Annotated in this window: 47 protein-coding genes (1 of these 47 running past the window's edge); 16 read left to right on the top strand and 31 right to left on the bottom strand. The window is 36.5% G+C overall.

Annotation, left to right across the window (positions count from 1 at the left end; translation table 11 throughout):
- From FTRAC_RS05365 to FTRAC_RS05410, 10 genes are all read right to left on the bottom strand, one after another.
- Positions 1-1,779, bottom strand: the 5' end (the start) of a protein-coding gene (locus FTRAC_RS05365; protein ID WP_013453215.1) for an efflux RND transporter permease subunit. Its footprint begins 2,943 nt before the window's first position; 1,779 of the gene's 4,722 nt are visible here — the first part of the coding sequence; the start codon lies at positions 1,777-1,779; the stop codon falls past the left edge of the window.
- Positions 1,772-4,942, bottom strand: coding sequence for an efflux RND transporter permease subunit (locus FTRAC_RS05370; protein ID WP_013453216.1), 3,171 nt, complete (start codon positions 4,940-4,942; stop codon positions 1,772-1,774). The genes FTRAC_RS05365 and FTRAC_RS05370 overlap by 8 nt, the downstream gene beginning before the upstream one ends.
- Before the next feature lie 52 nt (positions 4,943-4,994).
- Positions 4,995-6,053 carry an efflux RND transporter periplasmic adaptor subunit gene (locus FTRAC_RS05375; protein WP_013453217.1) on the bottom strand — a complete coding sequence of 353 codons (1,059 nt, stop codon included), beginning with the start codon at positions 6,051-6,053 and terminating at the stop codon, positions 4,995-4,997.
- A 42-nt stretch (positions 6,054-6,095) separates the two neighbouring features.
- Positions 6,096-7,598 carry a TolC family protein gene (locus tag FTRAC_RS05380; RefSeq protein ID WP_013453218.1) on the bottom strand — a complete coding sequence of 501 codons (1,503 nt, stop codon included), beginning with the start codon at positions 7,596-7,598 and terminating at the stop codon, positions 6,096-6,098.
- A gap of 4 nt (positions 7,599-7,602) precedes the next feature.
- Complete coding sequence (locus FTRAC_RS05385) at positions 7,603-10,935, bottom strand: golvesin C-terminal-like domain-containing protein (protein ID WP_013453219.1); 3,333 nt, start codon at positions 10,933-10,935, stop codon at positions 7,603-7,605.
- Positions 10,932-11,822: an ABC transporter ATP-binding protein gene (locus FTRAC_RS05390; RefSeq protein WP_013453220.1), complete on the bottom strand. Its 891-nt coding sequence runs from the start codon at positions 11,820-11,822 to the stop codon at positions 10,932-10,934. The genes FTRAC_RS05385 and FTRAC_RS05390 overlap by 4 nt, the downstream gene beginning before the upstream one ends.
- 109 nt (positions 11,823-11,931) lie before the next feature.
- Positions 11,932-12,561, bottom strand: coding sequence for a hypothetical protein (locus FTRAC_RS05395; protein WP_013453221.1), 630 nt, complete (start codon positions 12,559-12,561; stop codon positions 11,932-11,934).
- A gap of 57 nt (positions 12,562-12,618) precedes the next feature.
- Positions 12,619-12,978 (bottom strand): GntR family transcriptional regulator, encoded by a 360-nt coding sequence (locus FTRAC_RS05400; RefSeq protein ID WP_013453222.1) that lies wholly within the window; start codon positions 12,976-12,978, stop codon positions 12,619-12,621.
- A gap of 1 nt (position 12,979) precedes the next feature.
- Positions 12,980-13,774, bottom strand: coding sequence for a hypothetical protein (locus FTRAC_RS05405; protein ID WP_013453223.1), 795 nt, complete (start codon positions 13,772-13,774; stop codon positions 12,980-12,982).
- Complete coding sequence (locus tag FTRAC_RS05410; RefSeq protein ID WP_013453224.1) at positions 13,764-14,594, bottom strand: ABC transporter ATP-binding protein; 831 nt, start codon at positions 14,592-14,594, stop codon at positions 13,764-13,766. The genes FTRAC_RS05405 and FTRAC_RS05410 overlap by 11 nt, the downstream gene beginning before the upstream one ends.
- Positions 14,595-14,925: 331 nt before the next feature.
- Here FTRAC_RS05410 and pgi point away from each other — a divergent pair, with 331 nt between their 5' ends.
- The 5 genes from pgi (at position 14,926) to FTRAC_RS05435 (ending at position 20,648) form a co-directional block, all read left to right on the top strand.
- On the top strand, positions 14,926-16,578 hold the full coding sequence (gene pgi, locus FTRAC_RS05415) for a glucose-6-phosphate isomerase (protein ID WP_013453225.1): 1,653 nt from the start codon (positions 14,926-14,928) through the stop codon (positions 16,576-16,578).
- 1 nt (position 16,579) lies between these two features.
- Positions 16,580-17,800, top strand: coding sequence for a BaiN/RdsA family NAD(P)/FAD-dependent oxidoreductase (locus FTRAC_RS05420; protein ID WP_013453226.1), 1,221 nt, complete (start codon positions 16,580-16,582; stop codon positions 17,798-17,800).
- A 186-nt stretch (positions 17,801-17,986) separates the two neighbouring features.
- Complete coding sequence (locus tag FTRAC_RS05425) at positions 17,987-18,241, top strand: (2Fe-2S) ferredoxin domain-containing protein (RefSeq protein ID WP_041649555.1); 255 nt, start codon at positions 17,987-17,989, stop codon at positions 18,239-18,241.
- 144 nt (positions 18,242-18,385) lie between these two features.
- Positions 18,386-19,573 carry an MFS transporter gene (locus FTRAC_RS05430; protein WP_013453227.1) on the top strand — a complete coding sequence of 396 codons (1,188 nt, stop codon included), beginning with the start codon at positions 18,386-18,388 and terminating at the stop codon, positions 19,571-19,573.
- Entirely contained in the window at positions 19,566-20,648 is a 1,083-nt protein-coding gene (locus FTRAC_RS05435) for an aminotransferase class V-fold PLP-dependent enzyme (protein WP_013453228.1), read from the top strand. Before FTRAC_RS05430 ends, FTRAC_RS05435 begins: the two co-directional genes overlap by 8 nt.
- Before the next feature lie 175 nt (positions 20,649-20,823).
- On the opposite strand, the gene FTRAC_RS05440 is transcribed toward FTRAC_RS05435, so the two are convergent.
- From FTRAC_RS05440 to folK, 4 genes are all read right to left on the bottom strand, one after another.
- Positions 20,824-21,423, bottom strand: coding sequence for an MCP four helix bundle domain-containing protein (locus FTRAC_RS05440; protein ID WP_013453229.1), 600 nt, complete (start codon positions 21,421-21,423; stop codon positions 20,824-20,826).
- A 100-nt stretch (positions 21,424-21,523) separates the two neighbouring features.
- Positions 21,524-22,168, bottom strand: a complete 645-nt coding sequence (locus FTRAC_RS05445; protein WP_013453230.1) for a hypothetical protein — start codon at positions 22,166-22,168, stop codon at positions 21,524-21,526.
- Between the two features lie 11 nt (positions 22,169-22,179).
- Positions 22,180-22,386 carry a hypothetical protein gene (locus tag FTRAC_RS05450; protein ID WP_041649557.1) on the bottom strand — a complete coding sequence of 69 codons (207 nt, stop codon included), beginning with the start codon at positions 22,384-22,386 and terminating at the stop codon, positions 22,180-22,182.
- A 72-nt stretch (positions 22,387-22,458) separates the two neighbouring features.
- On the bottom strand, positions 22,459-22,947 hold the full coding sequence (folK, locus tag FTRAC_RS05455; protein ID WP_013453232.1) for a 2-amino-4-hydroxy-6-hydroxymethyldihydropteridine diphosphokinase: 489 nt from the start codon (positions 22,945-22,947) through the stop codon (positions 22,459-22,461).
- A 133-nt stretch (positions 22,948-23,080) separates the two neighbouring features.
- Between folK and sppA the strand changes: the two genes are divergently transcribed.
- From sppA to FTRAC_RS05470, 3 genes are all read left to right on the top strand, one after another.
- Positions 23,081-24,832 carry a signal peptide peptidase SppA gene (sppA, locus tag FTRAC_RS05460; RefSeq protein ID WP_041650399.1) on the top strand — a complete coding sequence of 584 codons (1,752 nt, stop codon included), beginning with the start codon at positions 23,081-23,083 and terminating at the stop codon, positions 24,830-24,832.
- A gap of 65 nt (positions 24,833-24,897) precedes the next feature.
- Complete coding sequence (bioB, locus tag FTRAC_RS05465) at positions 24,898-25,902, top strand: biotin synthase BioB (protein ID WP_013453234.1); 1,005 nt, start codon at positions 24,898-24,900, stop codon at positions 25,900-25,902.
- 399 nt (positions 25,903-26,301) lie between these two features.
- Entirely contained in the window at positions 26,302-27,966 is a 1,665-nt protein-coding gene (locus tag FTRAC_RS05470) for an alpha-amylase family glycosyl hydrolase (RefSeq protein ID WP_013453235.1), read from the top strand.
- A 100-nt stretch (positions 27,967-28,066) separates the two neighbouring features.
- Here FTRAC_RS05470 and FTRAC_RS05475 read toward each other — a convergent pair whose 3' ends face one another.
- From FTRAC_RS05475 to FTRAC_RS05530, 12 genes are all read right to left on the bottom strand, one after another.
- Positions 28,067-28,816 carry a DUF1835 domain-containing protein gene (locus tag FTRAC_RS05475; RefSeq protein WP_013453236.1) on the bottom strand — a complete coding sequence of 250 codons (750 nt, stop codon included), beginning with the start codon at positions 28,814-28,816 and terminating at the stop codon, positions 28,067-28,069.
- 76 nt (positions 28,817-28,892) lie between these two features.
- Positions 28,893-29,456 (bottom strand): class I SAM-dependent methyltransferase, encoded by a 564-nt coding sequence (locus FTRAC_RS05480; protein WP_013453237.1) that lies wholly within the window; start codon positions 29,454-29,456, stop codon positions 28,893-28,895.
- A 153-nt stretch (positions 29,457-29,609) separates the two neighbouring features.
- Positions 29,610-29,903 carry a hypothetical protein gene (locus FTRAC_RS05485; RefSeq protein WP_013453238.1) on the bottom strand — a complete coding sequence of 98 codons (294 nt, stop codon included), beginning with the start codon at positions 29,901-29,903 and terminating at the stop codon, positions 29,610-29,612.
- Positions 29,904-29,907: 4 nt separating this feature from the next.
- Positions 29,908-30,411, bottom strand: coding sequence for a sigma-70 family RNA polymerase sigma factor (locus tag FTRAC_RS05490; RefSeq protein ID WP_013453239.1), 504 nt, complete (start codon positions 30,409-30,411; stop codon positions 29,908-29,910).
- Between the two features lie 538 nt (positions 30,412-30,949).
- Complete coding sequence (locus FTRAC_RS05495) at positions 30,950-31,780, bottom strand: heparin lyase I family protein (RefSeq protein WP_013453240.1); 831 nt, start codon at positions 31,778-31,780, stop codon at positions 30,950-30,952.
- Between the two features lie 373 nt (positions 31,781-32,153).
- Entirely contained in the window at positions 32,154-32,504 is a 351-nt protein-coding gene (locus FTRAC_RS05500) for a 4Fe-4S binding protein (protein WP_013453241.1), read from the bottom strand.
- Positions 32,505-32,655: 151 nt separating this feature from the next.
- A complete protein-coding gene (locus FTRAC_RS05505) occupies positions 32,656-33,546 on the bottom strand; it encodes a hypothetical protein (RefSeq protein ID WP_185094434.1) in 891 nt (296 codons plus the stop codon).
- A gap of 62 nt (positions 33,547-33,608) precedes the next feature.
- The gene (locus FTRAC_RS19185; RefSeq protein ID WP_148230044.1) at positions 33,609-35,366 is read right to left on the bottom strand and encodes a ligand-binding sensor domain-containing protein; all 1,758 of its coding nucleotides are present in this window, start codon (positions 35,364-35,366) and stop codon (positions 33,609-33,611) included.
- A gap of 359 nt (positions 35,367-35,725) precedes the next feature.
- Positions 35,726-36,274, bottom strand: coding sequence for a hypothetical protein (locus FTRAC_RS05515; RefSeq protein WP_013453244.1), 549 nt, complete (start codon positions 36,272-36,274; stop codon positions 35,726-35,728).
- A gap of 85 nt (positions 36,275-36,359) precedes the next feature.
- Complete coding sequence (locus FTRAC_RS05520) at positions 36,360-36,935, bottom strand: hypothetical protein (protein WP_013453245.1); 576 nt, start codon at positions 36,933-36,935, stop codon at positions 36,360-36,362.
- Positions 36,936-37,134: 199 nt separating this feature from the next.
- Complete coding sequence (locus FTRAC_RS19190) at positions 37,135-38,025, bottom strand: CPBP family intramembrane glutamic endopeptidase (RefSeq protein ID WP_013453246.1); 891 nt, start codon at positions 38,023-38,025, stop codon at positions 37,135-37,137.
- 3 nt (positions 38,026-38,028) lie between these two features.
- Positions 38,029-39,729: a serine hydrolase domain-containing protein gene (locus FTRAC_RS05530; protein ID WP_185094435.1), complete on the bottom strand. Its 1,701-nt coding sequence runs from the start codon at positions 39,727-39,729 to the stop codon at positions 38,029-38,031.
- Between the two features lie 203 nt (positions 39,730-39,932).
- On the opposite strand from FTRAC_RS05530, the gene FTRAC_RS05535 reads away from it, so the two are divergent.
- Both FTRAC_RS05535 and FTRAC_RS05540 read left to right on the top strand, forming a co-directional pair.
- Complete coding sequence (locus tag FTRAC_RS05535) at positions 39,933-40,958, top strand: sensor histidine kinase (RefSeq protein ID WP_013453248.1); 1,026 nt, start codon at positions 39,933-39,935, stop codon at positions 40,956-40,958.
- Positions 40,955-41,641, top strand: coding sequence for a LytR/AlgR family response regulator transcription factor (locus FTRAC_RS05540; protein ID WP_013453249.1), 687 nt, complete (start codon positions 40,955-40,957; stop codon positions 41,639-41,641). The genes FTRAC_RS05535 and FTRAC_RS05540 overlap by 4 nt, the downstream gene beginning before the upstream one ends.
- Before the next feature lie 442 nt (positions 41,642-42,083).
- Here the strand turns inward: FTRAC_RS05540 and FTRAC_RS05545 are convergent, their stop codons facing one another.
- The 4 genes from FTRAC_RS05545 to FTRAC_RS05565 all read right to left on the bottom strand — a co-directional run bounded on the left by FTRAC_RS05545 (position 42,084) and on the right by FTRAC_RS05565 (position 50,668).
- The gene (locus FTRAC_RS05545; protein WP_013453250.1) at positions 42,084-43,283 is read right to left on the bottom strand and encodes a caspase family protein; all 1,200 of its coding nucleotides are present in this window, start codon (positions 43,281-43,283) and stop codon (positions 42,084-42,086) included.
- A 4-nt stretch (positions 43,284-43,287) separates the two neighbouring features.
- Entirely contained in the window at positions 43,288-48,645 is a 5,358-nt protein-coding gene (locus tag FTRAC_RS05550; RefSeq protein ID WP_013453251.1) for a T9SS type A sorting domain-containing protein, read from the bottom strand.
- 11 nt (positions 48,646-48,656) lie between these two features.
- Positions 48,657-49,415, bottom strand: a complete 759-nt coding sequence (locus tag FTRAC_RS05555; protein WP_013453252.1) for a Ser-Thr-rich GPI-anchored membrane family protein — start codon at positions 49,413-49,415, stop codon at positions 48,657-48,659.
- Between the two features lie 809 nt (positions 49,416-50,224).
- A complete protein-coding gene (locus tag FTRAC_RS05565) occupies positions 50,225-50,668 on the bottom strand; it encodes a histidine kinase (RefSeq protein ID WP_013453254.1) in 444 nt (147 codons plus the stop codon).
- A 252-nt stretch (positions 50,669-50,920) separates the two neighbouring features.
- On the opposite strand from FTRAC_RS05565, the gene FTRAC_RS05570 reads away from it, so the two are divergent.
- On the top strand, positions 50,921-53,170 hold the full coding sequence (locus FTRAC_RS05570; RefSeq protein WP_013453255.1) for an FUSC family protein: 2,250 nt from the start codon (positions 50,921-50,923) through the stop codon (positions 53,168-53,170).
- A gap of 33 nt (positions 53,171-53,203) precedes the next feature.
- Here the strand turns inward: FTRAC_RS05570 and FTRAC_RS05575 are convergent, their stop codons facing one another.
- A complete protein-coding gene (locus tag FTRAC_RS05575) occupies positions 53,204-53,767 on the bottom strand; it encodes a YdeI/OmpD-associated family protein (RefSeq protein ID WP_013453256.1) in 564 nt (187 codons plus the stop codon).
- A 118-nt stretch (positions 53,768-53,885) separates the two neighbouring features.
- Between FTRAC_RS05575 and FTRAC_RS05580 the strand changes: the two genes are divergently transcribed.
- The 5 genes from FTRAC_RS05580 to FTRAC_RS05600 all read left to right on the top strand — a co-directional run bounded on the left by FTRAC_RS05580 (position 53,886) and on the right by FTRAC_RS05600 (position 57,602).
- Entirely contained in the window at positions 53,886-54,170 is a 285-nt protein-coding gene (locus FTRAC_RS05580; RefSeq protein WP_013453257.1) for a YciI-like protein, read from the top strand.
- A 12-nt stretch (positions 54,171-54,182) separates the two neighbouring features.
- A complete protein-coding gene (locus tag FTRAC_RS05585) occupies positions 54,183-54,653 on the top strand; it encodes an OsmC family protein (protein WP_013453258.1) in 471 nt (156 codons plus the stop codon).
- A gap of 117 nt (positions 54,654-54,770) precedes the next feature.
- Positions 54,771-55,373, top strand: a complete 603-nt coding sequence (locus FTRAC_RS05590; protein ID WP_185094436.1) for an RNA polymerase sigma factor — start codon at positions 54,771-54,773, stop codon at positions 55,371-55,373.
- On the top strand, positions 55,363-56,136 hold the full coding sequence (locus tag FTRAC_RS05595) for an anti-sigma factor family protein (protein WP_013453260.1): 774 nt from the start codon (positions 55,363-55,365) through the stop codon (positions 56,134-56,136). The genes FTRAC_RS05590 and FTRAC_RS05595 overlap by 11 nt, the downstream gene beginning before the upstream one ends.
- Before the next feature lie 212 nt (positions 56,137-56,348).
- Entirely contained in the window at positions 56,349-57,602 is a 1,254-nt protein-coding gene (locus FTRAC_RS05600; RefSeq protein WP_013453261.1) for a hypothetical protein, read from the top strand.
- Positions 57,603-57,671: the final 69 nt, after the last annotated feature.

Here is a 57,671-nt window from a genome sequence, read left to right on the forward strand (position 1 = left end):
TGGAATTTCCATCACCTTCTCTTCCAATTTTCTAGTTTTAATATCAGTCGTTGGGAGTGTGGCGCCTTCCGGCATGGTGACAAATAGATTCATTTGAGCATCATTCACTTCTGATGGTCCTGACATGCTCACCAAAAAACTTAGACCAATGGTTACGAAGAATAGTACTAATCCTCCAATAACGGTGAGCAAGGGTTTTCTAAAGCATGATTTTAAAATCACCATATACTTCTGAATCAAGCGCTGGCGGATAGAAGCATTTTTTATCAGTGGAGCTTTTTCCTCATCATCTTTATTGATGGCAGCATGCGCCAACATGGGGATTAAAACCAGTGCCACTACCAAGGAGACCAATAGAGTCGATATAATGGAAATGCCGATATGCGTTCCGATTTTCGTAATCAGGAAATTGGACGAGAAAATAAAGGGAAGAAAAACGGTTACGGTGGTTAAAGTGGCTGCAATGACTGATCGCATCACTTCCTTGGTGCCATCCACTACAGCATTTTCTTTTTTCTTTTTATTGACTACATGGCGGTAGATGTTTTCTAATACTACCACACTATTATCCAGAAGCATCCCGATAGCGAGTGCCATACCAATCAGCGTTAGACTGTTAACAGAAATGCCAGCCGCATAAAAGAAGTTGAAAGCAGTATAGACAGAAATAGGAATGGCTAAGGCAATACTCAGTATGAACTTTAATCTTCTGAGAAATACCCACAAGACAAATATGGCGAGGAGACCACCGGTCACGGCCAAATTTTTAATCTGGTCAATATTTTTGGTCATCAACTCGGCTTGATTGTTTTGCACCACCATTTCTACACCCATGGATTCCAAATCCTGATTGATGGCATCAATAGTTTCTAGAGTTGCATCTGAAAGCGCAATAAGGTTAGCCTGGGTTCCTTTAGATAATCGAATGGAAACGGCATCTTTCCCATTGATACGGCTAAGGGAAGTCTGTTCTTTTACTCCAAAGAATACTTCTGCTACATCGCTAAGCAGCAGCGGACCTTTTTCCGAAACTACCAGATTCTGGATGTTTTTGATATCCTTTAATTCGGCTGTTACATTGACAAAAATCTGCTGTCCGTTTCGTTCTATTTGCCCCGCAAAAGCACTTTTATTAGAATTTTGAGAAAGTACATTGCTGATGGTGTTGGGCGTAATGCCGTTGGCTTCACAGATTTCATCATTCATGATGATTTCTATGGTTTTTTGACGACCACCAAATACTTCTACTCCTCCGATTCCGTCAATATCATTGAGTCGGTCGGTTATATATTGATCCGTAACATTTCTTACTCGATCTACTCCGCCACTGCCCAAGACCTGCAAATCCATAAAAGCATTAGTGAACTGCTCCGTGTCAATTTTGACAATATTCACTATAAACTCAGAACCAAGCTCAGCCTTGATGGCACTGACCTTTTGTTCCAGCTTTAAGTAAGCATATTTTATATTCACGCCTTGACGGAAAGATATAAAGATCATGCCTTGCTGACTGTCCGCATTGGCAGTGATTTCTTCTATGCCTTCCATTGTACTAATGGCACTTTCAAGCGGAATAATGGCTTCTCTTTCCATGTATTTCGGATCCACTTCTGAAGTAGCGCCTACCTGCACAATCAAGACAGGTAGTTCCACATTAGGGAAAAGCTCAACTGGCAATTTGTTGTAGGAAATATAGCCCATCACGGTGAAGCCAATGAAGAGCATCGAAACCAGTACTTTCCTTTTTATGATCGTATGTAATAGTCCGTTCTTACTCATGTGAAACTTCTTTTTTGGCGCTAGATGTTCCTTTAATCTTGCTGATTAGATTTTCTATGCTTTCATAGAAGCATGGAATCACAATGAGAGTTAATAAAGTAGAAGAAACCAATCCACCGATTACGGCTACAGCCATTGGGGCACGCAGGGCTGCACTTTCACCAAAACCAAATGTTAAAGGCAGCAATGCAAGGATAGTGGTAAGACTCGTCATAATGATGGGTCTAAATCTCCTTTGCGCAGCATCCAGTATGGAGTCTCTTAAATCCATACCGCTTCTTTTGTTGCGATTAATGCTATCCACCAGGATAATTGAATTATTAACTGCTATTCCGGCCAGCATGATGATCCCAATAAAAGCCATCATATTGAGCGACATTCCAAGGATCCAAAAGGAAACGAGAGCCCCAACGCAAGCCAATGGAATCGTAAGTAAGATCGTGAACGGATGTAAAAGGGACTCAAACTGAGAAGCCAAAACCATATACACCAACAAAACCGATAAAAGCAGCGAAAACAATAAGTTGTTCATCGACTCCTGTCTTTTTACTTCCTGACCGGCTACACTTATTTTGTATTGTGGAGGCACTGACATTTCTGCGAAAGCGTCATCAACCGATTTTACAATTTGATTGTATGCTTTGTCTTGATTGACTCTGGCACCTACGGTTACCATTCGGCTTTGATTTTTTCGGTAAATGGAATTGGCGGCATATTGCACACTGATATCGGCAATTTCGCTCAAAGGGAATTCTCTGTTGCTGCTTTTAATGCGCATATTTTCAAGTCCGCTCAGCGATATTTTAGGAACTTTTACAAGGATGTCCTGTAATTCTCCACCTCGCTCTAAGGTTCCAGCCTTCTTGCCTTCCAACTGATCTTTGATTTGGGTGATAACATCCTCAATGGACAAACTCAATAAGCCTGCTCTGTATTTATCTACATCCACTTTGATCTGCGGCACGCCTTCTTCCAGATTAGAAACAGGTTCATAAATATCCTCGTTGCCGTTCAGTATCACCATTACTGAATCGGAAAGTGCACTAAGTGCTTCGAATTCAGCTCCACTTACTTCTACTACTAAAGGCATCTGCTCTTCACCTAAGATTGCATTAAGTGCGCTTTCATCATTGCTAAAACTAGCGGTAAGGCCTGGAATGCCTTCAAAATAAGTGGATAGGGCAGAAGTGACTTCATTAATGTCCAATTCTACATCCTCTTTGAAAATTAATTTTAAACTGGCTTTGTTCTCATCATATACATTTTCATTATCGATGCCCGACTGACTTTTTTCAGGTCCAATATGAGAATAAACATGGTCCAGCTGCTCTTCAAACAAAATCGATAATTGACCTTCAATTTGGTCCACAGTAGAAGAGGTTCTGGTTAAGGGAGTGCCATTAGCTAATTTTAAATCAACCGCAATCGCTTTCGTGCCCGCTTGTGGCATGTATTCGCTGCCAATGATTCCAATTAATTGATAGGAACCCAAGACTAACAAAAAGGATAAGACAATAAAAGCAATTCTGTAATGCAGTACCTTATTTAAGAAATTTCGGTAGGCTTTATACTTAAGCGGCTTTTCCATTTGCTTCCTATTGTCCTTGCGGAAAATTTGTGAAAAGAGCATTGGGATTACCAAAATGGCAACGGCCAGAGATGAAATCAAGGAGAAAGCCACAGTCCATGCTTGATCTTTAAATAGCTCACCGGATGGTCCTTGCAAATAAACAATCGGCAAGAAAACCACAATGGTGGTCAGCGTGGAGGCGGTAATGGCACCACTCACATCGCTGGTGCCTTTTACTGCTGCATCAATTACACTCATTCCTTCTTCTCGTCTTCTAAAAATGGCTTCAACCACTACAATAGCATTATCCACTAACATTCCTGCTCCTAAAGCGAGACCTCCAAGCGTCATCACGTTTAAAGTCAAGCCATTAAAATACATCAGATTGAAAGTGGCGATAATAGAAACCGGAATTGCGATGCTAATGATGAGGGTAGATCCTATTCTTCTTAAGAAAACAAATAAGATGATCACTGCGAAAAGTGCTCCATAAAGCCCAGATTCCTTTACTTCATCTATGGCTCCTTGTATAAACCGGCCTTGATTCTGAATGATGACAAACTCATAACCTGGGACAGATTTTTTCAATCCGTCCAGTACTTCGGTTAATTCATTTACGGCATTGACCGTATTGTATTTTGTTTCTTTAAAAATGGAAAGCCCAAGACTTCTTTGTTGGTTCACTCTAACAATGCTGTTAGCTTCCTTGTCCATGATTTTTAAAGTGGCTACTTCACGTAATAAAACCGGAACCTGTGCAGTAGTGGAGGTCTGAGGATTTGAAGTTGATTGCGCCATTTCAGCATTCACATTAGTGGAATTAGGATTGCTGCTTGTGCTTTGACGATTGGTATATCCTACTACCAGCTCCTCTAAATCTTCAGAGTCTTCAATAATTCCAAGGCCTTTGATTACATATTTTCGACCTAATTCTTCAATAAAACCACCCGATACATTGCGGTTGTAGTTTTCGATTTTAGCTACTAAATCGTTTACTGTAAGTCCGTAAGAAGCGAGTAGATTAGGATCGGTTTCCAACACCACTTCTTTCTCCTGCTCTCCTGAAAGTCGAACCTCAGCTATGCCTGGCAAGCGGATAATCTCATTTCTAAAGTTATTTTCTGCTACTTTTCTGAGGGCCTCCGTATCATTAGAATTGGGATTATAGATTCCCAAAATCATAATAGGAGTGGCGTTAGGATCAAATTGAGAAATAACAAATTCTTCAATTTCCTCATCTAAAGAAAAGCTAGAGAGCGACTTTTGTAGGTCTAGGAATGCCTCGTCCATGTCTTTGCCCCAGTCGTATTGTACGGTCACGCGACCATAACCTGTTTGGCTAATGGAACTTACTTCTACCGCGCCATTTTGCCTTATAGCAACCGACTCAATGGACTCTACAAATTGCTTTTCAATTTCTGATGGGGGCTTAATTCCTGCTTTTAGCTCCACAAATAAAGTGGGATTCTTTAGATCTGGGAACAATTCAATTGGTAATTTACCAAATGAAATGGTGCCTAATAAAATGACGGCCAGGACCAACATCAGGATGGAAATGGGGTAGGAAACGGCCAATGAAACTATCTTTTTCAAATCACTTGGGGTTAAATATTGAAAACATTACAAACTGACTTCTCATCAGTGCTTATTGTAATACACTTACCTTTGATTTATTTCTCAAGGTCTCAAATCCACTCACTACCAATCTATCGTTGATCTTGAGTCCACTGATCACTTCTATGTCATCCATGGTTTCTAATCCGGTTGTGATCTGCTTTTCTGTGGCAATACCATTTTCTACTATAAATACCACTTTAGCATCCTGTCGAGAAATCACGGTTTCTTTTGGAATCACAATGGTGCTATCACGCTGCTCTGAAAGTATGGCCGCTTTAATGAACATGCCCGGACGAAGAGAATGCTTATCATTATTGATTTGCAAAACACTTTGGAATGTTCGGGTTTCCGGGTCGATGATGGGTGAAATCTGGCTAATCTTACCTTTGATAGTGTCATTACCCATATTGTAATTGGTGATTTGGACTAATTGATCAAGCGTCACTTCCGGTAAATGCTTTTCTGGTAACTTAACATCCATCAAGAGGTTGTTGTACTCCATCACCTTGAAAAGTGCTGTACCCTGATCGATTTTAATACCATTCGTGTGATAAGGCAGTTCTACAATTACACCGTCAAATGGAACTCTAACTGCCATTTTAGCCAATTGAATTTCCGCATTTTCGTAAGAGTACTTTGCGTTTACGTATGAAATCGAGGCGTTTTTTAGTTCAGTTTGGGTAACGCCTCCTTTGTCATAAAGGGATTTTTGCTTTTCGAGATTGTTTTCCGCCAACTCTAGGTTGAGTTTTTTCCCTTCTACTTGCAGGCCGTTCACGAACTCTTCATTTTCAAGTCTGATTAAGACCTGACCCGCTTTTACGATATCGCCCAGTGCAAAAGGTCTTCCCGTAGCTGGATTTCTTTGAAGTTGATATAGTCCACTCATTTCAGACTTCATTTCTCCTTCTTTGGAAGAATAGACTGTACCGGTGGTTTCAATAAACCTGTAAATACTTCTGGGCTTGATGGTTTCTACTGATACCGGAATTTTTATTTCTGTTTGAATATTGTTCTCTTGGTTATTGCATGACCATAAAAGAATCATTATCAGTAGGGGCGTGCACCCTTTTAATAGCTTTTTCATAATATTTTTTTTAAGTAGTAAGTTTTAGGCTATAACCTCTTTCTAGTATCTGTTAATCATTACGGGTTGGTTTTTCTCAAAATCGTAAAGGGATTGCACCTTTAGATTTAATAATTCCATCTTATAATTGATCAAGGCATCTGCCAGTGCCCCTTTTTTCTCCGAAAGCTGACTTTGAAATCTATTGAGGTCAATGCTGGTCAGATCACCGTTTTTGTATCGCTCCAGATTAATATCATAAGTCAGCTTGGCATTTTTTACATTTTGCTCTGCTATGGAAATTTGGTTTTCTAGGTTTTGCAGATTTCGGTAAATTTTTCGAATCCCGATAATGATATTATTTTCTTCCACCTGTAAGTCCACCTTATTGATTTCCAGATTAGCATTGGCGGCATCCATTCTGGCTCTGTTTTCGCCCCAATCCCAAATCGGAATATTGAAAGAAACAGCTACACGAGGGTTTAAATTAGGTTGTTCATAAACTTCAGGCGCTTGTTCATTATCACCAAAAACGCCAAGTGAGAGGGAAACGGATCCTTTAAACTCATTCAATGCTTTGGTTCGTGTCAATTCAAATTGAGACCGTTCGATGGCCATGCCACGTTGTCTCAATTCCATCCTATGCTCTAGTCCGTGTTCAATGGCTTTTGCCAAGTCCACCTTTCTTGTGATGAAATCGATATCAACCGCTACTTCTATATCCTCATCCAAATTGAGTCCGAGGAGGAGTTTAAAGTCATCCGCAGCATTGTTGAGTAGTACCTCATTATTTTCCAGCGTGGATTTAGAGGAGGCAAGGTTTAATTCGGCCTGATACAATTCCTCTTTTGCCAAAAGGTCTGCTTCTACTTTATTCAATGTAATTTCATAGCTGATTTTTTGGTTCTCGTATTCATCAGAGGCAATCTCTAAATTATTTTGACGCTGATAGAAATTGTAAAAAGATTGGGTTACCTCTTGTTCCAAACTAAGCAGTTGTATGCTGTTGCTGATCTGTGCATTTTCAAGATTCAGTTCCAGCTCTTTTAATTGCAGCTTCGTTCTGTTGTATGTGAAAATGGGCTGCTCCAGCTGTAGGTATAGGTTGTTGCTAAAGGTTTTTGTTCGCACATCTTGAAATTCAGAATAGTTATCTCTATAGCCGAATTGGTTGATTAAGGAGATGCTACCATCAGTTGCGACAATAGGTTGAGTCACCGAAAAATTGGCAAAGGAATTATAATCTTCATTGGTGTTCCATTGAGAAAATAAATCATTGAAATTACGATTTCTATTATAGTCGAAAGGCGTCACATCCAATGAAAATCTTGATTTTAAAGAGGCACGCTGGGCATCTAAACTCCGCTGATTCCCATAAAGGTTTAATTTAGATTTCTTGATGTTTGGACTCTTCTGCTGAGCAATTTTAATAGCCTCTTGAAGAGTGAGCGTCTGTTGCCCCATTAGATTTTGAGACATTAAGCTGCATCCTACAATGATGAGCACCAGCACTAATTGGCTGAATCTCATTGGTTTGTTTCTTAGGTTTTCTTTAATTGTTTTCATGTCTTTATTGCTTAACCCATTTAATCGCATCTGCATAAACTGTTCGAAGGTCACATTCATCTGTTAATGAAATATTTCCCCCTTCTTCGTTGAAATAATAGGATCCCAGGTAATTCCAGCCCGGTTCCGCATTGGATATATTGTAATTGATATTGTCTTCGCCATCGGCATGCTTAATGATGTAGTGATAGAAATACTGCTTTCCATTGCTGTCATTGCCACTATAAGCGTTCTGATTTTTTCCTTTCATGTAGGTATAGATATCATAGAATCCTGCTTCTTTGATTTCAGGAGTCCAGGTAGCTACTTTTTCACCACTGCCTGAGCGGGTGAAGTGTGCCGATCGTATTACAGTCCCGAAATACTCAGAACCCGTTGTGGCTAACCATTTGGAATAAGGACGATCCCATTCCCCATAGTATTTTTGTTCTGTGGTCTTTCGACTATCCAGATAGGCTTTTAAATAAGTAGGTTTTATTGGGCTAAAGCTGCTGAAATTTTCATCTTCATTGTCCACAATGACTTCTGTAAATGCCAACTCTTTATCTTCTGTAGCCAGCCTTTCACCCTCAAACAAAGTAGCATTTTCACGCTTGCTTAATGTCCCGACTGGCATGGTGATTTTAGAAGGTATGTTTCGAGAGATTAAGGTGTTAATAGTGATATTATTCGGTTTTTCATCCAAGATGAAGCCTAGCTCCTTGGTTTCTCCCTTTTTAATTAAGGATAGCTGTCCTTCAATTTCAGATTCAGTTTCCTCATTCACTTTTCCTCTATAAAATTCGCCATCGCTATTATCTTTATTGTCAAAAATTATCTCAATCACTCCATCATTATCACCACTGTTTTTAATTTTGGTCAATATTTGATAACGCTTTCTATCGCCATCCAAAATCTCATATTTCTGAAGTTCTAAAATCTCAAATGCTGGCTGCGATGTCTCAGAATAGACTTTTTGAATAATGGGATCAATATCCAAATTGAATTCATTCAAAAGTGCTGTTCTGAGATCCTCATAATGGGTCAACTGGTGGTTATGTGCATTGATCCAGTCATATAGAAAAGCTTTCAAGTTGGGTTCTCCCACTAATTGTCCAAGATAAGAGAAGAGGTATTCACTCTTCAATTCAATAGACTTCTGGATTTTATTGAATTCTGCCTCTGATACAATCTCGTTCAGGGAGGACTCTCGCATCAGATCGTTGCATTCTTCCGTAAAAGATACCCCATTTCTGTTTCTGGAGAAATCTCTTTGAGCCTGCTTTTCGTTTACCAGATAGTTAGCAATGCTGCGGTTTAGCAGTCCCCATTCTTCACTGACAAAACCCGTATTGTAGGTATAGTAATTGGGGAAAATCGAGTAGTTAGCATCATCTTGGTTATATCCATCAAAAGTATAGTTGGCTCCAATCTGCTTGGTGATTACTCTCTTAATTAAATCATTGAAAACGTTGGCCTGCTTTTGTTTATCTGTTAAAGTCTGATTTTGCGACTTTGCCTGATTATTCATATCCCGTAATTGCATTCTGAGATCTAGCTGCCGGATATCACCTCCTTTTTCGGGCCAAAAGACGGTTTCCGGTTGTAAATAGGCTTGATGTGTCTCGTAAACTTTTGTGTAAGCTGCAAACTGAAGCGGAGTTTCTACAAATTGTAGCCTTTTGAATGGGTAGGAAATTTTTTGTGCATCCTCATATTCATTGGAAAGATCGGTAATCAGTGAACTCAACGTATCCGGAAGTTGGTCCAAGTGATCCGCAAAGAAATCATGGTCACGGTAATGATATATCGCATACTCTATGGAATCTACGACAATGTCTTTCTTCACATAATCGCCTATGGCAAGGGAGATTTGCGAAAGGGGATATTCCGGTTGGAATTCATAAATATTGTCTTTCACCACTGGTTCCCCTTGAGAAATGGCCATCTGCCCCTCCTGTATTTTCACTTTCAATTGAAAATCTATGAAGGCTAACCTTTCTTGCTTAGGAGTTTTAGGACTATATCCAATCTGAGTGTCAGGATACCACATAACGTCTTTGGTGAGCAGAACATAGTCAGATTGCAAAAAGGCATATTTCTTTTGCAGAGAGAAGGTGAAATATTCTAAAGCTTCTTCGTAGCGTTCTTCATCTACTTCCAAATGTGCAGCTGATTCCTGAATAGTACCGCTATACTTCAGTTCTACATTCATTTCCTGCGCTGGTGCTAGGCTAAATCCTTTTGCAATTGAAACGATATGCAGATTTTTTTCTGCAGGAACAGATTGTCCATTTACCATCACCTCATCGAGTTTTAGCCCCGGATTTAAACTGAAGTGAATTTTATTAAGGGTTTGAGGTGTATTGTTTTTTACCAACATTGCGGAATTCCCCATGATTTCATTTTCTGAGAGCTCCAAATTGATGGAATGGGAAAGAATGCTAATGTTCGGTTCTTCTGCCCACTGTCCGTTGAGGCTGACCATTTGCTCTCTTAATTCTATCGGATCTTGACGCATATCCCATAATCTTAGCATGATAATGGAAGAAAATGCCAAAACTGCTAATCCAATTACTCCAGTTAAAACCTTGGTCGTTTTATGGCTTGAAAGTCGATCCAACAAAAAGGCAGTCATAAATAAAAAAGCGATGCCTAAGATGAAATAAAATGATCGTTGCATGAGTGCAAATTCCATGTCTTGGAAACCGGCAATATCAGAGGTAAACATCGGCAATCGGAAAGCCACAAAATCCAGAATATTGGAAAACTGATCGAAATAGTAGATCAGCTGTACTCCGGCAAGTCCTAGTAGCAATACAATGCTAATCGGCTGGTTCTTTAGAATGGTGACCAGTAGGAAGGATATTCCTGTAGTGAACATAATGGTGGGTATGCTGGTCAGCAAAGGATACAGAATATAAGCCATTGGCTCGAAGGTGGTGTAGGGGCTGGTTATATTGAAGATCAGCGAAATCAATACGAACACCAGGTTTAATAGGAAAAAGAGCTTGAACAGTGCCAATGCTTTCCCTAAAACATAATCTAAATTGCTAATAGGACGCACAAAAAAGACCTCATTGGTATCCACTTTTTTATCTTTCTTAATCAAGCCAGTGGCCAAAAACACCACAGCAGCTGCTTGTGGTATGCTAATCAACACCAAACTGGCATAAGGCATCATCCAACTATTGGATAGGAAGGCCCATCTTGGGACATCTGCCTCGGAAAAAACCGCAATATTAAAAATAGTCAGGAAGCCTATTCCGGCTATGGCTAAAATTCTGAAAAACCAATTTCTCCAAAGCACTTTAGCCTCAAATCGGGAGATGGTCAATATGTTTTTGATTGAAATCATATCAGTGAAATGCCTAGTTGGTTTTCCATAAAATATACATAAGCATGCTCTAGATTGGGATTAGCATGAGTCGCATTAGGATGCGGTGAATTTTCAGCAATCAATTGCACTTCCCATTTTCCATCGATAGGAATGGTAGAAACCACAGAGTATTCCATTTTTATTTTATTGAATTCTTCATCGTTCAGATTGACTTGCCATACATGACCTCGAACCTTTTCTATCATTCCTTCCGGTGAACCTTTAAAGGCCACTTCTCCTTTGTTGAGCATGGCCATATTATGGCAGGTACTACTGATATCGCCCACAATATGGGTGGAAAGAATAATGGTCACATCTTTTTGACTTAGATCAGATAAGATGTTTCGAAAGCGAATCCGTTCTTCTGGATCTAGACCTGTGGTGGGTTCATCTATTACCAATAACTTAGGTTCACCAATTAGTGCCTGGGCAATTCCCAGCCTGCGTTTCATTCCTCCGGAAAGTTTGTTGGCCAATCTTTCACGCACATCCAGAAGGCCAACCTGGTCCAACAGTTGATCTACTTTGATGATTCGCTCCTTCTTTTTGAGCGAGGTGGATAATTGGGCAGCATAATCAAGGAACTCCCAGGTCTTAAGCTTTGAGAAAAAGGTAAAATCCTGAGGAAGATACCCTATGCGGGTGCGGATTTTTTGTCGGTGCTCATTGATGTCCATACCATCCATTAAGATGCTGCCGGATGTAGCTTGCTGTGCGGTTACCAAAATGCGCATAAAGCTGGATTTACCCGCGCCATTAGGGCCTAGCAAACCGAACATTCCGCTGCCGATTTCCAGATTCACATCTTTTATTGCAGTATAGCCATTCGGATAGGTCTTCGTGAGTCCTGTAATTTGTATATTCATAGGGCTTTAAAGTTGATAGCTTTAGATCTTTGCCTGTATTTCGTTCGTAGTGGATATAAGTAAGAAGCTGCAACTGCTTTTTTGTTGCAGCTTCTATGGATTTATTGGGTTAATTCAAGATCAGCCTACTGCTTTCATCTTTTTTAAATTGAATTTCGCTAGCCCCATCCAGGTATAAATAGGAATTATTAGACATAGAACCTTTGACCAATTTCATAGGCTGCGGAATAGAAACCTCTGAATCATCAATGCTAGTATTCAGGATATCAATTTCTCCTTTGAGAAAGTTGAAATAGGCTGTGTTTTGAGCAATTAAGTTAAGTTGACCAATTTTGTTGCTATCACTCATTCTAATCCATCCGTCTTTTTGTTCAATGTCCAAACTTGCTTGTTGCAGGTTTGAAATAATGACTCCGCAATGGCTGCTACTCAAACCTCTAAAAGTGGATTTGGGAACATGAATGGTCAGATTTACTAACTGCTTTTCCTCCATTTTCATGGAGATGATATGTAGTGTGTCGCCTATCATTTCATATTCTAAATGCTGCAGCATATCGCCCTTTACACTTTTCACTTCTAGGCCGGGCATTTCCGATCCGATAATAGTAACGCGCGGGTCTAGATTTGAAAGCTTGATATAGTTTGCAGCTGTAATTTCAGCTTTTTCTGAAATACTGTTGCTACCGTCAAAGCGGTTTAAATCCCCTTTCAATCGCATTTCAGTAAATGCCACAATCATATAAAGGAATAAAAAACTGAAAAGACCGATCAATATTTTGTTGCTCTAGTTTCATATCTATGAATTAATTTTTTCAATATGTTTTTTCAATTCAGTGGCGCTAATACCCAATAGCTGAGCCTGCTTCAAGAATTCAGGCAATACCTTATTAAAGAATTCTTCTCTTTTGCCTTCCAAAATAATTTTAGGGGCATTTTTATTGACGAAATAGCCAATTCCTCTTTGATTTTCTATAATATCCATAGCTTGTAGTTCACTGTAAGTTCTCATGATAGTATTTGGGTTTACCCCCATTTCAGCTGCTAACTCTCTCACTGAGGGTATTTTTTTACCTGCAGGAAATTCACCATTCACTACCTTGTCGGTAATGCTGTCCGCTATCTGCAGAAATATGCTTTTGCCGTTTTGAAATTCCATTTTATACCTCCCTTTCTTTTAATTTTCTGTAGGCTACAAATAGGATCACCAGATTACCGATGATGGCTAAAGTGCCGAAAAATTGCATTGCCCCTTTTTCACTATGCGGCATTAGCCACATGCTCTCATTGGGTTCGTATTCCCCAAATCCCATGGGTTCGAGTAAGATATAGGTAACAGCGACATAAAAAATCACGATTAAGGCTACTGCAAAAAGTGTTTTAACCAAGGGTTGTTTGCTAAACATGGTCCCACCCGTAAAAGGCAAGACAAAGCCTAACATCACCAATGCTATGATCATGGTCATAAACCAGGCTTGAAACTCTTGAATCTGATCGGGTAATTCCAAATCTGTCGCCATTCCGAAACCGATGCTTTCAAATTTTTCGGGACTGAAAAGATTGAAGAAGTAGCCCTGAAAGTGGAACGTAAGCCAAAATAGCCCTGGAAGTAGAATCACCACAATGCTTAATCTGGTGATCAATTCAAATAAAAACTTTTCCAGCACCGAGCTGGGTAGCATCAAATAATTGATGGTGCTTTCCTTGCTTCTAAAGGCTGGGAAAGAATAACCGGTATAGAGAATACCAAATACGGCCACGAAACCGATAATAAACCCTCTGAACATTTCCAGATCATGTGGTTCGCGGTCATTGCCCATTTGCACAATAGTAAGCAGTAGAAATATAACTCCTACATATGCTACAGATGCAAATAACAATAGCTTTTTGTTTTGGATATAATGCTGTTTGGCCAACATTATAAACCTTTTGAGATTGAATATATTATTGGACATATTTTTTCAAGTTTTCATGGCCATTGGCTATGGCGTTAAACAATAGTTCTATATCAACATTGGAATTTCCGTTTTCCTGTGGCGTGATGACGCGGAAACCGCCCGGCACCATTTCGCTATACAAAATATGCTCGCCTTCTGCCGAGGATACCGTGGAGAAATTCAGCTGTGAGCCAATTTCATAAAGGCCTTTTTGCATAATGAACTTGCCATTATCCAGCATTAAGACCTTATCGATTAGATTTTCTACATCTTTCACCTGATGGGTAGAAATGATAACCAACTGATCTTCATCCAAGGAACCCGCCAATACTTTTCGGAAAATAGATTTTGAAGGAATATCCAATCCATTGGTAGGTTCATCGAGTACCAACAAGTGGCATTTGGTAGCCAATGCGAAAGAAATCAAGAATTTTTTCTTCTGCCCGTAAGAAAGCTTTTGCAAGCTTTTGGTTTCCGGTAGTTCGAAATCCTTGATCAATCGAAGAAGCAATTCCTTATCAAATCGCGGATAGAAAGCTGCATTGGCCCTAACATAGTTATTGATGGAAATAGAAGGGAGATGAAACTCCTCCGAAACGAAAAAGACATCCTGCAAAAGGGAAGGCTGTCTCTTTGAAGGTTCGTGCCCCAAGATCGAAATATCACCCTTGTCAGGAAATAACAAACCGATCATGAGCTTGAGCAAGGTGGTTTTACCTGCTCCGTTTTTACCCAGAAGGCCGACTATGCTGCCCGTCTGCAACTCGCAATCCAGTTCATTGAAGAGCGGTTGCTGCTTTTTGGCGTAATTAAAAGTTAGATTTTTTATTGCAATCATTATTACTGATTTAGTGTACTACTTAACTAATACAGTGCAATAGTAAAAGAATGATTTTAAATATGCAAGGGAATGGGAAAAAAAGTTGAGCCCCTAACCCCCAAAGGGGGGAGTTGGAAGTAGGAAGTTGGAAGTGATGATGCCATTTAGGTCAGTACCGAAGGTCAGACCGGCAACAGAAAAAAACTGAAAATTGGCAGTAGGGAGACTAGCTGCTCAATAGTGACAACAGCCTTGACCCCTATTTCTCAACAAAAATTCCACTAAGACTATATTTTTAACGTATAGCCTTTAACTTTGCACCGAATTTAAGCAAAGACTTTTTTATAAAATGAAATATATTTCACCTATTGAAACAAAGACTTGGAAAAAGCTGGAGAAGCATTATCAAGCTACTAAAGACATACATCTAAAAACACTTTTTGAAAACGATAAAGATAGGTTCGAAAAATTCAGTTTAAACACTGAATCTCTTTTCATTGATTTCTCCAAAAATAAGATCAATGAAGAAACTCTTGGGTTATTATTAGAGCTTGCTGTTGAGATGGAACTACCAGAAGCCATTGAATCCATGTTCTCAGGTGAAAAAATAAATCAAACAGAGCATCGGGCGGTCTTGCATACTGCGTTACGAAATTTCTCGGACAATCCCGTAATGGAATCAGGCCAGGATGTGATGCCTTTGGTACAAAAGGTGAGAAAGCAAATGAAAACTTTTAGCCAAAAGATTCATTCTGGTGACTGGAAAGGCTATTCAGGAAAGCAAATCAAGCATATTGTAAATATTGGAATTGGCGGCTCGGATTTGGGACCTGTAATGGTTACTGAAGCTTTAAAACCTTTTAAAGTACAAGGAATTGAAAGCCACTTTGTGTCCAATGTGGATGCTACTCATATAGCAGAAGTATTACAGAAAATTGATCCTGAAACGACCTTATTTCTAATTGCTTCCAAAACGTTTACTACTCAAGAAACCATGACCAATGCACATACTGCAAGAAAATGGTTTTTAGAAAATGGGGGATCTGAGGAAACCGTCAAAAAGCATTTCGCTGCATTAAGTACAAACAAATCGGGAGTTGAATCATTTGGCATAGACCCAGCCAATATGTTTGAATTTTGGGATTGGGTAGGTGGACGTTATTCGCTGTGGTCCGCTATTGGCTTATCCATTGCCTTAAACATTGGCTATGACAATTTTGAAGAATTGTTGAAAGGAGCTCATGAAATGGATATGCATTTCAAAAAATCTCCTCTGTCTGATAATGCTCCGGTTTTGCTAGCTTTAATTGGTGTTTTATACAATAACTTTTACAAAGCTGAAACAGAGGCTATTTTACCTTATGACCAATATCTACATCGCTTTGCTGCTTACTTTCAGCAAGGAAACATGGAAAGTAATGGGAAATCGGTTGACAGAAACGGAAAAGCGGTTACTTATCAAACAGGTCCAATTGTATGGGGCGAACCCGGTACAAATGGCCAGCATGCGTTCTATCAGTTGATACATCAAGGCACTAAAATGATTCCTTGCGATTTTATAGCTCCTGCTGTTTCTCATAATCCAATTGGTGACCACCATCAAAAATTACTTGCTAACTTCTTTGCCCAAACGGAAGCTTTGATGAATGGAAAAAGTGAAAAAGAAGCACGTCAGGAATTAGAACAAAAGGGTTTAAATTCTGATGAAATTGAAAAGTTATTACCTTTCAAAGTATTCAAAGGAGATAATCCCACCAATTCTATCTTAATGAAGAAAATAACGCCTAAAAGCCTAGGTAGCTTAATCGCACTTTATGAGCATAAAATTTATGTTCAAGGAATCATCTGGAACATTTTCAGTTTTGATCAATGGGGAGTGGAATTAGGAAAGCAATTGGCTGGATTAATCCTTCCTGAACTGGAGCATGATAATCCTGTAATTGGACATGATGCTTCTACCAATGGCTTGATTAATGAGTACAAGAGGTTGAGAGAGGAATAAATTGACCAAATTCATAATCATAGGAGCTGGTGCAGCCGGTATTTTTGGGGCTATTAATATTGCTTCTAAAAATCCTGATGCAGAAGTAGTGGTTTTAGAGAAATCATCTAAACTTCTTTCCAAAGTAAAGATTTCTGGTGGTGGCAGATGTAATGTTACTAATGTTTGCCAAGAGCCAAAAGAGCTTATCAAACATTATCCCAGAGGAAATAAAAAGCTCAAAAAAGCATTTGAGCACTTTGGTACTGTCGATACTGTGAATTGGTTTGAAAACCGAGGTGTAAAACTTAAAGCGGAAGCAGATGGCAGAATGTTTCCTATCACGGATGATTCCCAAACCATTATCGACTGTCTGCTGACTGAATGTGAAAAACTTAAAGTAGACATTAGAACAAAAGTTGCAGTAGAATCAATTGAGAAAACCGAAAAGGGATTTTTGTTAGATATTAAAGGTGCTGAAAAAATTGAATGTGATAAGATCTTAATCGCAACTGGTGGACATAATAAATTGGAGGCTTTTCAATGGTTATCAGATTTGGGGCATAGCATTTCTGAACCTGTCCCCTCTTTATTTACTTTCAACCTTCCAAAATCAAGCGTTACAAACTTATCGGGTGTTGCTGTTCAAGATGTGGAAGTAAAAATAGCCGGCACTAAGCTATCCCACCAAGGGCCATTATTAGTTACACATTGGGGTATGAGCGGACCAGCCGTGCTCAAACTTTCTGCTTGGGGAGCCAGAATTTTGAATGAAAAAAATTACGAATACTCTGTGTTGGTAAATTGGCTTAAATCAGCAAATGAAGAAGAAGCTCGTCAAATCCTAACTGAATTTCAAGCGGAAAACCCAAAGAAGAAACTTTTCAATAGCAATCCTTTTCAACTACCGAAAAGATTGTGGGAATATCTATTAACCAAAAGTGAAATAGATGAAGAACTGCGCTGGAATAACTTCTCAGGAAAGAAGTTCAATAAATTAATCAACCATCTAATAGCTGATTTATATGAGGCTTCTGGCAAAACTACTTTCAAAGAAGAATTTGTAACAGCAGGCGGAGTAAAATTAGGCGATGTGAATATGCAAACAATGGAAAGCCGTAAATGTCCTGGACTCTTTTTCGCTGGCGAAGTGTTGGATATTGATGGTGTAACCGGTGGCTTTAATTTTCAAGCTGCCTGGACTACGGCTTGGTTGGCATCGGAGGGGATAATCCTAAACTAAGCCTCATAGAGCCAATCTCAAGCAAAAGTTAGATGTAAAAAAAACTCGATTAAATTAATTAACAAGGTTACAGAGGAAAATTTGTTAAAAGGTTAAAACCCAATTGAAAGATATTAAAACTTTAAGTCTGAAAAATCGATAATAAAAAGGCCAATTGATTTAACCTTTAAAGATCAAGATATTATTTTGAAACCTACTGAAAATCAAAATCACCACATATTTATTTGCACGGGAAAAGACTGCAAGAAAAATGGTTGCGAGGAGCTAAAAAACGACCTGAAAAAATCACTGAAATCTAAGGGTATTAAAAACCTAAAGCTTATTAAAACCAAATGCATGGATTACTGCAAATTAGGACCTAACATTGTGGTCACTGGAGAATTACTACATCACTGTAAATCAACGGACATTCCAGAGATTATAGAAAAAGTTAAAAATTAAAACTAAGCAAGCAGATCATAATTCTTCCCTTTAATAGAAAAATTCGGCAAAATTTAGAAACTTAGTACCTGTTACATCAGTTAGCAATGATCATTTGTATGTAGCAACATAAATTTAATCTAATACTTTCCATAAAAATCTAACATGACTAAAGCTCCATTATATACTAAAGACTTTCTCCTCCATTGCTTTAGCTATTTATTAATGGCTGTATCATTTTATTTTTTACTTCCTACCCTACCGACCTTTGTAACCGATGTTTTAGGAGAAAATGCTGATAAGGTAGGCTACATTATTGGAATTTATGCATTATCAGCCTTAATCGTAAGACCATTAAGTGGTTATGCTTTTGACAAATACGGAAGAAGAAAATTATTTCTCTTTGCAATGATTTGCTATGCCATTGTAATGGCCGCTTATGGTTTGGCAACTTCATTTGTCTTTTTACTATTTCTAAGATTAGTAAATGGAGGCTTTTGGGGAATAGTGACAACAGGAGGTGGAACTATTACTTCTGACCTTGTTCCGGATAGCAGAAGAGGAGAAGGTATTGGAATCTTTGGCTTGTCGATGACCTTAAGTATGGCAATTGGTCCTTTGATTGGACTGCAAATTTTGAAAGAAACGGGCAGCTATCAGTTTTTATTCATCACCTCGGGTATACTTTGTTCTTTGGCTGTTTTAATGTCATTTTTTGTCAACCATCCAAAAATCAGTAGTCGAAAAAATATATTGAGCTGGGAAAATGTATTTGAACCAAAAGTACTGAAAGTGTCGATGGTCATGCTGCTGCTAGCTTTTCCCTTTGCGGGAATCATGTCTTTCATTACGCTTTTTGCCAAAGAACTTTCTATAGAAAGTACTGGAATGTTTTTCTTGATTTACGCCATCGGTGTAAGCATCATAAGACCAACCACTGGTAAAATGATGGATAAAAAAGGCCCTGCATTTGTAATGTTGTTGAGTTTCATAGGCACGATTTCAGGTTTGGTACTTCTATCTCAAAGCACAACAGAACCGGGATTTCTAGTTGCTGCATTTGTCTTAGGTTTAGGAAATGGGATCGTAATGCCCACGCTACAGACTATGGTGATCAATATGGTAAAACCTGAAAAAAGAGGTGTTGCAACCAGTACTTTCTTCTCATCTATAGATTTAGGTATAGGAATTGGTGCTTTTTTCTTAGGAAACATCGTGGAAATTTTTTCGCTATCTCAGATGTACTTATTTTGCGCTATCGGTATGATTGTTCCAGCCCTTTTGTTTTTTGGAATAACCTTATCCGATTACAAGAAAAAATCCAAAATAAGTATAGAAACAGCCAATGTTTGAATTATTCTTTACCCCCGGTCCATCAGCTCTATATTTTACAGCTGAAGAGCACATTAAAACTGCTTTAAAAAAAGGTGTGTGCAGCACTTCTCATAGAGGACAACAATTTAAGGATATCTATAAAGAATGTCAGCAAAACTTAAGAAAGTTAATGGACATTCCGGAGGATTACCATATCTTGATTACCTCATCGGCCAATGAAGCCTGGGAAAGAATTATTGAAAACTGCGTTGAAAAAGAAAGCTATCATGTCAGTATGGGGGCTTTCTCACAGCGTTTTGCCAAAATAGCCACGCAACTCGGCAGAACTGCACATGAATTAGTAGTAGAGGATGGAACTGTTCCAAATTTTGACGCTATTGATGTTCCTGAAAGTGCAGAAATTATTACGCTTTGTCTGAATGAATCAGCATGTGGCACTTCCTTTCCTTTGGAAACCATCAATGCTTTGAGGGAGAAATATCCTAATAAATTAATTGCCATAGATGGGGTTTCAGGTGTTCCCGTAGTTCCTATTGATTTTAGAAATATAGATACACTTTATTTTTCTGTTCAAAAAGCTTTTGGACTTCCTGCTGGCTTAGGTATATGGATTGTAAATAACAGATGTTTAGAAAAGGCAGAAAAAATGGCTGCAGAAGGAAATACAATTGGGTCCTATCACAGATTACCTGATATGGTGGAAAAAGCGCAAGTATTTCAAACTGCTGAAACGCCCAATATTTTAGGTATTTACACCTTAGCAAAAGTGGCTTCTGATATGCTGGAAAAAGGCATTTTAGCTATCAGAAGGGAAATTGATTATAAATCTGCCATTCTCAATCAGGTTATTGAAGCTCACCCACAACTTCATCATTTTGTAGAAAAGGAAAAGTATCGTTCCAAAACAGTAAAAGTGATTAGGTGCGATTTTGAAAGTAACTTGTTAATAGACCATCTCAAACAGAAAAAAATTCATGTTGGAACCGGGTATGGAGGCTACAAAAAAGAACAAATCAGGATTGCCAATTTCCCCACTCATTCAAAGGAACAGACTGAAATGTTAGTGGATTTGATTGAAGCTTTTAAGTTTTAGGTAGATATTTTTAATTAAAAATATTCGTTAGCAAATTCTGTTTACATCAAAAAGAAGCAATATTGGCAAGAAAAATCCTCGGATTATCCCTTAGGACACAGATTAACATAGAATCGTGAATTTATCATAATATTTAGCTTAAAATCAGTAGTATGTATGTTGCATAGAAAAGCGTTTAGCTATTTCTTTTTGGCGAATAAATAATGATTAGCTGAATTACAATAGCTAAAAATATCATGATATATATTTCAATTTGAGTGAAAAGCTCTACGGTGTCCATAGCTTTACGGCTCTTTTCGAATTGTCTAGTCCCTTCTCTAAGTTGAATCTCAGCCAAATTTTTAAGATCTCTCTTTATGATCTGAAAAAGGTCTTCAAGCGCAGGATCTTTTGTAAAATTAGACTGAACATAATTCATTTCTAAAGTTCTCAAATCGTCTAAATGCCTCTTAAAGTCGTTCAAGAATTTCTCTTCTTTGCTAGTCAACTTCGTTTGTTCAAAACTAGCAAGATGTGCTTCAATTTCACTATTGATTTGTTTGTTTTGATCAGTATAAAAATCTTCGTCTTCCTTAATGGCAGCAATTTCTTTTTGATGGATATCATTAGAAATCTTAAGTATTAAATCTTTTACTACTAGTCGATCTTCATAAATTGATTCTACAGCTTCATTCATTCGAGAAAAATTACTTCTATCTACCATGTTAGTGGTAATAACAAGGGTGAAAACTATTAAAATACCTAGTATCCATTTTATTTTGTCAAGGAGATTCATTGAGTAGTGTTTTTATGTAATAATAGGAATATGAATGGATATAAAAAAAGCTGCCTAAATATATTTTGGCAGCACTGAAATAGTTAAAGGGAGAAGGGAATTATTCTTCTATCTCTACTTCCTCCGTCTCTTTTATTTTTTCTTTTTTAGCTTTTTTGGTCTCCATCATCTTTTCATGCACCTGATTATGCTGCATTTTTAATCGCTCTTTTGCTTCGGCTACTTTTCTTTCAGCTTTCCGTATTTTATCCTGCTTTTCAGCTATTTCCTCTTCCGTCATATTTGCTTCTTCTTCCGCTGCTTGCAATCTTTCCTTAGCAGCAGCAATTTTTTCTTCTGATCTTTTAATGGCCGCTTCTGCCTTTTGCATATTTTCGTGAGTTGCCATCATTTTTTGCTTGGCTTCTTCAGAACGAATATGACCAAATTCTTTACCGGTCATCTCACCTTTCATTTTGCCATGCATTTTTCCTTTTTCCGATTTACCTTTTTCTTTTTGTAAAGGCTTGCCATTCATATGCTCATCTGATTCATGCATTTCTTTATGCTGCTCTTTCATCTCAGCTTCTCTTTCAAGCTCCTTTTCCACCTCTTTGCTAATTTCACTAGCTGACTTATCTTTAGCCATTTCCTTTTTTTCTTTGCCTTTTTCAGACTTCCCTTGAGCATGGCTTTCGAGTTGGAATCCTGCCACAAACAATACTAAGAATAAACAGGTAGTCGTTTTTTTTAAAATAGTTTTCATAATTCAAAAGTTTAAATATCCTCCAATAATTTGTCAACTTCCTTCTCTGTTTTTTCTGCATCAGATTTTGCCTCTTTAGAAGATTCAACCACCTCATTTGCGATCTGTTCTTCTTGCTCAGTACTCGCTTTCTCTGTATCCTTTGCTGAATTAGAGCCTCCACAGGAAGCGATTAAAAAAATTAAAGCTGAACACAGCATAAAAATATAGTTTTTCATAATCGTACGTTTAATTTGGTTTGCACTTGAATATAACAATATTTTCACTTTATTAATCAATCACAAGCAGTATTAATATTTTTCAAACAAAGAAACATCCAAATTATCTTCACAATTAGCCAAGAGCTCTTTTTGTGATACTTTCAGTTTGGGATGCAGAAAATCAGGACAAAGTTCAACGAGTGGAATTAAAGTAAACCTTCTATCTGGTATGCCTGGATGTGGGATACTCAAGTCATCTGCTTCGCATAGGTAATTATGAAAGTAAAGTATATCTATATCGATTAGCCGTTCTCCCCATTTTATTTTCCGAACTCTGCCTAATTCAAGTTCAATTTCCAAAATCACATTCAATAAAGCTGCAGGTTCCAAGCTAGTATCCACTTTTACTACTTGGTTCAAAAAAGCTTGTTGATCGGTTTTGCCCCATGCTGCAGTTTCATAAACTGAAGATTTGTTCAAGACCTTAATTCCCTTTTCTTCTAGTGCTTCATTTGCTTGTATCAAGCTATTTAGCCTGTTTCCTAAATTACTACCAAGCAACAAGAATATCCCTTCCATAATTAAGTTTTGCCTTCAATAGAATTATACTTTTATATCAAATTAAATTATAGCTAATTTGTAAGTTGATGCAATATTAAATGAATTAACATTGCATAAAAATTTAATTGATTATCAATCTTTAATTATTGTTATGAAAAACTTCTTTAAAATCTTCTTTGCCAGCTTATTAGCCTTAATCATTTTCTTTGTAGGCTTCTTTTTTATTTTTGCTGGAATAGCTTCACAGGACAGTGAAGTGAAAATATCAGAAAATTCTTTCTTGGAAATAAAGCTAAACCGTCCTATAGTAGAGATGACATCTGAAGACCCTTTTGCTGAGTTTAGTCAGGCACTTACAAATGAACCTACTCCTATCAGCCTTAAGGATATTTTAGAATCAATTGAGCATGCCAAAACAGATGAAAAAATAAAAGGGATTTATTTGGATGCACCTTTCGTATTAGCAGGCTTTGCACAAATGGAGGAAATTCGTAATGCCCTAATCAATTTCAAAGAATCTGGAAAACCAGTTTTAGCTTATGCAGAAGCTTTTACCGAAACTGGCTACTATGTTGCTTCTGTTGCTGACAATATCGTTTTAAATCCTGCTGGAATGCTTGATATGAGCGGACTATCTTCGGAAGTTACTTTCTTTAAAGGGACACTTGAAAAATTGAAGGTAGAACCTCAAATATTCAGAGTAGGAACTTTCAAAAGTGCTGTTGAACCATTCATTAGAAAAGACATGAGTGAAGCCAGTAAAGAGCAAATTAGCGTGCTCCTTAACTCAGTATATGGAGTTTTTATTGAAAATATTGCCAAATCAAGGGGCATAGATGCCAAAGAGTTAAGAGCTATTTCAGATCAGCTTAAAGTAAGGACTACTGAAGATGCCTTGAACTTCAAACTGGTTACCCAACTAGGATACTATGATGAAGTATTAACTAAAATGAGAGAAATAGCTGGGCTTGGAGAAGATGCTAAAATACCGGTGGCATCCGTTAAAAAGTATAGCAAATCGTTTGTAGCAGATAAATATAATTCCAATAGAATTGCAGTAATTGTAGCAGAAGGAAATATAGTTTCTGGTAAAGGTGGAGATGGAGCAATTGGTTCTGATGTATTTGCTAAAGAGATAAGAAAGGCCAGATTAGATGACAAAATCAAAGCAATCGTATTAAGAATTAATAGTCCGGGAGGAAGTGCTCTAGCTTCTGATGTGATGTGGAGAGAAGTGAAGTTAGCTAAAAAGGTCAAGCCTGTTATTGCATCTATGTCCAGTGTTGCAGCTTCTGGTGGCTATTACATGGCTATGGCTTGCGATACAATTGTAGCTCAACCAAACACTATTACCGGTTCTATTGGTATATTCGCCATCATTCCAGATTTATCTAAATTTATGGATACTAAATTAGGCATCACCTTCGATAGAGTAAGCACCGGTGAATATTCAGATTTATATACCGTAACAAGAAGTTTGAATGAAGCTGAAAAGCGAATCATTCAAAATTCAGTAGAAAGAGGTTATGAAGATTTTACATCAAAAGCTGCGGAAGGTAGAAACATGCAAATTGATGAACTTTTAGCTGTTGCCTCAGGAAGAGTTTGGTCTGGAATTGAAGCTAAGGATAATGGCTTAGTGGATGTATTAGGCGGGTTTGATGATGCTGTAAATATTGCTGCAAATTCAGCTGGATTAGAAGAAGGAGACTACATGAAAGTATATTACCCTGAAAAGAAACCTTTCATCCAACAATTATTAAACGAAATGGGTTCTTCTGCTAAAATTCTGCATAAAAAATATACTTATGGTGAAATGGCAAAGCATGTCGAAGAATTGGAATACCTAATGGAAAACAAAGGATTGCAAACAAGAATGCCTTTTGATTTGGAAATCAAATAATTTGACCCTTTTTTTACATTATAGTCTGAAATTCAGTTATGCTGATTTAAAATAAAAAAACTAAAATGACAGAGATTAGGAACGATTGGACCAAGGAAGAAATAGAAAAAATATATAACCAACCTATATTAGAACTTATTTATCAGGCAGCCACCGTGCATAGAGAGTTTAATGATCCTTCTGAGGTGCAGGTTTGTACATTATTGAGTGTTAAAACTGGCGGATGCCCAGAGGATTGTGCGTACTGTCCGCAAGCTGCTCGTTATCATACGGATGTTAAAGTCCATAAATTATTGCCTACTGAGCAAGTATTGGAAAGTGCAAGAATTGCAAAAGAAAACGGAAGCACAAGATTTTGCATGGGTGCGGCATGGAGAGAAGTAAGAGATAATCGTGACTTCGACAGAGTGCTAGACATGGTGAAAGGCATTAATGAGTTGGATATGGAGGTATGCTGTACCTTGGGTATGCTAACGGAATCACAAGCCCAGAAATTGAAAGAAGCTGGTCTTTATGCGTATAACCATAATTTAGATACCTCAGAAGAGCACTATGACGACATTATAAGCACTAGAACTTATGATGACAGATTAGACACGATTGGAAACGTTAGAAAAGCAAAAATTTCCGTTTGCTCCGGTGGAATTATCGGTTTAGGCGAACAACATGAGGATAGAGTGGGAATGCTTCACACCCTTGCTACTATGGAAGAACATCCAGAATCTGTACCGGTAAATGCATTAGTACCTGTACCTGGAACACCATTAGAAAAACAACCAAAAGTTTCTGTTTGGGAAATGGTAAGAATGATAGCAACTGCTAGAATTACGATGCCGAAAGCAATGGTTCGTTTATCGGCAGGAAGAGTAAGAATGAATCAAGAAGAACAAGCTCTATGTTTTATGGCTGGAGCAAATTCGATTTTTGCAGGTGATAAATTATTAACTACTCCGAATCCTGAAGTAAATGAAGATGCAGAGTTATTCCAGACTTTAAATTTGAAGCCTAGGAAAGCATTTAAAAACGGGGAACCTGCTGTTGAATTTCAGCAAATACCAGGCGCCAATTAAGAATTAGTAATTATATAATTAAGAATTAAAGGGTAGCTATTGGCTACCTTTTTTGTTTTGTACACGAGCTGGGAAGCTCCGTTAACATTTAATTTAGTTTTGTTTTTTTAATCAGAGATTAAAATCTATAGATTCCTTTCTTCAAAGGAATGAGGCACGGATTTTATAGAGTAGTTTAATTATTCGGTTTGCAAGAAAAACAGGTTTTCCTTAATATAATTATAGCACAAAAGATCATTAGCACATCATTCCTGCGGAACTTGTCCCGTACTGAAAGTCGGGAGGCAGGAATCTTGCCTAACTCAAACTTGTTTTCAATTAATCAAATCATATCAAAAATTGCCAAAATCAATTTTTATTAGCAATTTCAATCCTTCATTTTCTAAACCATTATTAACTATGAAAACCACACCATTTTTACTATTTCTATTCCTAATTTTTGGATGCAATACTCCCCAAGAACAACAATCTACTGCTAAAAAGGACGCTCCTTTTATGTGGGAGAATGCAACAGTGTATTTCTTGTTGGCAGATCGGTTTAACAATGGCAATCCGGACAATGACTTCAACTTTGGAAGAGTGCAAGATGGTGCAACACTCAGAAATTTTATGGGAGGCGATATAAAAGGCATCACTCAAAAAATAAAGGAGGGCTATTTCAATGACTTAGGTGTGAATGCCATTTGGGTAAATCCATTGGTAGAGCAAATCCACGGATCTGTTGATGAAGGAACCGGTAAAACTTATGGTTTCCATGGCTACTGGACCAAAGACTGGACTGCATTAGATCCAAACTTTGGAACAATGGAAGATTTAGCGGAATTAGTGAAAACTGCCCATGATAACGGGATAAGAATCTTATTGGATGTAGTGATGAATCATACAGGACCAGTAACAGAACAAGACCCTATTTGGGATGGTTGGGTTAGAACTGATCCTAATTGCACCTATCAAGATTGGGAAAGTACGGTAAAATGCACCTTAGTGGATAATCTTCCTGATATTTTAACTGAATCAGAAGAAGAAGTTGAATTACCTCAACATTTATTGGACAAGTGGGAAAAAGAAGGAAGACTTGAAAAGGAATTAGCGGAATTAGATGAGTTTTTTGAGCGTACTGGCTACCCAAGAGCACCTAAATATTACCTGATCAAATGGATCACGGATTATATAAAAGAATTTGGTGTAGACGGATTTAGAGTAGATACGGTAAAGCATACTGAAGCTGGTATATGGGGAGAACTATATGCAGAAGCTTTAAAGGCTTTAAGAGATTGGAAAAACGAAAATCCAGATGAAAAATTAGATGATCTAGATTTTTATATGGTCGGGGAAATTTACAATTACTCTATTTATGATGGATTAAATTATACTTACGATGGAGATACAGCAGTAAATTTCTTTAATGAAGGATTCCATAGCATGATTAATTTCTCATTGAAATGGGAATTAAAAGATAAGCATCCAGATGAGGTTTTTGCTACTTATGATAGCCTTTTAAATGAAGGTGAATTGAAAAACAAGTCAGTATTAAACTACCTTTCTTCTCATGATGATGGAAATCCCTTTGATGGTGATAGAACCAATGTATTCAATACTGCAACTTACTTGATGCTCACCCCTGGCGCAGCACAAATCTACTATGGAGATGAAACCGCACGCCTGCTTAATGCTGAGGCTGAGGGAGATGCCAAATTACGTTCTTTAATGAATTGGGATGAACTGAAGGCGAATGCCAAAAGAGACGGATATAGTATTCAAGAAATTCATAATCACTGGCAAAAACTAGGCCAGTTTAGAAAAAACCATCCAGCCATTGGAGCGGGTACTCATCAAAAAATTTCGGATGCTCCTTATTCATTTAGCAGAACATTAAATCAAAATGATTTCAAGGACAATGTAATGGTCGTAATGTCTGAAAACGTTAAAGAGATAACTGTTGAAGATGTTTTTGATGAAAATCAAGAAGTGAAGAACTTCTACACTGGCGAAATTTCCAAAGTAAAAAATGGAAAACTGACATTCGAAAAAGACAGTAGGTTATTGCTTTTGGAAGGGGTATAAAATATGAAGCCCGCAAGCTTATGGTAAAGCTTGCGGGTTTATTTTCAGCCCATGAATTTATTCGTGGACTGAATTTAAAAATCAACTTATCCTACCACAGTTAGCGGTTGTTCTTAATTCCGTCCAAAAGTCTTTTCACTTGCAGATCACCAAATCCATAAATACTCGCTCGTTTATTAAACTCCCTAAAAACGGATACAAAGGAATCTGTTTTTAATTCATGCATTATTTCTCTTAATATTTCAACTGGTCTTCCAGGGCTATTTTCATTTGGTAGTCTATTTACATGTGCCTCAACCACATTTAATATAAAAGGATATTCTTCTTCCAATTGCCGCCCTATTTTGACCATTTCAGCTAAATTATTGTTCTGATAAAACTTCCATAGACTTGCTAGTTTGTCCAATTCAAACATTTCAGTCCTTTGAATATAAAGCTTAGTTAATTCGAGTTCATTTAGTCCTCCAAATCCAAATTGCGTATGTACAGCTGGTCTAATCAAAAAAACTTTGCATTTCTTTAAAGAAGTCAGTAGTAAATGAATGATAAACCACAAATTTACTTGGCAAAAAAGGTCATCTTCAAACCACAAGTTAACTTCCGCATTTTCCGGTATCTTTAGGATTTTTTCGAATTCGGATACAGAATGTGCATAATAGTCACCTATAGAAAAGTCACCATAAGCCTCTGAAATAAACTTGGCACGAAGCTTAAACAATTCGTCTAAAGTAGCGCTACGTACATCTCCATCGACAAGGCATTCACGGGCGACAATAATCTTCCCATCAATTTCTTTGGGAAACTGCTCTTTCAATGAATCTCCATTTAGAATATGATATTGATTTTTCATAAGGCTAAGTTTGAATAAATTCTAATCATGGGAAATTCACAACGATCGAATTGAAATGTCAAATGCTTTTTTGAGTTTAGCAATCATGCTTTTCAATGATGACCATCCGATAGTCTGTTTCGGATTTATGTCCGCTTTCCGTGTCTTCAAATACATATTTGAATTTCTCGTCAGCTATTAGCTTATCGTCATTGTGAATTGCTTTTTTGAGTATTTGAACCTTTCCTCCTGTATCTTGAATACAAACAACCACAAGACTTCCCGTTTTGATATCCAAAAGGATTTTCTTTATCAGACCAATTTCTTTTGCCTTGTCCTTTTTGGCGAAATGAAACATGCTGTCCAAAAGAACAATATCGAACTCATTAAAGCGGTCAAAAGTGTAAATATCTTCGACTTTTCCGACCAAATCCAACTTTTCGTTTTGTCCAATTCGGTTCATTTGCTCTATTCCCACTTTTGAACTATCAATTCCTGTTACCGAGTAGCCAAGTCTAGCCAAGGCAATTGCGTCTCGTCCTTGTCCGCAACCTAAGTCAAGTACTCTCCCTTTTCTAGTATAATCAGCAAAAAACTCAACCAATTCGGGATATGGTTCTCCGAATAAGTTTTCTGTTTGGTAGTATTTGTCGTAGGTCATGGTCACTGATTTTCCTTTTAAACAGCGCCTAGCTAAAATCCGTAGGCTGGACATATATAAATATCGTAAAAGTATCTTACTCAACAAACCTTTAGCAACTACCTCAGTTCGCCTGTGGATTTTTAGTATTTGTTAGTAATAATGTTCTCTGCATTAACTATTCTTTTTAAAAAAGTTAAGAAACTTCTTTACTAGTCTAGTAATGATAGCTAAATCTTTCTTAATAGAGTCTTTTTCAAACTGACTTACTTTTCTGTCAAATCCTGGCCAACTAGCTTTCAAAGTGGCTAAATCGCTCTTAATTGAATCCTTTTCAAATTGATTGGTTTTATTTTTTACTTCATCGAGTAATTCAGTCATTCGAATGTGAATATCACGAGTTTGAGATGAGTTGAGCCAAATATCTTTAAGTTCATGCCATTCAAATTCTTGTTCTCCTTTTTTCATATTATCACAATTTTGAGTTTATACAATTTAGTAGGACTTTCTTCATCCTTTTCATTTTAACAGCGATATGGTTTTCGCTCAGTCCAGTGATGTTAGCTATTTCTTTATATGGCAGTTCATCCAGAATTAAAATTGCAATGGATTGATCTATCTCATTTAGTAAACGAATGCAATCATAAAGTGCATTAAATTTTTCTTGTACAGATACATCAGGGATAGCTGCTGGAATTTGAAATACGATTGTGTCTAATCGTATCATATTACTTTTACTATTGTCTATCCTGCTTTTATACCGCATGCATACATTTAAGGCTATCCGGTAAATCCAGGTACTTATTTTAGCTCTTCCATCAAAGTTTGAGAAGGCCTTCCAGATGTGAACGGTTACCTCCTGAAATAGGTCTTCAGGCTCAACTGGTGTAGTTGCGTAAACCTTACAGATTCTGTAGATAGCAGCTTTATTGTCTTCAATGACTTGCTCAAAAGATAGGTTGGATGAATTCTTCATTTAATGCTTTTAGTTCTCTGCTTGGTATGTTACATCAGCAGAAGAAATATGACAGGCTAAGTGATTTTTTTTTCTGTACAATCAGAATAATTATTAACGGTGCTATATAAAACTAAGCATTTTTTTCGTAATAGAGCTCTATTTTGGCGAGATACACTTATCGATTCCTTTACTGAAAAGGGAGTCCCGATTGATATGCCACTGAGGTTTTCGCAGTCAAATTCTCACACCAAAGCCTGGGTTTAGATATTGTAATGGAAATCATTTAGCACCCCTTACTAATAAAACAGCTTTGTCTTTAACTTGATAAATATTTTCATGGATGCAGGTTTGTATTACCCTTCACCCTTGAGGGCTACTTAATAAAAATCAATGAAGTTTAATTCTACTTTCATCAGGACCTTAGCAGCCGAGCTTGTACAATCAGGCCCTTTTAACTCCCTTCCTTTTATTGGAGGCCTTTACGTTCTAAAGCTTATTATAAGAAGCGTAGCCATTAGATAGGCAGCTAGGATTTTAAATTGTGTTATAGCGAGTTTTAATTAGTTATTTCAATTTTCGCATCATCAATAAATAGCTCAATGCTAAAAGGTGTTGGATTTGCAGTAGCTCCAATTTGGAACCGTTCATAGAATAGGGGTTCCTGTAGTTCAAAATCAATCCCATTATTAGCAAACTCAGTCTTAAAAAGGCTCGCATTAGGCATGTTTATTCCACTTTCTGAAATAACCTCATGATTATTTATAAATAGTTTATTAATGCCATCGCTATTTTGAGATAATTCTAATTCCCAAACTACATTTACCCATTCGTTTCTAGGAAATGCAACTTCTGATTGGACAATAGTAGAATTCAATATTTTTCCCCTCTCTATAGATAAATGATCATTATCCTTCATCATTAATCTTATTCCGGGGCATTGATTATCAGGCACATCCGGATCCCAACAAGAGCAACATTCTAAATCTATCAATAATAAGTTTTCAATATTATTTGTGGATGCTATGTAGAAGTTTGCTCTAATTATGACAGTTGAACCTTCTGGTGCTCTAAATCCACTTTTCTCTATATCAGCTTTTGACAGCGTATTATCTGATGCTGCTGCATAAATTCTTAAAGAATTATTTCCTTCATTAGTTATGTTACTTTCTATGTCGATTTTATTTTCACCACTTTCGGGATCTACCAATTGTAAATTGCTCCACCTGCTTCCATTATCGGGGAATAACTCCAACAAATCATTCTCTCTGGTTTCAAATCCATCTTCAAATATATAATCTATTTCATTTTCGAGCTCAGGACTTGTATTGTCATCATTAGAACAAGATGAAAAGAATAGAACAATCCCAATCAAAACTAGTTTTGCCATTATTTTCGATTATGTGAGAGAAAAAACTATATAAAAACGTAAATTACTTCAACTTAATTTTCTGCGTACAAAACAACAAAAGTTACTTGATACCCTATACAACTTCCGTTGACCAAGCCAAATCATCTACAATTGGTTAATTGGTATTAGTAAATGATATTACCTAAATATATAACATTAATTATAAAACACACCGTAGGCGCGAGCTTCCCAGCTCGGGCCAAAAAAACAATGGTACGAGCTGGATAGCTCGCACCAGCCCGGTATTAGAAATTGGGTTAAAAGAAAAAATGCCTTTGTAATATCACTGAAAACAAAAAACCCGCAAAGTTCAAGACCTTACGGGTTTACATATTTTAAAATCAGAAAGTTACTATTCCTGATGCATCCATTCTTTTTTCGCCATTAGCTCACCATCCGTTTCTTCATTGTCTGGATCATCCACACAACAATCAACCGGGCAAACTGCAGCACACTGCGGCTCTTCATGGAAGCCAGTGCATTCTGTACATTTCCCTGTCACGATATAGTAAAATTCATCAGAAACAGGCTCTTGCATCTCTTCCGCATCTACCTCTGTTCCGTCTATTAATTTGGCTTTTCCTGAAAGTGAAGTCCCTCCTGCCCAATTCCATTCAACACCACCTTCATATATTGCTGTATTAGGGCACTCTGGTTCGCAAGCACCGCAATTAATACATTCATCTGTTATCATTATTGCCATAACTGAAAAAATTTAAGCTGTTAGCTAATTTAGTTAGTATAACAACAAAATTACAAAGAATAAGTTTGAACGGACAATACTTAAGTAAAAATTAATTGAAGAGTAATCTTATTTAAACTAGTTCTATATTGAGACTCATAAAAGTGAATCATCACTTTCTATCGGCCAATCTACCATTATCCAACCAATGGATTGTATTTAAAACGAACTGCATATTTTGAGGAGCTAGTGGAGAATTAAAACCAACTTTATATTGATCTTGCACAATTTGGGCTGTAAACATAGCCGCTTCGGTAAAAAATGCCACTTTACCACTCCCATAATTCATGATTGCTCCCATTACAAAATCTTCAGTAGGCTTTTCAACAGTGCTTTCATCAAATTGCCATGCCACTTCGGAAACTAGGAGCGTATGAGTTTCAGGAAATCTAGCAATGATGGTGGCATCTTTTGGAGGTCTTAAAGCGGAACCTGTGAAAGCTGCCAAAGAGTCTATACCTTGAGTGAGGGGCGTATCGAACAAATTACCTTCTTGCTTTGAATATGTATCTGGCGGCCAAGAACTTTCTCCTCGTTTCAAAACAAATCCGTCTTCATAAACAAAGCCAAATTTCTTGGCTAAATCATTTGTGGCACCAGCAAATGGCATATGATCTGCAATTACGAGTAAACTTCCTCCTTCTTTTACCCATTTTTCAATTATTTCAATTTCATTTTCAGAAAATGCATTAGCAATTGGCCGTCTCCAATTGCGTACATTAGAACTATCCAACGCATTAGCAATCACCAAAATATTCAAGGAATCTAGAATTTGTTCAGTAATTTTATTAATGGAAATAAATTGATAGCCATCCGCTTTAACCAACTTTGCAAAAGGAGCAAAATTTGTTTTTAGCGTATGAAGATTATTATGGGAAGCATCAATTCCAATTATCGCTGTTTCAACTCCAGTATATTTAGGGTTTTCTATATGGATGGGGAAATCCAAATCAGCTACTTGCTGTGGGAATAGCTGATAGCTGCTCAACAATAATATGATCAAAAAATATTTTATGAATCTTAGATTAAAATGCATTACCACTTGTTCGTTTATTTCATAAATGATTATTCCTCACTTCTCACATATTTGCCCCAAAAAGCTTCCTTCCAGGTTTTCCCATCATCGGTAGATATTTCCCAGATTTGGTGAACACTACCATCCTCTTGGTGAATCCATTTAATCCGGTCAATTTTTCCATTAACAATTTCTGATTGCATCTGCATTTGACCGTCAGTAAAACCTCCTTTCAAAAGTAAAGCATTGCCTGAGTTAGAAATCCAGCTTTGATACCATTTCTCAGTTTTCACATCATAGAAATTATAGCTTGTTCCTGCTCCTCTGCCATTGGAAGTCCAGTTTTCCTGAATGCCACATCCATTTTGTATGAGATGAATATTGTTTGTACCTATATGATCTCCCTTTTTATTATAAACTTCCCAATTGCCCAACCAAAAATCAAAGGCTCGGTGGTTTTCAGAATTGCAATATTGATTTTCTACTTTTGGTTTAGAAGAATTGGGTAAAGGCAATCTTAGAATAACTGGCTTAATCCCTTTCTCATTTATAACTTTTCCATTCTCATTTAATCCCCAAAAACTTGTAGCTATATAAACCAATGAATCGTTCTGAAGATAGCCTAAAGTAGGCTCACCCATAGCTGGATGATTCTTCTCCAAGTACTTAAAGCTTTTGATTTTAGTATATTCATCATCAAACTCCAAATAAGAGATTCGATGAGGGCTCACTCCATTCTGAATGCTTATTAAACCATTTCTATAAGCATATAAACCATCTATTCCTTTTAAAGCTAAATCGGGTAAAGATTCTATTTTATGGAAACTGTTCTGCTCAATATCATAAACAAATAGTCCTTGCACATAATCAGCCAAAAACAATTTTTCATCTATCTGTGCTATTCCTTGTAAGGAAAGAATTTCATCAGAGCTGATCCATTCTTTCAATTTTCCACCCTCAAGTCTGTAGACTTTATTGGTTTTACTATCAGAAACTAAAACTGTACCGCTCCCAGATAAAATCACATCGCCAAAAACATTTGTTTTACTATCTTCAACTGAGAAACTATCTAACACAATACCAGTTTTCAAATCAGATTTATACAATTTGGAAGTTTCTAAATTAGGATCATTTTCATCTAATCCTGCCTGAGAAAAACCAGCACCTGTGAACCACAGAATAGCATCCTGAACTACCATACCCGTAATGGCTACAGGAAAGGACTTTTCAAAAAGCGGTTTTAATTCTCCTTCTTTAAATGAATAAATATTGCGCTTATTGATACTACTCAACAAATAGCTCTTATCATAAGGATTAAAAGCAACATCTTCTATATGAAGCTCTTCATCTGGAATTACAAATGCTGTATCGGAGTTGATGACGGGTTTCATCATTTCTGTCTGATAGGCCATCAAATCTTGATATGCTTTAGTGCTTTTTAGAGGCTGGAAATCATCTCTAGCTAAATCATAATTTTGAGCATCAGTTGACACCACTTTTCTTAACCAATAATTTGCACTATCAATGGAGTCATTAAGAACATAGGCCATCGCCAGATAATAATTAAGCGTTTGGTGATGTGGTCTAAGCATTTGAGCTTTCTTGACACTTACCAGCATGTCCTCATACTGAGCTTCTTGGTAGGATTTGGAAGCATCTTGGAAATAGGTTTGGTAGGATTGCGCTTGGGAAACTGTAGTGTAAAAGCAAAAATACAAAGCAAATGTATAATGCCTGTAATCAAAGGTCTTATTCAGATTCTTTAGCAGTTCGAATGTACTTTCGTGAATATATTTTTTTATTGTCATTCTACCCATATAGAAAATTATTCCAAGCAGTCACTTCTCATTTTACACTTCTTTGTGAAGAATTTCTTGCTTCAAAGTTGATAATTAATCTGTAAATTCTACTCCCCTAAATTGGGGGATAATACTTATCTATTCCGCTTATGATCAGATATATCCGCAATATAGGCATTACTCACACCATTTTTCACTGTATTGGTATGGTTTACTATCAAAAAAAAATTATCGCTGCAAGGCTGTAAAACTAAAAAAAGTCTAATTCAAATTTATGCTTCTCTTAAAGAGATGACAGCCTGTCCTGCCTCCGATACGAAAACTCCAATTGCAGGAAGGCATGTAGCTTTCGCCACCATTTTCGACCTTCACAGCCATTTGCCAATAATTATTTTTATTCCGAAATGATTTCCCCACTTGGTTTCTCCATCGTCATCTGTGAAATTAGTGCCACCCAATTGAAGTCCAAATGTCATGGCAAATTTATCCTCAAACAGCAAATTGTATCCGGGTTCAATCCAAAGTCCTATGTTATTCTGTTCAATTCTATTTCTCGTCACACTTAAGATCGGAGCAACAAAAAATCCTTTTGAGATATCGTTTTTGTTTTCCTTTGGTTTAAAAAAGATTGGAAGAGCCGCTTCAAATCCATATTGGCTTATTTTGTTTCCAGTGTTTCTTATGCCAAGATTTAATAGCGGAGTCAATCTAATGTCAAATCTTTTTGCCAAGGATCTTTGATAAACGACCGGAAAAATATTTATATCGAATTCTCCTTCCTCGTAGAATGGTTCAACCGTCACACTTGGATTTATCCCGATAAAAGTAAACCTTTTTTCTTCTTGGGCTAAAAGTGGATTTCTACAAAGGCCTACAGCAGCCGTTAAAATTAGTACCAGTACAACTATTTTTTTCATGGCCTTTTACGTTGGTGGATTACATGTGATTTTACATCAAGAACTAGTTCAATAAGAAGTCATAAACTATTTCTGGCTACGTTGATTAGAAATTATACCCTATATGAAAAATAATTCCAAAATGACCTTTGAAACCACTTTCAGTTTTGACAAAATCCTGTGAAAATTGATCTGGATAATAATTAATACCTGGTTGTAAATTTAAGGACATGGAAAAGTCATCATTAATTTCCATGAAGACCCCTGGTTCTATACCCAAAGTCATGGATTGAATTTTATCTAATAGATTGTAGGCATATGTATAATAAACTCCTAATTGAGGCTTTAGCCAAAACTCATCATCAAAAAGATTTAGGAAGTATTTGTTCATAACTAATGTACCTCCGACTTGGCTAAAACCAGATCGATCTTCCAAAAATCTGTAGTTAAGTAATGGACGGACTTGAAAACCCAAGTCATTTCTTTCCTTTATTCTGAATTCATAAACAATAGGAATAAAATTCACTTCAACTGCGTCAACAGTATCATAGGGCTCCACAAGAATGGCCGGAAGAAGTCCAATATAATTATTTTGTAAGGCTTTATCTTGAGCTGTTACATTCGTCTGAGACAGAAAAAACACAATTAATCCTACGGCAAATTTTAGATAATTCTTTTTCATAAAACATTCTTTATAAGTGGTACAAAAGTATACATTTTTCATGATTCCAAAAATCTTTAGATTGGGTGATTACTTTGTCTCCATAATTGGGTGGTAAAATAATTCTATTTTAAAAATTCAGTTCATTTTTGATCTTATTTCCTCTATGGTTATTTCCACCGGAGCAGAAGTGTCCAAAATACCAGAGCCATTTTTTACTTTAGAGAGCATTTGCTTTTCCTTTGGCTAAACTTTGCTGTCTACTTTTCATGTACTTCCAATAAAAGCCTATAGCAGTCAAAACCCATAAACCTAACCATATTGTGTCGTACAGTGTATTCATAATAGAGTTCTCAACAAGCGCTATACTGGTGATTTCTGAGCTAATGTTGACCGCACCGTGCAGTATAGCAGGTACCCAAATCACATAATTTTTGTTAAAGGTGGTTCCAAACACTAATGAAAAACCTATGCATGTAATCGGCATCAGAATAAGACCTCCCAGAATAGGATAATCCGGAAAATTATGACCTAAAAGTATGCCAGGAAGGTGCCATAAACCCCAAATCGTTCCAATAGCTATGAATCCTACCAATTTCTTATTATTTGGCGCCCATTGCTTCTGTAAATAGCCTCTCCATCCGTACTCCTCTCCGAAAGCAAACATCAAACTATAGAATAGTACCCCAACTGTATACGAAAGGAGATAGTTGGGTATGAATACGAACCAAGGCTGAAAATCGGCACCTAGCAGTAAAGCCGTACCTCTAATTGTTATATTCCCGTCCTCGATCAAAAGAAAACCTCCTTTTAACTCTGCAGCATTCAAAGAAAGGATGGCTAATAATGAAATTATTTCTATAGTAAAGGGTAGAAATATTGCTAACAAAACAAGCTTCCAATCTCTTAACGGATTCCAATTTAACCCTTTGAAAAGTCCCTCTCTGGTAACCAGGCGCATTATAATACCTGCCAAAGCGGGCATCCACATCAACAGAAGTGTCCAACTACTATCTACATTCCTTTCTGAGATAATAAAAAAGTACGGGATTGCGGATAGCAAAATTGTGAGTCCTACAAATTGCCATCCCTTATTATTTAAATTTTTCATAGTCTATTTTGTTAATTTTTGAAGTTGAATTCCGAAGAATTGTAGTTGATCACCTTTGGTTTGAAGGCTTTGTCCTGAATAGCGACCTAATCCTGCAACTTTTGCATAAGAATCATCTACAATATCCAATGCCATTTCAATTTTTTGCTCACCTTGTTTAAATAGCATGATCAGCAGACCATCTCTTTCAAGCAGTTCGAAGTCCTCAAAAAAATCAATCTCGCCTTCGAGCTTGTTCACTGCCTTATATTTACCTAGGCGGTCCTTCCAACTATTGCTTATTTCATATGGCTCCATTTTGAGCGCAAGCAGTTCCTTACCTGATCCGATTTCCATTTGAGTCATTACATTATAGCCCTCAATATTTTCGAACATGAATCTGTTTTCCTTCAGCTTTAGAGGAATAAATTTGAAAAGTAAAATCTTAGGAATGAATACATTATTCTCAACAGGAAGAAGTCTAACTTTCAATCCTTGTAAAGTAGAATAGAGTTTATCCTTCTTTTTATAGATCTTAAGAATAGCGCCTGGTGTGGCGTAAATTCCAACGTATTGATCCGTTACCTCATGTGGTAGATCTATCACCTCATCTGTCTCAAAAGATTCAATTTTTTCATCCTGCTTTGCTTCACGACCTAAATCTTCTGCCATTTTATCGATCAATGACATCATCTTACCAAAAGCACGTCCACCCTTTTCAGCATTTGTTAGCACTACCGCTGCCAAGCCTACTTCAGGAGCTACAGCAACAGCCGAATTAAAATACATTGTTGTGCCTGTATGCGTATAGATCTCACCAGTATGAGGCCTAGATGTTAAAGTCCAACCCAGTCCATACCTATTCCCGAAATTGAGAGGGAGGTCTTTATACTGTTCTTGAAAAATCTGATCATAACTAGCTCGGCTAAGTAAATTTTCATCTTTGTTGAGGAAGGAAGTCAAAAATTTGACCATTTCTTCATTATTACTATCCATGCCTCCTGCAGGAATGTCTCTCAATAAGACATCCTGCTTTGCCTCACCTTTACTGTTAAAGGAAGCACTAGCTTGGTCTCTCAAATTGAATCCCGTTTGCTGCATATTGATTTTAGCCAGTACCTCATCTTTCATATAATCTGGATAGGATTTGCCTGAAACTTCATCTACCATATGCCCTAGAAGTGTATATCCAGGATTAGAATAGGCTCTGATTTGATTGGGTTTACCCGCCAAATACTCTTCCTTCATATAGTCAACAACTTTAGTGTAGTGCTCAGGATTTTGTGTAAACATCCCTTTAATCACATCAGAAGGCAGCCCTGAGTGATGAGTCATCACATTTCTCACCGTTACTTCCTTGCTATGCTCGCCTTTTATGTGAAATTGTGGCAAATATTCATTTAACGAATTATCTAGCCGCACTTTGTCTTGCTCTACAAGTTGCATCACCGCAACACCAGTAAAAACTTTTGTGACAGAGCCCAGCCCAAAAAGAGTTTGTGAGTTAACTACCTCAGTTGATTTTTCGTCAGAATACCCCAAGTTTAATTCCATTACGACAGAATCTTTCGAAACCAACGAAAGGCTTAAACCTGGGATCTTACTCTTCTTCATTACTTGTTCAAATTCCTCTTTGTACTCTTGTTTTAGTTTCTCTACATTCACCTGCGCCATTCCAGTCAGACTCGCAAGCGAAAGCAATAGGGTCATTAATAAATTTTTCATATGCGTATTTTTATTTTGAGCAATACTCCGCATAATTTTCAGCTGTAGAAAAAGAATTACACTATCCATATTATATACTATGTGAATCGACCTTATTAGTGCTTGAAGGCTATTCATGTATGTTATAAGCCAACTCGTCAAGTAATTGTAATAATTCATCAAGTGATATTTAGCTCATAAGCTTTTACCGCTATATTTGATACATGAGAAGCATTTCAACAAGGGAGATCTTTATACACTTTAGCATTTTGACAATTGGTCTTCTTTTACTCAATTACCCAGAATTTGACTTAAGTATTGGAGTATTCAATTCTGGCAATGGAAGTCTTTTGTGGCCTTCTATTACAGGGACTATTATCAACATGGGAGTATTTTACAGCATCTCGTTTTATCTAATCCCGGAAGTCCTCCGCAAAAGAGGGATAATAGTATTTGTCATTCAACTAGTCATACTTTTCCTACTACTTTCCTTCATAGAGGTCATTACTGACCTTGCTTTCATCGGAGAAACTAAAGATCATTCGGAAACATTATCAGAGATTATTATCACCGTAAGTATTTTTAATATGCTATTTGTGATGTTGGCACTCGCCTATCGTTTTTCCAAAGACTGGTTTATCAATGAAAAGCAAAGAATTTCGATGGGTGAATGGAAGGCGTTGAACGAACTTAATACCCTGAAAAATCAAATTAATCCTCACTTTCTGTTTAATTCCTTGAATAGCTTATTTTCCATGTCCCTGCAGAGTGGAGATGACAGAACAGCTGAAGGGATTAGAAAACTATCGGAAATGATGCGATATGTATTTGACAAAGCAAACCTGGAAAAAGTAGCGCTGTCAGATGAAATTCAATACATAGAAGATTATATCTATCTACAGAAACTGCGTTTTGAGGATTCAGTAATTGTCGAAACTGATTTTAGTGGGATAAATGAAAATTCTTCCATAGCTCCCATGATCTTGATTCCCTTTATTGAGAACTCCTTTAAGTATGGAGTAAATTCAACGGAAAAGAATAAAATTATCTGTAAGCTGAGTTGCGAAAAAAAACAGCTCAGCGTTTATATTTCCAATAAGATTGTGGATCACATTGAACCAGTTCCCTCAAGCGGAATTGGATTTTTGAATGTTAAAAAGAGGCTAGAATTAATATACCCAGACCAACATAATCTCAATATTTATCAAAAAAATGGTTTATTTGTAGTAGAATTAAAGATTTCATTATGATCAAATGCGTGGCGATAGATGATGAAAAAAAAGCATTAGAAGTAATCTCTCTGTATATTGGGCGGATTGATCAACTTGAATTAGTTGCCACATTTATTGATCCGATTAAAGCAAGTTCATTTCTTCAAACTACCCCAGTCGACTTACTTTTCTTAGACATTAATATGCAAGGCTTAAATGGTTTTGAACTACTCGAAACCTTAACCCAAAAGCCAAAAGTGATTTTCACCTCAGCTTACAGTGAATATGCGGTGAATAGTTATCAGGTAGATGCGCTGGACTATCTAGTTAAGCCTATTGAATTTACACGATTTTTGAAAGCTGTAAATAAATTGAAAAGTGAAATCAGCATCCCGAAGGAGGTTTCTGCAGATAATGTGGATGAAATTATATCGATCAAAAGTGGCACCGCTATCCATAGGGTGAAGCTCAATGATATTTGGTTTGTAGAAGCAGATGGCAATTATTGCAAATATGTTACTAAATCCGAAGTTATATTGGTATTGGGCACACTAAAAGAAACTATGAGCAAGCTTGACGATACATTTATGCAAGTACATCGATCGTTTGTTGTCGCAATTCGACACATTGAAAAAGTAGAAGTACATCAACTGCATATTCATGGGAAAACTATCCCTATCAGTAGTAGTTACAGAAAGGTTGTACTGAATGAACTAAGCTAAAAAGAGCTTGCTTAAAAACGGCCTATATATAATAAGTATTGAAGGTAGTATTTTGAGAAGATTATTGGATAATAGTTGTTAAGCATGTGCAAGACTTTTTGAAATGAAAACTCATTTCTTTTACACTAGAAAATGAAAATTCTGATTTTTCAAGTGCTTATCTTAAGGCACGATATCCTTGCTTCCCTTTGAGTGGCACTTCCCAGAAGAAGCCTGCCTGCTGGCAAAGTCAGGATTGAGTTATAAGCATATATCTTTACTTTGGTCGCTTGTATCTGACTCACCCAAGGCTTTTTGGGCAGGTTCTTCTGTAAATAACAACCAATGAATAGCAATTATAATAACACCGATTTTTCAAAAATCTGCAGATGAATTAAAATCCAATATAAATTTTCCCTGAACTATTTTTGTTTACTAATTATAACATTCTATTACAATAATTCTAAAACTCCTGCCCTACAAAAACAAAATCACTTAGAGACTCATTGTCACCAAAAGTCCCAGTTCTTGGTGCAGGTTTTAATCTATCAAGGTAAGTATTGAGCTCGGTTAAGGTAAGAATTCGATCGGAGCCTCCTAAACTTTTCAAGGCCTCCAAAAGCTTTTTCGCAAAAGGAGAATGTTCTCCAGGTATCCCATCTGAAACATACTCTTTACCTCCTGAAGTTAAATATCTTCTAGTTTTGTAGGAGAGCTTGCGTGCCAACATCTCTTTATCATCTTGTTCAAACGATTCTAAACCACGACTTGAAGCAACTCTTGGGTCAAAAGTTCCTCCGAAGCAAACATCCATTGCTAGAAAAATATGCTCGCAGGGAATATTATTTATAACAGACCTTAATCGAGCATGAGATATGTAGGATGTTTTACTTTTATCACTAGCTAAAGAATTCTTTGCTACCACATAGCCCTCACCAAAATCCTCATCAAAATGTCCATGTCCAGCAAAAAATATCATCAATTGGTCTTGTGGCTTATAATTTTTTCGATTATACTCCAAAATCTTTTCAAACACCTCATTCTGAGTTGGGTTTTCTACAACTTCCACTTCGAATCCATATAATTTCTTCAATTGCTCAGCAATCGTTTTTCCATCATTGACCGGATTGACCAAATCTGACCAGTTATCATATTTATTCGTTGCAAAAACTAATGCATAATCTTTTCTATCGATAGCAACTGCATCTTTAATAGCATTCATTCCCACTAAAACTGAACGCTGAGATAAAATTGAACCTCCTGATATCGACGAAGCACGCACCTCGAAGATAATGTCGCCATCAGGCAGGAATAGCTCCTCTTCCAGTGTCATTTCTTTCTGACCTGCAGCAATAGTGAACTGCTTTGAACCTAATTTAGTATGATCCTTCTTTTTAAATGCTTCCATTGAAACAGACTGTAATCCGTCAGAAGCCTTTATTTTTGCTTTAAAGACCACTTTATTTTCAGTACTATTAGTATATTCCAAATTAGGATTTATCCAACTGATGCTTGGCATCACCATTTTATCTCCTGTTTTGGCACTTTCATCAATTTTTATGGCGGCCGTCTTTGAAGAAACTGCTTGCGCAACCCCTCCCATAGCATGAAGCAGCACAATACTAAATGCTAGTATATATTTTGAAACTATTGAATTTTTCATTGTTTTAATGTTTTATGATTCTTCCCATCTTTTCTACAGTAGTACTGTTCTCTTTAATTGTTAACTGATATAAATAAACTCCACCGCTTAATAAGGTAGGGTCATCAGTGCTTCCAAAAGACAACAATTGATAGCCATCTTTCAATTCACTATTCCACGATTTTTTTGCTACTATCTTTCCACTGAGGTCCATAACTTCAATGGTCACTTCTGAATTGTTTTGATCAGAAATATTTACAGGCACAAACAAATCAGTTTTAAAAGGATTTGGATACGGAACTCCAATCATGGATGTACCTAAATCAAATCGACCTGTTGAAAAACGGTCATATACCAATTTAAACTGACGTTGTTTTCCACCTCTGAATTGGTAAACTGATTGCTGCGTTAGATCAATTTTTTGCAAGCCTGCCAGATCAACCAAATAGAATTGGCCTTGGAGAAAATCACTAGCATCCCATGAAAGACTGCTAAACTGATCTTTATTTTGCACATTAACTTTAAAGCTCCACACATGGTAGTCTTTTTCTCGCACAACATCCCATCGATAGTTATCCCAAATTGACTCTGGCTGTTTGAAACTAATTTCAACATGATTTCCTAAAGCGGGAGGATTAGCTTGGTCTAATCCATCTAATCCGTCACTTGCTTCTTTATGCATTGCTACTCCACCTACTGCATTTAATTCTCCTTGCGTTAGTTTAAATGCTAATTCTAGAGATGCTGTTGAGCTTGAAGCTATGGGATTCTTCCTTTGTACTAAATTATTTGACACATCTGCGGTGATACTTATATCCTCTTGTGCCAAAACAAAAGCACCTTGGTGAGGAGCGAGCGTTGCCTGAGCAGTATAACCTTCAGAACCAAAACTATAAAGATCACTGATCTCAGGGTAGGTACTTTGAATCAAATTCCAATCAATACTTACAGGATATGGGTTACCAATTTGATTCCATCCAGCTTTTAAGTTCCAAACTGCCTTATTACCGGTTTTGTAAGGAAACACATTTCCATCTCCAAAGTTAATGACTGGTTCCTCTAAGATTGTGCTAAACCAATAAGCTTCACCTGCTTCTATGTTACCTATTGAAAGAAACTCTTCGTAACTTTCACTTTCCGCATTCCAGTGATATACCTTGAAATTCCCATCCGAATAGGTTTCGCCTAAAGAAGTTTCAAAAATATCTCTAATTGATCTATTCTGTGTCTCAATATTATAGGGTACGGAGAACATTCTATAATCTGCACTCTTTTTTCCTTTGCCGATATTTTCTTGTGGCAAGGTTGCCAAAGCATTAGAAGAAGATATCTCCCGATAAAAATAAACGGTATCAGAAGCCGTGCTATTCCCTGAAGTATCAACTGCAATAATTCTAGCTTTGAGACCGAAAGCATCTCCTTGTTCAGTAGGTATGCTACTAGCAAATTGCCCCCCGTCCAATTCAACAATATCTTTCTTTGTAAATTCATTGCTAGTTACGGGTCCATATTCTAGCTCTACGCTTTCAATGAAAATATCATCCGTTACGCTCCCACTTATTTCATAGCTATTCTTGTCGTCCTGAACCGAGCGATCACCTCCAGTAACTCCTGTAATTTGCGGAGGAGTTGAATCTTCAAATTCTTTTACATGTATAGTAATTTCCTCGACAAGACTTAAACCTCCGTTATCTTCACTGATCACAGCAACAATAAAACTATCATTGGTACTGTCTTTTAAATTAGCCTCCAAAATTAGTCTGTCTGTAGCTATACTAAATAGTTCATTATCATTATTAGAATTATCGCTGGCAAGAGAATAGGTATGTGTGTCAGCTTCATCATCCTCCGAGCTTAATATTCCAATCTCAGTACCAACTGTAGCTACACTCAATACACTGTCATTAGAGATAGAAATTTCAGTAGGTGGTGTATTTGTCGATTCAGAAACTAATTCAATTGTAAAAGATTGTTCATAGCTGACATCCAAATTAATCACTTCCATCTTGATTTCATAAAGGTTATCGGCAGATACATCAAAAGTTAAGTCTGTTGCTGCTTCTAAGGCATATAATCCATCCTCCGTAAGATATGTTATCTGAAAATTTGAATTATCAGGAAAATTGCTATTGTCTACCAAAGACAAAACATAATCTTCTCTAGGATAAAAATTAGAAATATTATTTCCTAAGTCTTCATCTCTTAATTCAATATTAGATACTTTCTCTTCAAAAGAAAGCCCTCCTTTAATAATTGTTCTTTTCATTATCAAAGTGTCTACAGGATCATTTACATCTAACAATTCAATTTCAAAGATTTTACCGAAAACTGCACCAGATATATCACTCACTTCTACATATATTTCATATAGCTGATCATCCACTTCGAAATTTAAGGGTGCTGAAAGCGCTAATTCATTGCCCGTCAAAATTTGGAATTTGTCATTGCACAGAGAGTCTTTAGGCAGACCGAAAGTGTGGTTATCTGAAACATCTTCATCTATCACAGTCAATTGACCAACAATAGCATTATTCACTTCTTCGTTAACAGTATTTTCTGATAAAGTAATATCGGCTGGAGCATCATTGATATCCACTACATGTATCGTAAAAACACTGTCTATGCTTTCACCTTCTTTGTCAGTTAATTGTAATTTAATTTCATAAATGTTCTGATTTTCAAAATTTAGTCCTTCAGCAGACTGTATTAACTCATTATTAGCGTTAATTGAAAATGCAGTATTATCTGGAAAATTAGCTTCATCAGTCAAAGTAAAGCTAAATTCTTCTATCTCATCAGGATCCTCTCCATCAAGGACACCGACAACAGCTCCACTATTCAGGTTTTCGTCAATGCTATCGCTACTTAATACAATTCCAGTGGGAGGATCATTAGCATCTGTAACACTAATTCCTAACACTTTACTGAAGGTGGCCATATTAGGATCGGTAGTTTGAATGCGAATACTTAAATTAGGAGTAGCTTCAAAATCAAATGACTGTATTGCGTATAGAGAATCTGATGAAATTTCGAAGCTATCATTATGATCATCACCATTTCCCGAAACTAAAGCATAAGTAAAATCAACATCATCTGTATCGTCATTATCATCGTTAGCATCTGCATCTTCCGTATCTAAAGTTCCCACTAAAGTTCTTTCTGTGAGGTTTTCAGCTATGCTACTATTATCTAGTAAAATATCGGTAGGAACCTCATTTTCTTCGGTAATATTAATAACAAAGGCTTGCTGATAGGTAGCCCCTCCTTTATCGCTTACCTCTAAAGTTATAAAATATTCCGATTTCAAACTTATATCAAATGTAGTATTAGACACTAATACAGAATCAGATATACTAAAAGAAAGATTGTCAGCATCAGCAATCCCAGGATCAGTATTAGAGACAGCAAGTGAATAAGTGAAATTATCTGTTTCATCCTCATCTACCGTTTCTATACCAGCTACAGGATCTCCTATGGATAGATTTTCCGATACATATTCCGTGGTTAAATCCAACCCAGTAGGCGGATCATTGACATCATTAATATCAATAGTAATAGTTCTACTACGGCTATCACCATGAGGATCTTTTACCTGTACACGGATTGTCCAGAGTGTATCAGTTTCATAATCGGGTATTTCAGCCAAAGTTAACTCACTTCCACTCAAAGTCACTTTGCTATTGTCTGTTGAGCCAGTTCCTGAAACTAATTGAAATGAAAGATTATCATCATCTTGATCAGTTGCAGAAATAGTCCCCAATACTGTGCCTGCTGCTGCATTTTCATCTACAGAGAAGGATGATGGCGATGGAATTCCTGGTCTCCTATTAAGTTTATACAGAAAATTCATGTCCCTCACCGCTGTATTAAACCCTGCCTCTTGTGCTTCAGCGTTAGAATAGGACTCCGGCATCTGCAAATGAGAAAGTGAATAAATTGTACCATTGAAATTCAAAATCCTTTTTGGATAAGTAGAGTATTCAGGCAATACCTCTAAAATTTTCAATTGCTCTAGAACAGCTTGTTCATAGCCTGTATTAACTATTTCTTCCGCTACTTGAAACCCTTTTTCATTTTTTATAAACACTTCAAAGCCATTTTTCTTGTTCGCTGCAGCATGGTAAAATCCACTAGTTGTTTTGGCATAAGTGTCATGAACTGAATAACCAGCTACAGGCACTTCTAATTTAAATTGTAAATCTGTCACACCTTTTGATATATCTAAAACACTTACCTCTTCAATAGGCGGATTTGTCAAACTTCGAGTTGAAAGGAATGCTAATTTATCTACTAATCCAACATTCAATAAAGGGAATTCTGAAGTAATAATATTATTTTCATTTAATTGATTTAATTCCGAATCAAATAATAAAACCTCCAAGTTCTCTGTTTCGAGAGCTACTAAATTTGGGGTCAAATTCAACACATTATTCAATCCGTTTGTCAAAAACTTACCATCAGGCCCTAAGCCACTCACCTTTCGGATCAATTCAAATTTCGAATCAAAAACATAGATTTGCTGATCTCCTGGAATGAAAGAACAGAAAATATCCTCCCCGAAGGTGAAGAGATTCTTCATTCCCAGCCCTGATTCAATGACTTTTACAGTTTCGCCCTTCTCGCCAGTTGCTGTGGTCAAATCTTTTGCGGCACTCACGAAGACTGCATTATCATTAAAAATAGTTAAATCATGACTATATAATTCAGTAACACCCGAAACATTAGTGGGAGACTCTCCCATTGCAATTTTATATAAGATTGGGGTCTTCAAATCACTGGTTTTATAATCTACAAAAAACAAGACATTACTAGAAATAGTACCATGTTTGAATTCTCTCAATGAAAAAACATCTCGAACTATACTGTAGCTTGATTCTCCGATACCACCTGTAGCTAAGGCTGTTTTCCCATTCACTTTTTCTACATAATATCCTTGTCCTTCAGGGATAAATTCTAATATTTCACCTTTATTTTCGAAGTTAAAATGCTTTGGATCATTCAACACAGCATAGCCAGCACCTAAAATATCTCTGTTTTGGTCGTAAAAATTGTAGACTAAAACGTCAAATAGCTTTTCATTTATCATCATACTGTAGATCCCAACAAATTCGCCAGAACTTGCTACTTCTGCTTCCAATTCGATCTTATCAATCAAAATATTGATTTTTTCATCCACAGGGTTGTAGGTATAAATAGTTCCTTTCCCAAAAGCAAGAATCTTTCCCTTATATTCGATTACGTCAGAAATAAACTGTCCATCAAAATCAATGGCTCTGAATTTATTAGTTTCATCTGCATCTTGAGAGCCACCCTCAAGCTGAGCCGCTAAAGGAGTAACTCGAAGAAAACAAAGAGTTATAATTATAAGTATATATTTACTCATGATCTCATTATTTAATTCTCATTCAAATTAGGTGGTCCTTGAGGATTATCGAAGCCGTCCTCTTCGCTTTGCAAAATGGGAAGGAGAAAATACACTCCAGCACCAACAAGAGCGACCGGTGCAATTTGTAATGCTAATGGTATTCTTCGTTTTACAGCAAATTCCTTAGAAAAAACCACATCATCTTTATTATTTTTATCCGAAATACGCAATCTATAATCCTCTCCCACTTCCGTCTTTTTTGGAATATATAAAGTGTGCTCTCCAACATTAGCAATATTTGAAAAAACCGTTACTTTGGTATCTCCTTTATATAAAGCAATATTTAAAATATTACTTGAAGCTCCACCTGTCCAAGTAATTTCATAGCTTTTGCCTCTTTTTAAAGATTCGTAATTGAAATCATCCAGCTTTACAAAAGGAATATAGACCCTACCTCTTATTTCAATGTTAATATCATCACTGAAATCCTGCCCAAATTCTTCGAATGGATCCCACACAATTTCTTTGGTATCTCCCGGGTAAATCTCCACCCCTACATCACCATCCACCGCTTGCAAAGGGGAAATGAAATTGTCTTTGGAACTATAAATATTAATTTGATAAGCTCTATCATTTTTACTGTCCTCCAATTTGTAAAGAATGTGTATTTTGGCTTCTTCGAAATATATTTCCTTGATTTCAACTCGCTGTGCTTGAACAGAAATAGTCAAAAGCACTCCAAAAAGTGTCAAAAAGAAGTATCTATTTACTGCAGGAATAATGCGCATCTTGATAAATTTTAAGTTTTAGCCATGCTAAAAGTAAATAATAATAAAAAATTCACTAGCAAATTAAGCAATTTTTAGTATTATTTAATTATTAAATTTACTTTTTCTAACTATCTTATAAGTAAATACACTTTTTTTATATGAAAAAGTTCAAAATATTGATTTTTTTTTCATTGATTAAAAATAAAAATTCCAATTACTTCATAATCTCTGATCATAGCCTAATAATTTAAAACAATTGAATATTAAAAAGCCTAAATAAAGCGCTTTCTGATTTTGAAGATTTACATTTATCAAAAACAGAGATCAATTAAGTGTGAAGCCTCCAATTGTATTCTTATTATTTTTTTCGAATCCCTAAAAAGGAATCTTTCAGTTCTATCAAACTGCCTAATAAATCGGTATAGAATACTGAACTTTCTCCAAAATCGTAATTCAAAATATCACTCACAATTACCGTTTCCTTCTGTTATACATTAATACTACCGTAACTAATAGGCATTCGAATGCTTCTCTCATCTTGCAGTAAGTTTTCCGTTCCTTACTTCCAGTTATTAAAAAATGTGAAATGTTGTCATTTATTCACTATTGAAATTCAGTAAAAGAAGTCCATAATATAGCGATATAGATACTGGTATGCTTTCCAGGTATAAGCCAACTATATAATATAACAATGGTATAAATACTAGCCACCGCCAAGGTACTATCTGTACGTAAATCGATTATAAAAATAACAGCAGTAATCAGTGCTGCAATCACAACCAAGACAGCATTTTGTAAAAGCAAAATGGACTTACGATCGGAAAGCATTACCCCTGTTGATTATCCAATTGCTGCTTAAGTGCTTCAATCTCTGCTTCATACTGTTTTACTTGTTTTTCTAACTGATAGGTTTTGAGTTTATCCTCAGGCTTAGTTTCTATTAACTTTGACAAATCCCGAATTAAAACAAAAGCTGTTGCCAAACTTACAAGAGCAGTCAACGCCCTTAATAATGCACTAAGTCTATAACCTGGCCAATAAAACATAATGGCATCAATTAAGTGCGTACTACCACACAAAATAATAAATGCACCGAACAACCAAAAAACAGGTAGGAATGGGAGATTATGCCTTTTTTGAATAAAGAAAATAATGATAGCAGGAATAACAAAATAGGCCAACAAAATGGCAATATCACTTGTTATATATAGCCAACCATGAAATGATGACCATTCCCCACATACCCAACGAGCCGGCCAATCATCAGCCAAAAAAAGCTTATTAATAAATTCTATTATTTGTTCGATACACCATTTAAGTACTTACATAAGTAAATATAGGCTTTACTTTTTGTAAATAAAAACTCACATTTTACCATAACAGCACTTACAATATTTCTATATCTTTTATGAGCACTTAGAGTTTTTCTATCTTTTAATTACTTCATAATAATTAAAAAAAATAGCCAGAAAACCGAACTGATTTACCTTCTTTTAAGTACAATAAAACAGCCATCACATTCTATGACAAAAAACTACTTCCAAAAGATTCAAAATTTTCTCAAAAGCCCAGATTTTCTTAAATCCGTTTTGGTCACTTTCGGTATTGTAGTGCCTGTTTTGATTGGGTTAAAAGTTGAACAACTCCCCTACTTCCTCAGTATTTCGATTGGTGTATTTTTAACTTCAAGTAGTGATGTTCCGGGTAGTCGCAAGCATAAAAGCATTGGGATTTTAATAGCATCAGCAATAGCGGTCTTATCGACAATTATTGTCACATATGCGGCTGCAAACCTTTACTTATTGCTGCCTGTAATGGCTATACTCATTTTTGGAATATCCTATATCTCAGTTTATGGTTTCAGAGCTTCCTTAATTTCATTTGCTGGTTTGCTAGCTATTGTATTAAGCTTTGCCCATCAACAAATTGGGGCTACAATATTTATTAATGCCATGTTTATTGGGATTGGAGGACTTTGGTATCTACTACTTTCCAGCCTTTTCCATCCATTCCTCCAAAAACGTCAAATCAATAATAATTTGACTGAATGTTTCCAGTTAACCGCAAGATATATTCAAATCAGGGGAAAATTAGCTATTGCCAAACAGGATGAGAAACAGTTGAAAAATGACTTGTATGATTTACAAGTCAACATTAATGCTATTCATGAATCTTTACGAGAGCTGCTACTGAATGAAAGACAGAGCTCCGGATTCTCCAATTACAAAAGAAAGCAGCTACTTATTTTTATTGAATTGATTGACATACTGGAACTCTCAATGGCCAATCCGGCTAATTATGAAAAAATCAATACTCTATTTAAAAATCAATTGCATTTTGTCAGTCCATTTATTGACTTGGTTTTTAAATTATCCAACAGACTGGAAGAAATGGCAGTTACCTTGCAAAAAGGCAGAAAGCTCGAACATAGAGATGACTTAGAACCCATGATTCAAAAATGTAGGGATAGCATTCAAGTCTATGTTCAGGAAATAAAGCTCCCTAAAGCACGTGAAGGGGCACTCTTACTACATAATTTGCTAGACTATGAAGAAAATCAACTGCAAAAAATTCAATCGGTGGAAAGAATTTTTTATGATCTAGAAAATCGAGAAAGTGTTGGATTAAAAAGTAAGGAAGGCAAGCAATTTATCACTCAACAAGATTATGATCCTAGTATTCTTAAAGAAAATTTCAGTTTCAAATCTCCAATATTTAAACACGCAGCACGATTAACAATAGCTATGTTATTAGGATTTGGGATAGGAACCTATTTTTCCCTTAATAATACCTACTGGATTCTACTTACCATTGTCGTCATCATGCGTCCAGGCTATACCTTGACCAAAGAACGATCGAAGCATAGATTATATGGAACATTAATTGGGGCAGCCATTGCTGCTGTCATCGTGTTGATTACACAAAACAGTTATGTCTATGCTGTTCTGTCCATATTATCGCTCACCATGGCATTGAGCTTTATTCAGAAAAACTATAGAACCTCTTCCATATTTGTAACCACTAGTATTGTATTTATTTATGCACTTATCAATCCTGATGCTTTTGAGGTAATACAATATAGAGTGATTGACACTCTGATTGGTGCTTCCATTGCTTTTGGTGCTGGATCACTTCTTTGGCCAGCATGGGAATCAGATAGTATAAAAACAAGCATTATTCAAACCTTAAGAGCCAATCGTAAATACTTAAATGAAATCAATCGATTCTATCACCAATCGGAAGGCCTGACGGATTACAAACTGGCAAGAAAAGAGGCCTTTCTGGAAATGGGTAACTTAAATGCAGCTTTTCAAAGAATGAGCCAGGAGCCTAAATCACATCAAGAAAATTTAAGTCAGATCAACGAAATCGTAGGCTTAAATCACACCTTTTTGGCTGCTAGTGCTGCATTAGGAACATTTATTTTGAATCGAAAGAACGATGAAGTATCAGAAGATTTTGAAATCATTTTAAAAACTGTGGATACTAATTTGAGGCAAGGTCTACAGACTCTGCTTCAAAAAGCACAGACAGAAAATGTAGCCGCAGAAAAACTACAAGAAGCCTATCAACACCTGGAAGAAAGATTTGAAAATCTTGTAGCTATTCGAACAAAAGAGCTAGAAAAAGAAGAGCTTAAACCCATCGATCCTGAATTTAGAAAAAATTTGCAAGCAAGCCGTTTAATAACAGACCAATTGAAATGGTTAGTTACAATATCGGGGAATTTGAAGAGAGTGGTGAAGTCTCTTGAGGAAGACTCCTCACGCTAAATTATTTCTTCAACTGTGATTTGCTAAAACCGCTCACTTCCTGTACTTATCATTCAACCCTACCCCATCCAAAATCATAGGCTTAATTTTCTCTAATCTACTGATTTTTGTAGCTTCTCTTTTAGCTGAATCAATGTGTTCAATATATTCTTTTTGTTTAAATGGGGTAAGTTCATTAAAAGCATTTTTAAATTCTTTATTAGAATTAAGGGCTTCTTGAAAAATCTCAGGGATTTCAATTTCATCGGATTTCTCTGGCTTCCATTTCAAGCCTTTCTTCTCGTTTTCAATTGCTTCTTGGATGTATTCCATGATTTTATTTTCCTCCATTTCTTCCACTGAAACGAATTGCCAATGGCGCATGGCTTTAGTTTTTCCGTCTTGTGCATTTCCTAAAACATCATAAGTATCTTTCAAAAACACACCGTTGAAAAACCATATACTGACATAATTTTTAAATGCCCCTATCATTAAAATATTTCCATTATTAAGAGTATAGACTTCCCCTCCCCATTTTTGGGTTTTCTCCAATTCTGTTTTATTGATAATAGCTCTTAAAAATTTCAGCTCCTGTTGCCATTTTTCATTTTTGTTCATGAGTTGATTAATTTAAAAAGTAGTTCAATTTACTAAAAATCTAAAAATGAAAGTTCAATCTTAAACCATAATTAGATTTTACTTAAATTTATATTTCTCGAAATTTTAACTTAAAACTATGAACTACTACCTCCTATTTTACAAAACCATTGAAAATTATGTTGAAAAAAGAGATCCCTATCGCTCCGAACATTTAAAAATAGCTGAGGATGCTCATCAAAATGGTAGCTTAGTTATGGCCGGTGCCATGGCAGAACCGGCTGATGGAGCAGTTTTGATTTTTAAAGGGGAAAGTCCTAAAATAGCAGAAGATTTTGCCAATAGTGATCCTTATGTAAAAAACGGCTTAATCAAAAGCTGGGAAGTAAGACCTTGGACGGTAGTGGTTGGTCAAAATTTTTAATAGCTTAAACTTATGAAAGACCACCACTACCAATCCCTTTTAAAATGGACAGGAAATACTGGAAAAGGAACTAAATCCTATACTTCCTACGAAAGATCTTATGATATTATTATCGAAAATAAACCTACACTAAAAGGTAGCGCAGACCCCGGATTTAGAGGAGATGCTTCCCTCCATAATCCTGAAGACGTGTTTTTAGCTTCAATCTCCTCTTGTCATATGCTGTGGTATCTGCATTTATGTGCTGTCAATAAAATCACGGTAATTGATTATCAAGATAAAGCGAGCGCAACAATGCAAGAGGATAGTCAAGGGAAAGGTCATTTCACTGGAGCCATTTTACATCCTGAAGTCATTATATTAGAAAAAGATAAAATTGAATTAGCTGAATCGCTTCATCAAAAAGCAAATGAGTATTGCTTCATTGCCAATTCCTGTAACTTTCCTATTCAACACGACCCTACTATCAAGCTCGCAGATTGAATTATCACTTAAAATTTCAACCTCTAAAAAAAAAGTCTCAAGATTTAAAACTTTTTTGCAACTCCCATCATCATAGATTCAAATAAGTCATAAATTGAATTAAATGCGATGTATGCGGTGCAAAAAGAAGATTTAATATCACAAGCTCAGACTGGAGACACTTACGCTCAAGGGGAGTTGGTAAGGGAATGGTACCCGCGTATCTACAATTATGCATTCAAATATTTTGGTGAAGCTGATTTGGCTAATGAGGCAGCACAGCAGACTTTTATAGCCATGCATCATAAGATTGGGCAATTAAAAGAATGTGATAAGTTCAAACCCTGGATTTACACTATTGTCACTAATATTTGCAGGCAAGAAAGTAGAAAAGGCAAAAGACATAGATGGCTCAGTTTTGATCAGTTACTACCCAAACAAGAGGAAGAAAGTAGCCCAGCTTGGGAAATTTCAAAACCGGGAGAAAGTAATCCTGAGCAAAGCTATTTGCAAGGAGAGCTAGGAGATATTTTGACGAAATGTCTTCAGCAACTCAGCAAAGATCAGCGGGAAGTATTGATTATGAAAGAGTATGAAGGTTTGAAATTTAGAGAAATTGCAGAGGCGTTGAATACTTCTGAAAACACGGTTAAATCAAGATTGTACTATGCATTTTCTCACATGAGGAAACTATTAGCAAAAGAAAACATTACTGAAAAAAGTTTACAATATGAAAACTGAAGATTGGAAAGCGAAAATGATGGATTATCTCTATAATGAGTTAAATCCTGAAGAAAGAAAAGCTTTTGAGGAGGAGATGGCTCAGAACCCTGAGTTAAAAGAAGAACTAGAAGCTTTTCAAAGTGGTAAAAATATATTGGGAAATTGGGAAGATGAAGAAGTCAGTGCACCTCCCTTTATCAATATTCATAATAACCCTGAAAGGAATAATAGCCAAACAGGATTCAAATGGTTCCTTTCTGTTGCGGCCTCACTATTGATTTTGATGGTAGCAGCAAAGTTTACCGGTTTGGAAATCAGTAATCAAAAAGGTGAATTTAGAATAGCTTTCGGACAAGAAATCAATCCTGATCAACAAGCAGGAAAAGCAGAAATTGAACAGATGGTAAATACTGCTTTGGCCAATTATGAGCAAAAGTTGGATGCTGAAAGAAAAGAAGATAAGCAGGAATTGGAAAGTTATCTTACTCAGCAAAGCAAGCAAAATAAGCAACTGATTAATAATTATCTAACTGGTTTGCAAGAAAATAATGTGGAAATGATGCAAGCCTATTGGCACAAAAGCAATGAACAACAGCAAATTTATACAGAAAACCTACTGACAAATTTTGCTGAATACATTGACCAACAACGTAAAGAAGATATGGATTATCTCTTCGCAAAAATGGAGTTGATGGAATCAGATAAGGACTTATTTAAAATAGAAACAGGACAAATGATTAATAGTTTGGCAAGTAATCAACAGGAAGAATGGGCTTATTAAATATGTAAAGCTATCACAAGCGGACGCTTGCGCTATTGCAGCCTCTTTCCCACTGGTTCGCGTCCGCTTGGACCTTTCTAAAAGATTGCGTCAGTAAAACAATTGAACAAATTTCCTTTTCGACAGCTGGCGGAAAGGAAAAAAGATTAAGAATATAAAATCAAAGCACAAGCGGACGCTTGCGCCAGTAAAAAACTTAAAATAAAAGAACAATGAAAAAATATAGTTTAATAATAGCATTATGCCTTGTAGCAGGGAGTGTTTTGGCTCAAGGAATTGATAACCAAAAGATGGATAAAGATTTAAAAGTAGCCCAAACCGTTTTAAACAGTTTGGTAAATGAAAATAGATCGATTCATTGGAGTAGTGATAGCAGAGATAAGCAAACCCAATACATCGAAGGATATGGTGTGATTTTATCCTTACCTAAAAATCACGCTTTTGCATTCGGTTTTCCAGCTGAGATGCCACCCATGCCCCCGATGCCTGATATCTCTAATGCTATTGCCAAGAGCTACGAAATAATTGAAGACATTCAAATTGATATTGATGAAGAAGAGCTAGAGGCAGAAGAAAGAGCTGAATTGGAACGAGAAAGAGCTGAAAGAAAAGAAGAATTAAGTAAGAGACAGGCGGAATTGGAAAAGAGAGTGGCTGTAGCCATGGAAAGAGCTCAAGTCAAAATCCACCAAATGGATAGCATGAGAGAAGAAAAGGCAGCTGAAAATACAGATAATGTTATCGATTTTCTTTTGGACTACGGTCATCTCATCAGTCAATTAAAAGACTCAGATAAAATTTTGGTCATGGAAAAAGGCCAAGATATAAGGTTCTATAGAGATGCCGGAAGAGTGGAACACTTGAAAATCAATAGATTATCAGTAGAGGCCAAAGTGAAAGATCTAAAAGCATTCCAGAAAGGGGAAATTGATAGAGAAGAAGCTAAAAGTCGAATCGTGGTGAATGAGAAAAAGGAAGTAAAACCACTAGAAAAGGACATTACTCTATTTCAAACCATTTTAAAAAGGTTATATGCTCGTGATTTGTCTGACACTTACTATTTAAACGGAGGAATGCCTCATGAGCAAATAGACGGCTTAGGAATTATATTCTACATGGACATGGTTTCTTCAATCAGAGCAGAAAATGAAGGTTGGAAAATACCAACCCAAGACAAGGAAAACATATCGCAAGAAGAACGGGACGAATTAATTAAGAGCCTCTACCCTAAATTTGAAGAGGAACTCAAAAACAATATCATTGAATATGGCAAAAATATAAAAAGCCTTGCTGACAATGAGCAGTTAATCTTCAAAGTTGGAATTACTAAATGTAAAGGATGCAAAATCCCTGAAACGCTTGAATTGCAGGTGAAGGGCAAGACTCTAAATGAATTGAATGCGGGTAAATTAAATGAAAATCAAGCAGCAAAAAATATAAAAGTCTTAAAAGGTGATTTGCAATAATTAAATGATCTAATTACTATAGCTGATACCAGCACAATATTTTAAACCACCGATCCAAAATATAATTTG

Origin of the sequence: Marivirga tractuosa DSM 4126 (assembly GCF_000183425.1) — a bacterium.
Taxonomy (GTDB): Bacteria; Bacteroidota; Bacteroidia; order Cytophagales; family Cyclobacteriaceae; genus Marivirga; species Marivirga tractuosa.

Coding starts and splice junctions, on each gene's coding strand:
- FTRAC_RS05480 (WP_013453237.1), bottom strand. CDS start 29,456: ATGACCTACGACAAATACTACCAAACAGAAAACTTATTCGGAGAACCA.
- FTRAC_RS19190 (WP_013453246.1), bottom strand. CDS start 38,025: ATGAAAAATTTAAATAATAAGGGATGGCAATTTGTAGGACTCACAATT.
- FTRAC_RS05435 (WP_013453228.1), top strand. CDS start 19,566: ATGTTTGAATTATTCTTTACCCCCGGTCCATCAGCTCTATATTTTACA.
- FTRAC_RS05530 (WP_185094435.1), bottom strand. CDS start 39,729: ATGAAAAATTTATTAATGACCCTATTGCTTTCGCTTGCGAGTCTGACT.
- FTRAC_RS05500 (WP_013453241.1), bottom strand. CDS start 32,504: ATGGCAATAATGATAACAGATGAATGTATTAATTGCGGTGCTTGCGAA.
- FTRAC_RS05535 (WP_013453248.1), top strand. CDS start 39,933: ATGAGAAGCATTTCAACAAGGGAGATCTTTATACACTTTAGCATTTTG.
- FTRAC_RS05550 (WP_013453251.1), bottom strand. CDS start 48,645: ATGAGTAAATATATACTTATAATTATAACTCTTTGTTTTCTTCGAGTT.
- FTRAC_RS05475 (WP_013453236.1), bottom strand. CDS start 28,816: ATGAAAAATCAATATCATATTCTAAATGGAGATTCATTGAAAGAGCAG.
- FTRAC_RS05600 (WP_013453261.1), top strand. CDS start 56,349: ATGAAAAAATATAGTTTAATAATAGCATTATGCCTTGTAGCAGGGAGT.
- FTRAC_RS05385 (WP_013453219.1), bottom strand. CDS start 10,935: ATGATTTCAATCAAAAACATATTGACCATCTCCCGATTTGAGGCTAAA.
- FTRAC_RS05450 (WP_041649557.1), bottom strand. CDS start 22,386: ATGAAAAACTATATTTTTATGCTGTGTTCAGCTTTAATTTTTTTAATC.
- pgi (WP_013453225.1), top strand. CDS start 14,926: ATGAAATATATTTCACCTATTGAAACAAAGACTTGGAAAAAGCTGGAG.
- FTRAC_RS05390 (WP_013453220.1), bottom strand. CDS start 11,822: ATGAATATACAAATTACAGGACTCACGAAGACCTATCCGAATGGCTAT.
- FTRAC_RS05585 (WP_013453258.1), top strand. CDS start 54,183: ATGAAAGACCACCACTACCAATCCCTTTTAAAATGGACAGGAAATACT.
- FTRAC_RS05520 (WP_013453245.1), bottom strand. CDS start 36,935: ATGAAAAAGAATTATCTAAAATTTGCCGTAGGATTAATTGTGTTTTTT.
- FTRAC_RS05445 (WP_013453230.1), bottom strand. CDS start 22,168: ATGAAAACTATTTTAAAAAAAACGACTACCTGTTTATTCTTAGTATTG.
- FTRAC_RS05375 (WP_013453217.1), bottom strand. CDS start 6,053: ATGAAAAAGCTATTAAAAGGGTGCACGCCCCTACTGATAATGATTCTT.
- FTRAC_RS05430 (WP_013453227.1), top strand. CDS start 18,386: ATGACTAAAGCTCCATTATATACTAAAGACTTTCTCCTCCATTGCTTT.
- FTRAC_RS05575 (WP_013453256.1), bottom strand. CDS start 53,767: ATGAACAAAAATGAAAAATGGCAACAGGAGCTGAAATTTTTAAGAGCT.
- FTRAC_RS05490 (WP_013453239.1), bottom strand. CDS start 30,411: ATGAAGAATTCATCCAACCTATCTTTTGAGCAAGTCATTGAAGACAAT.
- FTRAC_RS05595 (WP_013453260.1), top strand. CDS start 55,363: ATGAAAACTGAAGATTGGAAAGCGAAAATGATGGATTATCTCTATAAT.
- FTRAC_RS05540 (WP_013453249.1), top strand. CDS start 40,955: ATGATCAAATGCGTGGCGATAGATGATGAAAAAAAAGCATTAGAAGTA.
- FTRAC_RS05570 (WP_013453255.1), top strand. CDS start 50,921: ATGACAAAAAACTACTTCCAAAAGATTCAAAATTTTCTCAAAAGCCCA.
- FTRAC_RS05515 (WP_013453244.1), bottom strand. CDS start 36,274: ATGAAAAAAATAGTTGTACTGGTACTAATTTTAACGGCTGCTGTAGGC.
- FTRAC_RS19185 (WP_148230044.1), bottom strand. CDS start 35,366: ATGACAATAAAAAAATATATTCACGAAAGTACATTCGAACTGCTAAAG.
- FTRAC_RS05405 (WP_013453223.1), bottom strand. CDS start 13,774: ATGTCCAATAATATATTCAATCTCAAAAGGTTTATAATGTTGGCCAAA.
- FTRAC_RS05545 (WP_013453250.1), bottom strand. CDS start 43,283: ATGAAAAATTCAATAGTTTCAAAATATATACTAGCATTTAGTATTGTG.
- FTRAC_RS05395 (WP_013453221.1), bottom strand. CDS start 12,561: ATGATTGTGGCATTTACTGAAATGCGATTGAAAGGGGATTTAAACCGC.
- FTRAC_RS05380 (WP_013453218.1), bottom strand. CDS start 7,598: ATGAAAACAATTAAAGAAAACCTAAGAAACAAACCAATGAGATTCAGC.
- FTRAC_RS05440 (WP_013453229.1), bottom strand. CDS start 21,423: ATGAATCTCCTTGACAAAATAAAATGGATACTAGGTATTTTAATAGTT.
- folK (WP_013453232.1), bottom strand. CDS start 22,947: ATGGAAGGGATATTCTTGTTGCTTGGTAGTAATTTAGGAAACAGGCTA.
- FTRAC_RS05495 (WP_013453240.1), bottom strand. CDS start 31,780: ATGGCAAAACTAGTTTTGATTGGGATTGTTCTATTCTTTTCATCTTGT.
- sppA (WP_041650399.1), top strand. CDS start 23,081: ATGAAAAACTTCTTTAAAATCTTCTTTGCCAGCTTATTAGCCTTAATC.
- FTRAC_RS05410 (WP_013453224.1), bottom strand. CDS start 14,594: ATGATTGCAATAAAAAATCTAACTTTTAATTACGCCAAAAAGCAGCAA.
- bioB (WP_013453234.1), top strand. CDS start 24,898: ATGACAGAGATTAGGAACGATTGGACCAAGGAAGAAATAGAAAAAATA.
- FTRAC_RS05580 (WP_013453257.1), top strand. CDS start 53,886: ATGAACTACTACCTCCTATTTTACAAAACCATTGAAAATTATGTTGAA.
- FTRAC_RS05555 (WP_013453252.1), bottom strand. CDS start 49,415: ATGCGCATTATTCCTGCAGTAAATAGATACTTCTTTTTGACACTTTTT.
- FTRAC_RS05485 (WP_013453238.1), bottom strand. CDS start 29,903: ATGAAAAAAGGAGAACAAGAATTTGAATGGCATGAACTTAAAGATATT.
- FTRAC_RS05400 (WP_013453222.1), bottom strand. CDS start 12,978: ATGGAATTTCAAAACGGCAAAAGCATATTTCTGCAGATAGCGGACAGC.
- FTRAC_RS05470 (WP_013453235.1), top strand. CDS start 26,302: ATGAAAACCACACCATTTTTACTATTTCTATTCCTAATTTTTGGATGC.